This window comes from Caballeronia calidae, assembly GCF_900044055.2.
Taxonomy (GTDB): Bacteria; Pseudomonadota; Gammaproteobacteria; order Burkholderiales; family Burkholderiaceae; genus Caballeronia; species Caballeronia calidae.
The window spans coordinates 113227-170611 of record NZ_FCOX02000008.1 but is presented as its reverse complement, the minus strand read 5'-3'; the positions used below and the strand labels follow the sequence as shown (position 1 = coordinate 170611).

The window sequence follows — 57385 nt, the reverse complement described above, 5'->3', positions numbered from 1 at the left end:
GCTGGAGCGCCTTCTGAGACGCCGGCTCAGGCGTTGACGTCGACGATCACGCGTCCCTTCACTTCGCCGCGCAACAGACGCGCGGCGACGTCGGGCGCATCGGCGAGCGGAATGACCGTCGCGACGCTTTCGATGGTCGCGACCGGCACTTCATCGGCGATCGCCTGCCACGCCGCGATGCGCCGCTCGCGCGGCACGTAGACGCTGTCCACGCCCAGCAGGGCGACGCCGCGCAAGATGAACGGCGCGACCGTCGCCGGGAGATCCATGCCTTGCGCGAGGCCGCAGGCGGCCACCGCGCCGCCGTAGCGCAGGCTCGCGCAGACGTTCGCCAGCGTATGGCTGCCGACGCAATCGACCGCCGCCGCCCAGCGCTCCTTCTGCAGCGGCTTGCCCGGCTCGGACAGGCTCGCGCGCTCGACGATATCCGCCGCGCCCAGTTCGCGCAGCCGTTCGGCTTCCTCAGGACGCCCCGTCGACGCGATCACGCGAAACCCGCGCTTCGCCAGAATCGCGACGGCAAAGCTGCCGACGCCGCCGTTCGCGCCCGTCACGAGCACGTCGCCGTCCGCGGCGCTCACGCCGTGCTTTTCCAGCGCCTGCGCGCACAACATCGCCGTATAGCCCGCGGTGCCGACGGCCATCGCCTGGCGCGTCGTGATCTTCGCGGGCAAGGGAATCAGATGATCGCCCGGCACGCGCGCCTTCTGCGCGAGCCCGCCCCAATGCGTTTCGCCCGCGCCCCAGCCGTTCAGCACCACTTTGTCGCCGGGCCGGTAGTCCGGGTGCGCGCTCGTCTCGACGACGCCCGCGAAGTCGATGCCCGGCACCATCGGCCACTTGCGCACGACCGGGCTCTTGCCCGTGATCGCGAGTCCGTCCTTGTAGTTGAGCGTCGAAAATTCGACGCGCACCAGCACGTCGCCATCACCGGAAGCAGCAAGGCTCGATTCGTCGAGCGACTTGATGGATGCGACCGTGCGGTCGTCCTGTTTTTCGAGCATGAGGGCGTTGAACATCGGCGGGGCTCCGGGTTGAGGGTTGAGCGGCGCGTGAATGAAAACGAGGCGGCGCACGAGAACGTGGCCGCCCCGGTTTACCTGAAACGATGCATCAATGATGCTCGAATTCCGCGCGCGGCTTGGGCGTCGCCTTCACCTTGGTGTACTGGAACTCGGGCAGCGCCTTGATCGCGTCCTTCGTCGCGCCCGCGAGCACGAACTGGCCGTTCTTTACGTCGAGCTGCTCGATGGGAATGGCGACGTCGTGACGCGCCACGCCGAGGAACTTGTTCGCCGCGATGATCGCGAACGAAACCGATTTGTCGGGCGCGACGATGATGTCGTTGATCACGCCGACGCGCTGTCCCTGTTCGTTCACGACAGGCTTGTTGAGAACGGATTTCTTGATGCTCCAGCCGTCGATGATGGCGGTCGACACCTCGACCGATACGCCGAGCGGCTGCGACCCCGCAACCTGGGCGAACGATGCCGTGGAAGTCAGGCCGAGTGCCGACGATGCAACGAGCAGTGCCACGAGTTTCGATTTCATTGGTTCGATTCCTCAAAGGATTGGGCAAACCGGTTCAATGGAATGCGCATTCAAGCTTCCGGCGCGGTAGAAGTTTGAACGTTAATCGTGGTTTCTGCAGGAACGGTGTAAGGATGCGTCGCGCGCACTGCAATAGTGCGAACGTGCGGCGCGTGTTTCAGCGCGATACGTGCGTCAGCGCGTCGGCCTTGTGCACGGCGCGCTTGCCGCTCTTGTCGCTTTCGACCTCGAAGTGCGGATCCTCGCGCGACGCGTCGACGGTATGGCCGTCGAGCGTCGTGCGTTCGGTGACGACACGCACGATATGTCCCGTCGTTTCGCCCTGCGGCGTGTTCCAGCGGACGTGATCGTGCAGCTTGAAGGATGTGCTCATGGCGCTCGGCTCCGGTGAAACGTCGATGTTTCAGCGAAGCGCAACCGCCATGCCCGTCATTGCAGGCGGTCGAGCGTCGCGTCGTCGGCCTGGCCGCCGAAGTAGCGGCGCAGCGCTTCATCGAAGACGTCGGGATCGTCGGCGGTGCGCGCGAAGAGCGTCATCGACGAATGAAATTTCATGTCGTCCGGATAGCCAAAAATCTGATCGACGCCGCGCCCCTGCACCCCGTTGACGATGCGCGTCAGCTCGACGAGCCGCGCACCCAGAACCGGATGCGCGAGATACGCCTTCGCTTCGTCGCACGATGAGATCGCGTAATGCTGCGCCATCGCGCTGTGGCCGAGACCGGCGATCTGCGGGAAGACGAACCACATCCAGTGCGTGCGCTTGCGGCCGGCGGAGAGCTCGGCGCGCACATCGTCGATGACGCTTTCCTGGGCGTCGACGAAGCGCTGAAGGTCGAATGGATCGCTCATGGCGGACTCCTTTATGCGACTGCGTCGGCGATGCGCCGGGTCATCGCGGCATCGGGATAAACGCCGACGCCCGCGTGCGCGTTGTCGATCATGTATTCGCGCCGTCCGGTGCCGGGAATCACGCACGTGACGGCCGGGTTGCCCAGCACGAATTTCAGCAGAAGCTGTGCCCACGAGGTGCAGCCGAGTTCTTGCGCGAACGCGGGCAGCGGGCGGTTCTTGAGGCTCGCGAGCAGCGAGCCGCCGCCGAACGGCTGATTGACGATCACCGCGACGCCGCGCTCGGCGGCGAGCGGCAGAAGGCGCGCTTGCGCATCGCGGTCGTTGGCGGCGTAGTTGATCTGCACGAAGTCGATGCGCTCGGAACGCAGCACCGCTTCGACTTGCGGAAACGCGCCCGACGTGTAGTGCGTGACGCCGATGTAGCGGACTTTTCCGGCGGCTTTCCAGTCGCGCAGGGTGGCGAGATGCGTGCGCCAGTCGAGCAGGTTGTGGATCTGCATGAGGTCGATGCGATCGGTCTGCCACAGGCGCATCGACTGCTCCATCTGCGCGATGCCGGCGGCGCGGCCATCGGTCCAGACCTTGGTGGCGATGAAGGCTTTGTCGCGCGTGTGCGCTTCGGCGAGCAGCGCGCCCGCGACGGCTTCGGAGGACCCGTACATCGGCGATGAATCGATCACCGATCCGCCTGCGCCGAAAAGCACGCGCAGGACGCCGGCGAGTTCGCGGCGGCGGGCGGCGTCGTCGCCGACGTCGAAGGTGCGCCACGTGCCGCAGCCGATGACGGGCAAGCCTTCATTGGTCGACGGAATGGGGCGTTTGTGCATCGGCTGAAGCGGCGCGTCGGCGGCGTGCGCCGCGCGGTCGGCCTGCGCCGCGAGGGTTGCGGCGGCGGCCGCGCGCAGAAAGGCGCGGCGCGTGGTCATGCGCGTGGCGCGCGGGGACAGCCGCGCCTGGAGAACCTTACGGGGAAACGGCGCATGTTCTCCTCCTGCCGGAGAGTGAGCGGCGCGAACCTATTGCTCTCGGAAACGCGCGACGGCGCAAAGTTCCGCGCCGCTTCGTGCGCGGCGTCTCCTCAATGCTTCTTCAGCGCGGGCGTCCTGCGAAACCCTCTGAACCTTTCCCGCCGATGCTCTTCATCGAAGTGCGCGCGCGCGGGCTTCACGAGATCGCTTCTCGACACGATGCCGACGAGCCGCAACGACTGCTTGTCCGCGACCACCGGCAAGCGCTCCAGCTCGTGCACGGCGAGGCGCGTCGCGGCCAGGCGGCACGGCTCGCCCGGCAGCGCGAACGACGGCGCGCCGTGCGCCTGCCGCTGCAGAGCCTCGCCGATGCCCACGCCCGCTTCCTGCGCTGACGAACCGCCGATCAGCGTCCCGAGCGACGCCCGGTCGAGCATGCCGACGAGCACGCCGTCGCGCACCACCGGATACGCGCGATGCACCTGCTGCGGCCCGAAGTGCTTCGCGAGCACGTCGGAGAGCGGCGTGGCCGCGTCGATCGTGAGCACGTCGCGGGTCATGACTTCATCGACGTGATGACGCTCCAGCGGATCGACACCGTATTCGCGATAGATGTGATACCCGCGCCGCGCGATCTTCTCCGTCATGATCGAGCGCTTCATCACGACCGTCGCGAAGCCGTGCGCGACGAGCGTCGCGGCGAGCAGCGGCAGCAGCGCGTTGGCATCGTGCGTGAGGCCGAACGCGAAGACGATCGCGGTGAGCGGCGCGCCCAGCGTCGCGCCGAGCGTCGCGGCCATGCACACGAGCGGCCAGAGCGCGGCATCGTGGCCGGGGAGGACCGCGCCGAGCACCGTGCCGAGGCCCGCGCCGAGCATCAGCAGCGGCGCGAGCACGCCGCCCGACGTGCCGGACGCGAGCGCGATGACCCAGATGATCGCCTTCACGGCGAGAATCGACAGCGCCACCTGAATCGCGATGTGCTGATGCAGCAGATCGCCGATCACGTCATAGCCGACGCCGAGCGCGCGCGGCTCGAAATAGCCGCCGATGCCGACGAACACCGCGCCGATCGCCGGCCACCACATCCAGTGGATCGGCAGCTTGTGGAACACGTCCTCCAGCTTGTAGAGCGCCGCCGACAAACCCGACGCCAGCGCGCCCGACAGCAGGCCCGCGACGAGGCATGACAGCAGCGAAATCATCTGCGGCGGCTGCGTCTCGAGCGGAAAGAGCGCGCCCGTGCCGAACACCGCCGCGCGGGCGAAACCCGCGACCGCGCACGCGAGCGCGACCGGCAGAAAGCTGCGCGGGCGCCATTCGAACAGCAGCAGCTCGACTGCGAGCAGCACCGCCGCGACCGGCGTGCCGAACACGGCGGTCATCCCCGCCGCCGCGCCCGCGACGAGCAGCGTCTTGCGCTCGGCGGCCGTCACGTCGATGCATTGCGCGATCAGCGAGCCGAGCGCGCCGCCCGTCATGATGATCGGGCCTTCGGCGCCGAACGGCCCGCCGCTGCCGATGACGATGCCCGAGGACAGCGGCTTCAGAATCGCCACCTTCGGCGACATGCGGCTCTTGCCGAAGAGAATCGCTTCGATCGCCTCGGGAATGCCGTGGCCGCGAATCTTCTCCGAGCCGAAGCGCGCCATCATCCCGACGATCAGCCCGCCGATCACCGGAATCGCGATGACCCACGGCCCGAGCGTATTGAGCGCGGGCGAGCGGTCCTCGAAGGAAAACGTGCCGAAGAAGAACAGGTTCGTGAAGAGATGGATGAGCCCGAGGAGCAGGACGGCCGCGAGCGTGGCGATCGCGCCGATGATGGCGGCGAGCCCGCATATTTTCAGCAACCGGTCGTTGACCGAAAAGTCGCGTTTGTGATGGTCCATGGTGTACTCCCGGGAATGTCAGAGATCGATTTGCGGCACGCGGAACGCGCCATCGAGCGACTTGAGTTCGGCGCGATGCAGCGCGGCGAGGCGTTCGAGCACGTCTTCGCCGCGCGCTTCGAGATGCACGCGCACCTGGCGGCGATCCTCCTCGCTCGGCTTGCGGCGCACGAGCCCGGCCGCCTCGCAGCGCGTGACGAGCGCCACGACGCCGTGATGCTGCGATTGCAGCCGCTCGGCCAGCTCGCCGACCGTCGCCCAGTCGCGGCCCGGATAGCCCTTGATGTGCAACAGCAGCAGGTATTGCAGCGGCGTGATGCCTTCGTCCTGCACGGCGCGCTCGGAAAAGCGCTCGAAGCGCCGCATCTGGTAGCGGAATTCGGACAGTTGCTCGAAGTCCGGCTTGTTGAGGTTGCGGGGGGCGTTCATCGGATGTCGGATAGCGTCGGGCGGATCGGCGGCATCAGGCGCTCTTGCGCTCGCCCGCGAACGATTGTCGATAGAGGCCCGAAATCAGGTCGGCTTCGGTGATCATGCCGGCGAGCTGATCGTGCGCGCCGACCACCGGAATATGGTGGTGCCCGAAGTGCGCGAACATCGGCACCAGCTCGGCGATGGCGGTGCTCGTCTTCACCGTGCAGACGTCTGTCGTCATCAGCGAGGCGACGCGCGGCGGGGTCGTCGACGGGCCGCGCATGAGGCGTTCGATCGCGTGCTTCACGCCTTCGACGAAGCCGCCGCGGCGCACCGGCGCCAGGTCCGCGCGCGTGACGATGCCGCACACGCGGCGCGTCGCGTCGATCACCGGCAGCGCTTTCACGTGATGCTTGTCGATGAGCGCGAGCGCTGCCTGCGCGCTCGTGTCCGGCGACACCGAGACGACCGCGCGCGACATGATGTCCGCGCACGTGAACTCCGTGAAGCGGCGCGCGTAGGCCTGCAACTGGGTTTCGCGCAACAGCGTTTCGAGATCGTCCGGATCGACGTCGAGCATTTCGCTGCGGCGCGCGAGCACGGCTTCGAGATCGGCGCGCGTAAACGATGCGGTGTCGGGCGGCGCGCTCGCCGGTTTCGGCGCGGCATGGCCGTGCGGATAGCGGTGGCCGGTCAGCGCATGGAACACGATGGCCGACGACAGCAGCGCCATCGACTGGATCGCCACCGGCGCGAGCACGAAGCCGTAGCCGAGCGCGTGGATCGACGGCCCGCCGAGCACGGCCGTCAGCGCGACTGCGCCCGAGGGCGGATGCACGCAGCGCAGCGCGAACATCGCGCAGATCGCGAGACAGGCGGCGAGCGCGGCGGCATCGACGGGATCGTGGACGAACATCGCGCAGGTCACGCCGACCGTCGCGGAGACGATGTTCCCGCCGATGATCGACCACGGCTGGGCGAGCGGACTGGCGGGGACGGCGAAGAGCAGCACGGCCGAAGCGCCCATCGGCGCGATGAGATACGGAATCGCCGATGCATCGCCGACCAGCAGATGCGCAAGCCCGCCCGTGAGCGCGATGCCGATGAGCGCGCCGAAACCCCCGCGTAAACGCTCGGTCCAGCGCAGGGTGACGGGAGCGGGGAGAAAGCCATGCAGCCAGCGAAGCAATGCGATGCGCGACACTTTTCAGCGTTCCGGGAGGAGTCAGTGGGGGGACACACTGGCTGGCCGGGCGGTAGCGCGAGAGCAAGCGTGCGTAAAACGCAAAATTATATCGCAATATGATACAAAATGTCGCGCGTTTCGATTTGTCGCGGCTGAACGGGCGTACGCAGCCGCGGCGTCCTCCTGTACGATGAACTTTCCTTCGCGCGGCGCGGACACTTCGACATGGCTCGTCGCTTCATCCCTCTCGTGGCCTGCGTCATCGCCGGCGTGTGCGCGGGGTCGTGCGCGGTTGCCGCCACGGCCGACGATCCTTCGACCATCGTCAGCGACGTACATGAGTTCGTCGTCGCCGATGACGGCTCGCTCGCCGAGGACGACACCACCGTGCTGCGCGCGAACACGTCGGCGGGCATCGACGAGATCGCGCAGCGCTATGTCTGGTACGACAAGAGCGTGTCGAACGTGGAGATCGTCGAGGCGTATTCCGTCGATGCCAACGGCTTGCGCCACGACGTCTCGAAGGATCAGATCCGCGATATTCAGGAGCCGCGTTCGGCGGGCGCGCCGACGTTTCAGGACGCGAAGCTGCGCGCGGTGATCTTTCCGGCGGTGGGCGTCGGCTCGACGGTGCATCTGCGCTTTCGCAAGAGCCAGGCGGCGGCGGTGATTCCGGGGCAGTTCAACTATTACGTCGATCCGGGGCAGCGGCCCGTGCTGCAGCAGCGCCTCGTCTTCGATCTGCCCGCCGGCAAGCCGCTTTTTGCCGATGCGCGCGGCTATATCGCCGAGCCGCCGGTCACCGAGAACGGCCGCACGCGCTATGCGTTCGTGTACCGGCGCGAGCACATCGCGCGCATCGAAAGCGGCTCGGTCGGCTATGCGCAGTACGGCGACCGGCTCGTCGTGACGACCTTTCCCGACTACGCGAGCTTCGCGAAGAGCTACCGCGACGCCGCCGCCGATCCGTCCGCGACCGATCCCGCCGTTCGCGCGCTCGCGCTGTCGCTCACGCAAAACGACGCCGACGACCGCGCCAAAGCGAAGACGCTCTACGACTGGGTGCGCCGCAATATCCGCTATGTCGCGATGTTCATCGGCCAGAGTCCCGCCGTGCCGCATCGCGTCACGGAGGTGCTCGCGAACCGTTATGGCGATTGCAAGGATCACGTCGCGCTTTTCGGCGCGCTGCTCGATGCCGTGGGCATCCGTAACGAGCCCGCGCTGATCGGGCTCGGCGCGGTCTATACGCTGCCGTCGGTGCCGGGTTATGGCTCGGGCGCGATCAATCACATCGTCACGTGGCTGCCGGACCTGAATGTCTATGCGGACAGCACGGCGTCGAGCGTCGAGTTCGGCTTTCTGCCGCTCGCGGACATGGACCGGCCCGCGCTGCTCGTGAACACCGGCGCGCTCGCCCGCACGCCCGCGACGCAGACGCTCGCGCGCACCGCGCGTCTGCAGATCGAGGTCGCGCCGCAAGGCGAGGCGAGCTTCGCTTACTGGGTCGAGGATGCGGGATGGAGCGCCGAGATCGAGCGCATGAATCTGCGGCTCGCGAACGCCCAGCGGCGCGACCAGATCGCGGCGGACCGGCTGCGCTTCACGAACCTGCGCGGCGCGGGCGCGCTGACGACGAGCAATGTCGATGCAAGCGGCGGCCCGTTCGCGACGACCTTGCGCGGCACGCTCGACGATATCGTCTGGCCGACGGGCACGACGGCGCTGCCCGCGCTGACGAGCCTGTCGGGCGGCATCGCGACGACGACGCGCAACTGGCTCGCCGAGCGCACGCGCACGCAGCCGTATCTGTGCATCGGCGGCAGCTTCGACGAGGTCGCGCAGATCACGCTGCCGAAGGCGATGCGCGTCGCCGAAGTGCCCGACGATGTCGATTTCACGAGCGATTTCTTCCGCTACCGCTCGCGTTATCTCTTCGATCCGTCGACCAATGTCATTCAGATCTCGCGCACGCTGGAAGCGCGCTTCGGCAGGCAGGTCTGCTCGCCGGAGGACTTCCGGGCGGCGGCGCCCGCGCTCAGGAAGATCGAGCGCGATACGCAGGCGCAGATCATCGTCAGAGCCGCGGACCGATGAAGGTCTTCACTCCATATCCCGCCCGACGCGAAAGCCGTTCTGCGACTGCCTCACGCTGGAGCTGTACTTGAAGCGCGTCGCGGATTGCATGTAGGCCGCGCCTTCGCGCCACGAGCCGCCGCGAATCACGCGCACGGAGCAGGAGGGATCGTCCCAGGCGCGGCCATCGGCGGGCGCGTTCTTGTATGAGCTGTGCCAGCAGTCGGCGACCCATTCCCAGACGCTGCCGTTCATGTCGTAGAGACCGTAGGGATTCGCCGCGAACGATCCGACGGGCGTCGGCGCTTCGGGCTTGTACGGATCGCCGCAGTCCTTGCAGTCGGCGGTGCCTTTCTTCATCTGATCGCCCCACCAGTACGTCGACTGCGTGCCGCCGCGCGCGGCGTATTCCCATTCGGCTTCCGTCGGCAGACGATAGGCCTTGCCGCCCACCTTGCTCAGCCATTTGACGTACACCTGCGCGTCGTCCCAGCTCACGTTGCGCATCGGCGCGTTGCCCTGGGGCGTTGCGTCGCCGTCCATCGAGATGCGCGTGCACGCGCCCGCGTCGGCGCAGGCGTTCCATTGCTCGACCGTCACTTCGTATTTGCCGATGGCGAACGCATGCCCGATCGAAACGCGGTGCGGCGGCTTCTCCGCCGGATCGTCGCTGTTGCTGCCCATCGTGAAGCTGCCAGGTGAGATCGGGATCAGCACGGGGCACGACGGGCAGTCCTTGATTTCGCCGCCGGCGGCCGTCTTCGCGGCGGGCTTTGCGGCTGCGGCAGCGGGCGCGGCGGGCGCAGTGGCGGCCGGTGTCGCCGGGCGCGCTTTTTCCGGCGCGGCGGCGGTGGACGGCGCGGGCTTCGGTGCCGGGGACGCGGGCGTGGCCGTCGCCGCGGGCGGTGCAACCGGTGCCGATGCCGCGGGTTTCGCATTCGCCGTCCCCGACGCGCGCAGGCGCTCGATGCGCGCCTTGGCGAGCGCCGCGAACCGGCCATTCGGATAAGCCTTCAGATAGGCCTCGTAATCGCTCGCGTAGGTGCTGTCCTTGATCGAATCCCAGAACGTCAGTTCGTACTGCTCGCTGCTGTCTTTCGGGAGGATGCCGCGCGTGCGTGTGGTATCGGCGGATTGATCGCGATCAATACGATTCGCGTCCGCGACGTACACGCGCGCCGATGCATCCGCGATGGCGAAGTTCGCGTCCAGCGTCGATGCGATCCACGGCCGCTGCGCGCCTTGCGAATGGCGTGCGACATCGGACGCGGCGGTTTCGAATGTCGCGGATGTCATCGGCGAGCGCTGGCCCAGCGCATGCAGCAGGGCCGCCGTGTAGCGCCCGTTGCGCCCGCTTTCGACGGCTGCATCGCCCGGCGCCGCCGCATAGGCGACGAGCGTGCGCGGCGGCAGCGTCCAGGTCTGGGCGCGCGTTTTCTCGAAGGGAGCGGTCAGACACATGTCCAGCACGACGATGTTCGCCGCATCCGGCCGCGCGCGCGTCATGCGCTCGACGATATCCTTCGCGGAAAGCGTGTCGCGCACGAGTGTCGCGGGCTGACGCACGCGCGCGTCGAGCGGCAGGAGTAGCGCATCGCCGCCCGCCTGCAATCCGTGACCGGCAAAATAGACGACGCTCGTGTCGCGCGGGCCGAGACGCGCGGCGAAGGCATCGAGTGCCTGCCGCAGTGCGGCGGCATCGAGATTCGCGCGGCGCGTGACGTGAAAGCCGAGCGAGGCGAGGGCGGCGCTCATGTCATCGGCATCGCGGGAGGCGCTGGCTAGCGGTTCGTCGGCATAGTCGGCATTGCCGATCACGAGCGCGAACCGCTGCGGGGCGTTTGCTCGTGCGTCGATGGTGATCGAAGCAGGCGGCGATGTGACGGCTGCCGCGCAGGCGGGCGCGAGCGCTTCGCCGACCATCAGGAACACGCCCGCGATGAGAAGAGTTCGCCACATATTCACACCCTGTCCGTCCGGCTTTGAGTGGAGGGCATGGCGCCGCATGCGCGCCTAATGCCGAGGCTTCGGGGCGAGGTCCACGCCCTCTGTGTCCAGCACCAACAACGATAGCACGCGCTCACGCGGCGCTTAATCCCCCGAAAGAAGGTATCCGTGATGGGGTGCGAAGCATCCGCGTGCGTACGTATCTTTTTTAAACGTAACGTCCTAATCTAAAAACCGAAGACGATGCATCGCGCACGATGCATCACGCTTCGAGCACGAGCGTTCGCGTGTGCATGAAGCGATTCCCCGGCCCGTCCGCGAGGCCTTTCAACGAGAGAGGCGTGCATAACATGCTGAGAAGAACCGTGCTTGGCGCGCTGGCTTCACTGGCCGCACTGGCCGCCGATTCGTCGTTCTCCGCCGCCGCGCGTGCGCGCACGCCCGCGCCGGCGAACGCCGAGGCGTATATCATCTGGCCGCCCGACGGCGCCGTGATTTCCGGCGGCAAGCTCTGGGTGCGCATGGGCTTGCGCAACATGGGCATCTGTCCGAAGGGCGTCGATCTGCCGAACGTGGGGCATCACCATCTCATCGTCGATGCGGACCTGCCGCCGCTCGATCAGGAGATCCCGTCCGATCGCAACCATCTGCATTACGGCGCGGGCGAAACCGATGCGCGTCTCGAACTGCCGCCGGGCAAGCACACGCTGCAGTTGCTGATGGGCGACTACAACCACGTTCCGCACGATCCGCCGGTCTATTCGAAGAAGATCACCATCACCGTGAAATGAGCGGCGCCATGAGCCTCGCGGCCGACACCCGCGCATTTGCCGAGGGCATACGACATGAAGAATCGACCTGCTGACGTGCTCGCGCTCCCGCGTTCGCTCCTCGTCGCCGCCATGCTGGCGACGGCGTTCGCCGCGCCTTCTGCGCTCGCCGGGCCGACGCCCGCGCCCGCCAACGCTTATGCGTACATCGGCTATCCGAACGATGGTCAGACCTTGCCCGCGGGCAAGCCGTTCAAGGTCTGGTTCGGGCTGCGCTACATGGGCGTGGCGCCGCGCGGCGTGAAGTTTCCGAACACGGGGCATCATCATTTGCTGATCGACGTGGACCTGCCGCCGATGGATCAGGAGATTCCATCGGATCGCAATCACCTGCACTACGGCGCCGGAGAAACCGAAACGATGCTCGAGCTTCCGCCAGGCAAGCACACGATTCAGCTTCTGATGGGCGACGACAAGCACATACCGCATAACCCGCCCGTGTATTCCAGGAAGATCACGATCTACGTCAAGTAAGTCCGTCCGGGCGCTCCCCGCGGGCCGGGCGGCGCCTTTCCCCGTTTCATCCATCGAGTTCGATTCCGCGTGCGATTCGCGGAGGGAAACGTTCGTCCCTGCGCGGGAACGCGGTGTCGTCGGTGAACCGACAGCCGGAGCGCGATGTGTTGGGCGAGCAGCATCATGCGGATCGACGGACGCACACGGCTCGAATCGACGAAAGCCGCGCGCTGCAAGGGATTCGACGGAAAGCGGCAAGCGAGCGGCGCGACTGGCACACCCTATGCATTTAACGTTGGCAAGCAGACAAGCTGTTCGAAGCCACCACCGGATGCGCGATGCGCAAGCAAGGAGAGCAGAAATGAAGACGTTGATCATCAAGGACCTTCCCGTCACCGAAGAGCTCGATCGCCGTGCGATGTCGGTGGTTCGCGGTGGCTCCGCGGTCCTGTTCCCCGGCTTCATCTCCTTCGAGGGGACGACGCTGTCGATGCCGTTCAATCCGCAGCAGATCATCAATCAGACGCAGACGACGTTCAACCAGAACGGCAGCAACATCGCGTTCGCGGAAGCGCTCAAGTCGCAATCGACGGTCACGCCGACGCAGAACGCGAAGAACATCGCCAACGTCAACTTCGGCGTGGCGGGCGATCTCGCGTAAAGCGAATGCCGCGCGGAATGAAGCGGATATCGATGCGGTAAGCATCGAAGCAGTCGGCAGCAAAAGCGGGGCACGGGGAGCTCTGCTGCAACACCGCCCGCAGCATCGGGCGCAGTGGTTCGAGTGCGGGTCGCATCCGCCGCCGGACCGCGTCACGAGACGCGCGACGTGCCACAGAGCACGCGCGCGCCACGTGATTTAACCCGTATGGAGTCCCGGCGCGCCGTGTGATTTACTTGATGAACCGAACGGCCGGCGCCGCGCTTCTCACCATTGAACCTGACCGTCGGTGCGCGTTCACCGGGAGTGAGATCGTGCGAGCCTCGTTGCCATCGTTGCGTGTGACCATCGGGCGAAAATGGGCCGTGCTGCCATCGCTCATTGCGGCCACGCTGCTTTCCGGCTGCATCGACCTGAAGGTGCCGACCTACCAGCGTCCCGACACGCCCGAGAAAACCGCGTTCACGAAGATCGACGCGCCCAAGGTCGCCGCCGCCGACACCATCCAGCCCGACTGGTGGAAACAGTTCAACGATCCCTACCTCGACTCGCTCGTCGATAAAGCCATCAACGGCAACTTCGACATCAAGGTGCTGGCCGCGCGCACTCACGTGGCGGGCGCGCAGATCGCCGAGGCGCGCGCGGGCGCGTTGCCGTCGATGGATCTCGGCGCGGGCGCGAGCTTCGAGAAGACGACAGGCCAGAAGTTCTCGAAGCAGTTCAACCTGGCGACGCAGGTCAGCTGGGACATCGACATCTGGGGCACGGTAGAGAAAGGCGTGCAGGCGCAGAAGGCCGAGTTCCGCGCGACCGAGGCCGACTGGCGCGCGGGCTATCTCGAACTCGTCGCGCTCGTCTCGACGACGTACTTCCAGATTCTCCAGTTCGACGACCAGATCGCGCAGCAGAGTCAGACCATCGCGACGAACCAGCAAATCCTGACGATCTTCGAGGGCATGCAGAAGAACGGTCTCGTGCCGAAGACGCAGGTGCTCACGCAGCGCGCCGAACTGAATCGCCTGACGCGCGAATTGCTGGAACTGCGCCGCTCGCGGGATCTCGCCAACAACGCGCTCTCGACGCTGATCGGCGTGCCCGCCGGCGAATTCAAGGTGCCCGACGGCAAGCTGCAAAAGCGCGTGCAGATTCCGGCGGTGCCGAGCGGCCTGCCGTCGCAATTGCTGTCGCGCCGTCCCGATCTGATCGCGGCGGAGTATCGCGTGCTCGAAGCTTACGATCTCGTCGGTCAGGCGAAGCTCGCGCAACTCCCGACCATCAACCTGACCGGGCGCGCGGGCACCGCGAGCTTTCAGCTCACCGATCTGCTGAAGATGTTCACGCTGAGCTTCGTGCCGAGCATCAATATCCCGATTCTCGATCCGTCCGTGCGCGCGCACGTCAAAACCACCGAAGCGCAGACCACGGTGGCGGAACAGCAATATCGCAGCACCGTCATGAACGCGTTCGAGGAAGTGGAGAACGCGCTCGTCAATCTCGATTCGCACACGAAGCAGCGCGTCGAGTTGCAGCAGGAAGTGGATCAGCTGACGGTCGTGGCCGCGCAGATCGATGCGCAACTGAAAGAAGGCGTGATCTCGCAGCTTCAGGTGTTCGAGACGGAGCGCACGCTGCTCGCCGCGCAACTCGCGCTGCTCGCGAACCATCAGCAGATTTTGTCGGACACGGTGACGCTCTACAAGGCGCTCGGCGGCGGCTGGCCGACCGTCGATGTGCAGAGCGCGAGCAAGGACGGGCTGAAGTGAAGCGCTTCATGAAATGCGGCGGACGTATTGATATGAATAACTAACGATCGTTCAGATTCGATAACTCATGGCGCGATTGACTACGACGATGCGTGACTTAAACTCTCAACAGCCGCCGGTTGCGAATGACGTGAATCACGGCGCGGTCCAACCTGTCCATGTGCCCGACCTTGCCGGGCATGCCTCTGACGCGTCGGCGGCAGCGGCCGGACGTACCTCGTGACATGGACATGGCTCAAGGCTTTTCCGTTGCGGAACAACAGCCGGGCGTGGGCGAGGCGTTCGACGTCATCCTGAAGCCCGCGCCGCATGCCGAGCTTGCCCGCGAGCTGGCGGACAGGCTCACGGATATCCGCATCGACGAAAATCTCTTCGCGATCGGCCGCGCCGAAGCGCCGTTCGACGCGAGCCCGCCCGAAGCCGTGGCGCAGCTTTCACGCCGTCATGCGCGCATCTTCATCGAGCATGGGCTCGTCTATATCGCCGATCTCGGCAGCAAGAACGGCACCGCGGTGAACGGCACGCCCGTGCGCGAGACGCCCGCGCGCGTGAGAAACGGCGACATCGTTTCGCTCGGCAGCCGGCTGTCGTATCGCGTGCAGTTCGCGCCGCGCGCGCGGCGTCTGAACGTGCCGAGACCCATCGGCATTACGCTCACGCCGCAGCGCGACGACCTCGGCCTGCAGCCGGTCGAGCTCGCGCAGTTTCCGTTTCTCGTCAGCAAGACGGACGACACGTTCTCGCGCTATCGCGAGCAGTATCCGCATCAGGTCAATTACGTGTCGCGGCGGCACGCGCATGTGTTCATCAAGGGCGGCGCGCCTTTCGTCGAGGATCTCGGCAGCACCAACGGCACCTTCGTCAACGGCGAGCGGCTCGGCGCGTCCGCAGTCGAGCTGAAGAACGGCGACTCGGTCGCGTTCGGCGGCACGCACTTCGCGTACAAGGTGCATCTGCACGGCGACGAAGGCGAGTCGACGCTCACCGAAATGGTCGCGCAAGTCAAAGCGCAGGCAGCCCGCGACGAAGAGCTCGACAGCGACAAGACCACCTTCGTCGGCTCGGCGCATTCGTTTCTCGACATCTTTTGCGTCGATCAGGCCGCCGCGCGCGAGGACGAAGTCAACGAGGAAGCGCAGCCGTTGCCCGCCGAGGAGAAGCGTCAGGATGCGCGCGCCGCGAAGCGCGGCAAGTTCGCGCTCTTCGTATCCGAATTGCGCCGGGCGCTCGCGAGCGACGATCCGCACGCCGCGCGCCGCACGCGCCTTATCGCTGCATGCGTGCTGGCCGTGCTCGTCGCGGGCGGCGCGGCGCTCTTCTATAGCGGCTCGTCGGAGCGACAGGCGAAGTCGCTGATGTCGAACGGCGAATTCGCCGAAGCGGCGAGCGTCACGAACGATTATCTGAAGACGCATCCGAAAGACACGCAGTTCGCGTCGATGAACACGGAAGCCGTGCTCAAGTCGAACGTGCCGCGGTGGCTCGCCGCGTTGAAGAAGGGCGACTTCGCGAGCGCGGACGCGATCATCGCGCAGATGAGGGCGCTCGGCGAGCACAACGCCGAGGTGCATTCGCTCGTCGACGAGCTCGAATGGATCGGCAAGCTCGAAAGCTTCGTGATGGGACGCGGCGGCGCCGATGCGCCAATCCGTATGTACGGCGACGAGCCGCGCATCGACGCGATCCTGAAGCACTGGGAAGCGGATGCGGCGGGGCATCAGCGCGATCTGGACCGCATCGCGGGATACGTCCCCGAGTTCCGCGATCCGTATGCGCTCGCGCTCAGCCACTTGCGCAAGCTCCAGAGCGACGATTCCGTGTATCTCGCGGCCATCGACCGACTCAATGCGAGCATCGTCAAGAGTCTCGGCCAGGACGATCTCGATTCCATCAACGCGACGCTCAAGGAATACGCGGACAAATATCCGCGCCTCGCGGGCCTCGATCGCGTGCGCGCCGATCTCGATGCCTATACCGGCCTGCGCCGCAGTCTCACGAGCGGGAGTCTCGCGCCGCTGGCGGGATCGGTGAGCAAGGCGAAATTCTCGACGCCGCCGTTCCAGGAAAAGTTCAGGCAGATGGGCGCGAGCCAGTTGCCGCCGCCCGCCGTGCTCGCGCAATACGCGAGCGTCGCCGATGCATGGAACCGCGGCCAGAGCGCGCAGGCGATCGACGGCCTGCAAAAGCTGCCGCAAGGCTCGTGGTCGCCGACGGTGCAAAAGGAGCTCGCGCACAAGAAGGCCGTGGCCGCGCAATTCGCCGATTTACAGAAGGCGCGCGGCACGAAGGGCTACGAGGACGCGCTGCTCTCGTTCTACGAAACGCTCGATCTCGACGCCGACACGTTCTACGCGAAGGCGGTCGGGCCCGAGGTCGCATCGCTGAAGGACAAGGCGATCGGCCGCGCGCAGACGCTGATGACGCAGGCGCAAACGCTGTGGCAGCAGTATCGGACCAATGGGGGCATCGGCGGATCGCAGCGGCTCGAATCGGGCGTATCGGATGTGTTCAGGACGCAGGCGCGTCTTTTGTCGGACGCGCAGGATGCGGCGGCGCGCGGCATGCGTATCTTCAGGCAAGTGAAGGCGGACAGCGCGACGGCGAAGTGGGCCGCGCTCGCCAGTGAGATCGACACCGAAGCGGACTTGCAGCGTCGCTCGCTGCAGGACTTGCGCATGGTGCTCGAACCGGGGCTTCTCAACACCAAGCTGAGTCTGATCGGCGGAGGTACGAGCAGTGAAGAGAGACGCACACCTTAAGCCGCTGTCGGAGGCGCTCGGAGAGCACGGCGCCGAAGGCATCGCGATCCTCACGGCCGAGCCGGCGCGGCTCACGCAGGCGCTCGTCTTCGCGATGGTGGCGCTCGTCGCGTCGGCGCTCGTGTGGTCCTTCGTCGGTCATGCGGACGTGATGGTCAACGCGCAGGGCACGCTCGCGCCCGAATCGGAAGTGCGCCGCTTCTACGCGCCGATCGACGGCGAGCTGGCCGATCTGTATATCGCCGAGGGCCAGCCCGTGCGCAAGGACGATGTCGTCGCGCGTCTGAATGCGCGCGGCGCGATCGAGGCGGCCACCAATGCGCTCGAAGCGCAACTGAAGCTCGACGACGCCGAACGCGAATGGAAGCAGTTCCCCGAGAAAAAGCTGCTGATGGAGCGCAAGATCGCCGCGCTCAAGGATCAGATGGATGTGGAGGAGCATCAGCATCAGCAGCGCGTGGCCGAAGGCACGAGCAAGCTCGCGGAAGGCCAGAAGGCGCAGTTGCAGGAAGCGCGCAGCACGCTCGAAAACGCGCGGCGCGCGCGCGATGCCGCGAAAGTCGAGCTCGACCGCTTTCAGCGCCTGCTCGCGCTGCCGGGCGGCGGCGGCATTGCGGAAGCGCAGGTCGATCAGAAACGCAATGCGTATCTCGAAGCGGACGGCGCGTATCGCATCGAGCAATCGCGGCTCGCGGAACTGGACTTCCGCCTGAGCCACGATTTCACGCAGGCGAAACGTCAGCTCGAAACGAGCGGCCAGGAAGCGACGAATCTGCGTCTTCAATACGAAGCGGCGATGCGCGAAGTCGCGAGCACGGAAGACAAGTTGCGTCTGCAACTACAGACGGCGCGCCTCGTCGCGGATGCGGCCGCGCGCATCAAGTTCGAGAACATCGACAAGGATAATTTTCTGCTGATTCTCGCGCCGGTATCGGGCGTGATAACGGACGTGACATCGACGCAGCCCGGCGACAAGATTCAGGCGAACACGCCGCTCGGCGGCATCGCGCCGTCGAATGCGAAGCCGGTGCTGAAGATCGAGATCGCCGAGCATGACCGCGCATTCCTGCGCGAAGGGCAACGCGTGAAGCTCAAGTTCAACGCGTTTCCTTATCAGCGCTACGGCGTGATCGACGGCACGCTCGCGTTCATCTCGCCCGCGACGAAGCCGAGCCCGACGACGAAGCAACCGGTGTATGAAGGACGCGTGACGCTCGATCGCGATTTCTATCAGGTCTCGGACACGAAGTATCCGCTGCGCTACGGCATGACGGCCACGGCTGAAATCGTGGTGCGCGAGCGGCGCCTGATCGATCTCGGGCTCGATCCGTTCCGCAATATCGCGGGATAGGGATGGAGGGTTACACGACCGCCGTAACGCGGACAAGATGCGCAATTCAACAAGGAACCGAACGGAGAACGATATGACGGCGATTGTGCGTATCGACGACGAAGTGGTCGACGTCGGCGAATTCATCAGGTTGTTGAAGTTGAACGGCCAGTTCGACAGTCTCATCGAGCAGCTCGTGCGCGACAAGCTGACCGTGCGCGCGGCGAAGAAATCCGGCGTGGCCGTCAGCGACGATGAAATCCAGAATCGCGCCGATCAGTTCCGGCGCATTCGCGGGCTGCATCGAGCGGCGGATATGAACAATTATCTCGATGCGCTGCACGTGAGCCTCGACGAGTTCGAGGTCTATGTCACCGACACGCTCTATCAGGAGAAGATGCTCGACAAGGTCGGCACGGAACGCGAGGTCGAGGAATACTTCCAGCTCAATTCGCCGAAGTTCGACAGCATCGAAGTGAGCCACATCCTGCTCGATACCGAAGGCAGCGCGAAGGAAATGATCTCGTATCTCAACGACGATCCCGACAGCTTCGCCGACATGGCGCGCGAGCATTCGCTTGCCGATACGCGCGACGAAGGCGGCAGGATCGGACGCGTGATGCGCGGGCAAATGAAGCCGGATGTCGAGGCGAAGGTGTTCAACGCGGAAGTCGGCGATCTGCTCGGACCGTTCGTATCGGTGGATGGCACCTCGTATGAAATCTTCGCGGTGACGGCGAAATATCCCGCGAAGCTCGACGAGGACGTGTCCGCGGAAATCCGCCGCCTGCTGCGCGAGGACTGGATGATGGCGCGCGCGCAGGAGCACGTCATCGAAGCACGCTGACCGACCAGACACGCGATAGAACATGGACGCTCCCTCGAGCCTTGATTCGCCCGCCGACTTTCTCTCGTCGGTCGAGATTCTTTCGCCTTTCACGCGCGAGGAAATCGAGCAACTCGCCGCGCACGCCGAGTCACGCCGCTTCGGTTTCGGCGAGACCGTGTGCAATGCGGGCGATGCGGCCGACGGGCTCTATATCGTGAAGGCCGGGTCCGTGCGCATCTTCACCGAGGAGCACGGCAAGGAAATCAGCATGGGGGTGAAGAAGGAGCGCGAGACCTTCGCGGATATCGCGATGTTGCGCGACTACCGCCATGAGTCGTCGGTGCGTTCCTCGGGCAAGACCGAGCTCCTGTATATCCCGCGTCTCGCGATCGAACCGGTCATCGCGAAGAACTCCGCCGCGCTCGCCTTCGTCACGAGCTATGTCGCGATCAATTCGGCGGGCGGCTTCGTCGCGAAGCTCTTCGATCTGCGCGGCAAGCTGAACAAGGCGGAGCTCGAGGAATGCGTGCGCAGCGTCGGCGTGAAGCGCGTCGGGGAAGGCAAGGAGATTCTCAAGCAGGACTCGCGCGACGACCGGCGTCTGTATGTCGTGCGGCAGGGCGAAGTGCGTATCGTGCGCGAAGAGGGCGGCGAACATCATGTGCTCGCGACGCTCGGCCCCGGCGAGATTTTCGGCGAGAAAGCCTGCGTGATGCGTCAGGAGCAGATGGCATCCGCCATCGCGAGCGCCGATACGCGCCTGCTCGTGATTCCCGAGAAGACGGTGCACTTCATCATCGAGCGCAACGTGAAGCTGCGCGAAGTGCTCGAAGAGCGCATCCGCTTCACCGAGCGCGAATTGCAGCGGCAGAAGAAGCTCGCCGAGCGCCGCAAGCTGCCCGCGATGCTCGATCTGCACACGAAGCCCGAACTGGGCGAGCGCGTCATCAAGCGTTTCGCGTGGGTCGAGCAGGCGGAGGAGATGGATTGCGGCGCGGCCTGTCTCGCGATGATCTGCCGCCACTACGGCATCAACATGACGCTCGGCAAGCTGCGCGAGCTCGCCAATGTGACGACGTCGGGCGCGACGCTCGATTCGCTCGCGCGCGCGGGCGAGTCGCTCGGCTTCACGACGCGCGGCGTGCAGTGCACGTTCGAATCGCTGCGCGGCTTCGAGATGCCGTTCATCGCGCACTGGGAGGGCTACCACTACATCATCATCTACGGCGTGTCGAGCGACAACGTGTGGGTTGCGGACCCGGCCATCGGCTTCAGGAAGATGACCCTCGGCGAGTTCGAGCGCGGCTGGAGCGGCACGTGCCTGCTCTTCACGCCGGGTCAGGACTTGACGCAGAAAGCCGTGTCGCGCTCGCCGTGGCTGCGCTTCGTCGGCTATCTGAAGCCGTACAAGAAGATCCTGCTGCATCTCTTTCTTGCGACCTTCGTCATTCAGGTGCTGGGCGTGATACCGCCGCTCATCATCCAGAACATACTCGACGGCGTGATCGTGCATCAGAACGTCAACCTGCTGCATGTGCTGATCGCCGGGCTGGTGATCGCGAGCCTGTTCACGCAATTGATGACGACGATACGCGCCTACCTCGCGAACTTCATGGTCCGCAACATGGACTTCGCGATGATGTCGCAATTCTTCAGGCACACGTTCTCGCTGCCGTTCGGCTTCTTCGCGAAGCGCAAGACCGGCGACGTGTTCGCGCGCTTTCAGGAGAATCACACGATCCGGGCGTTCCTCACGGAATCGACCGTATCGACCGTGTTGAACCTGCTGATGCTCTTCATTTACTTCACGATCATGTTCCTCTACAACGTGAAGCTCACGTTGTTGCTCATCGCGTTCGTGATCCCGATGATGGTGCTCACGATCGTCGCGACGCCGCGCATCAAGCAGAACGCGCGCGAGACCTTCTCCGCAGGCACCGATGCGCGCTCCTATCTGATGGAAGCGCTCGGCGGCGTGGAGACGGTGAAGGGCATGGGCATCGAGCGCCCGGTGCGGCTGAAGTGGGAGAAGAAGTACGCGAAGTCGCTGGAAGTGCAGTACAAGTCGCAGCGCTTCAATATCGTCGTGGGGCTGTGCAGCCAGTTGCTGAATGCGGCGACGACCATCGGCGTGCTTTGGGTCGGCGCGAACCTCGTGCTTGCGCGCGAACTGACCATCGGGCAACTGATCGCATTCAACGCGTACATGGGCAGCGTGCTCGCGCCGCTGATGGGCCTCATCAACTTGTGGAGCCTTCTGAACGATGCGGGCGTGGCGATGGAGCGCCTGGGCGATGTGCTCGATATCGAGCCGGAGCAGAAACCCGAAGAGATGCAGCAACGCGTGATGCTGCCCGACCTGCAGGGCGATATCAGCTTCAACGGCGTGTACTTCCGCTATGGCGAAGGCGACGCGCCTTACGTGCTGGAAAACATCAGCTTCGATATCAAGCCGGGCGAGCTGATTGCAATCGTCGGGCGCAGCGGCTCGGGCAAGACGACGCTCGCGAAACTGCTCGTCGGGTTCTATGCGCCGAGCGAAGGCAAGATGACCGTCGATGGCTACGATATCAATGTCGTCGATAAAGGTTTCTTTCGCGCGCAGATCGGCTATGTGATGCAAAGCAACCTGCTGTTTTCGGGGACGATCGCGGAGAATATCGCGAGCGGCGATGAAGCGCCGGACAGAAGGCGCATCGAGGAAGTGGCGAAGATGGCCGATGCGCACGGGTTCATCGCGAAGATGCCGCTCGGTTATGAGCAGGTTGTGGGCGAGCGTGGCGTGGGCCTTTCCGGCGGGCAGATTCAGCGGCTTTGCATCGCGCGGGCGCTGTATCACGATCCGCGTCTGCTCGTGTTCGATGAAGCCACGTCCGCGCTCGATACGCAATCGGAAAGCAATATCCTCGGGAATATGCAGGAGATATTGAAGGGGCGCACCGCGGTGATCATCGCGCACAGGCTGTCGACGATCATGCGCGCCGACAAGATTCTCGTGCTGTATGAAGGCGGCATCGTCGAGCAGGGCAAGCACGACGAACTCGTCGCGAGAAAGGGCATGTACTACCAACTCGTGCAAAAGCAACTGAGCGCAGCATGAAGATACTCGACCAACCTGAAAGCGACAGCAGCACGCCCGCGTCATCGGCGATTTCCTATGCGGGGCTCATCGAGAAGATCGAGATCCTGCGCTCGACGCTGCGATGGACCTCGCGTCTCGAACGGCCCGAAATCGAAAAACTTTTGCGGCAGGCGAGCACCTTGCGCGACGAAGTCATGCAGATGTCGCATAAGGAGCGCTTCGTGCAGGCAGCGGCCGCGGAGCCCAAGCGCGATATGTCGCCGGGTGCGCGGCGTCAGGCGCTGATCGAACGCAGCTTCGTGTTCGAAGGCACGTTCGGCGATAACCCGAAGCTGCTGGAAGCGCTGGAAATCGCGGAAAAAGCCGCGCCGACCGATTTGCCCGTGTTGATCGACGGTGAAAGCGGCACGGGCAAGGAGCTGATGGCGAAGGTCATCCACGCGAACGGCTCGCGCGCGGACAAGCCGTATATCTCCGTGAACTGCGGCGCGATTCCTGAGAATCTGCTGGAATCCGAACTATTCGGGCATCGCAAGGGCGCGTTCACGGGCGCGACCAACGATCGCAAGGGCAAGTTCGAGAGCGCGCATACGGGCACGATCTTTCTCGATGAGATCGGCGAACTGCCTTTGTCGGGGCAGGTGAAGTTGTTGCGGGTGCTCGAAGCGCACGAGATTCAGCGCGTGGGTTCGGATGAGCCGATCGCGGTGGACACGCGCATCGTCGCGGCGACGAATCGCAACCTGCGGAAGTTCTGCGATGAAGGGCATTTTCGCGAGGATCTGTTCTATCGGCTGAGCGTGATTCATCTGACGCTGCCGTCGTTGCGCGAGCGGCGCGACGAGATTCCCTTGCTGCTCGCCTATTTCGGCGATGAAGCCGCGGCGACCTTGAAGCGCCGGCCGGTGAAGCTGTCGCCGAGGCTGCGCGATTTTCTGCGCAACTACGATTATCCGGGGAATATCCGCGAGCTGAGGAACGTGGTGTATCGGCTCGCGTGTCTCGCGGGCGATATGGCCGACATCGATCATCTGCCGATCGATATCCGGCCGAAGTCATCGCTCTCGCTTGCGATGGGCGGACCGGCGGCGAGCGGCAACGGCATCGCGACGGCGAGTTCGCTGGCCGAAGCGAAACGCGTCGCAAGCGACGAGGCCGAGCGGGCGTTTCTCGAGCGGGGACTGCAGGAAACCGGCGGCACGGTCGCCGAACTGGCGCGGCGGTATGAGATGAACCGGTCGCATCTGCAGATGCTGCTCAAGAAGCACGGGCTGCATTCGAAGGAGTTTCGGGCGGCGGCGCAGAAGAATCGGGAGGCGGGGGGCTAATCCTCTAAATAGACGGATTAACCTGCGTCTTATCGCTCGCCACCAAATCCTCCGCATGCGCGACAACCACCGAAATGTTGTCGCGCCCGCCGCGCGCCAGCGCGATCTCCAGCAGCCGTTGCGCCGCCGCTTCGCAATTCCCCGGCGCGAGTTCGTTCGCCATCTCCGCTTCGCTCACTTCGTTCGACAACCCGTCGCTGCATAACAGAAAGGTATCGCCGTCGTTGAGCTCGAGCGTGTTTTCGTCGAGCTCCAGCACGTCCAGCGCGCCGACCGCACGCGTGATCAGGTGCTGCGCCGGATGATGCAGCGCTTCCTCTGCCGTCAGTTGCCCGCGCGCCTTCAGCTCTTCGACATGGCTGTGATCGCGCGTGATCTGCATGAGACGGCCTTGCCGGAACAGATAGATGCGGCTATCGCCCGCCCATAGGTAAGCGCACGCGCGGTCGCGCGCCGCGAGCACGACCACCGTGCTGCCGATGCGCGATACCTGCCGCCGCGCGGCTTCCGCGCGCAACTGTTCGTTCACGTCGAAGAGCCGCGCGCGCGCGTCGGCGATGACGCTCGCGAGGCCGTCCGTGCCCGGCACCTTCGCGAGACCGTCGATCACCATCCGGCTCGCCAGGTCGCCGACCGCATGCCCGCCCATGCCGTCCGCGACGGCCCACAGGCCGCGCTCGGGCGCATCGAGCAATGCGTCTTCGTTGATCTGCCGCACGCAGCCGGTGTCGGTGCGGGCGGCGGAAGTCCATCGAAACTCAGTGGTGAAGGTCACGGCAACCTCCGGAGTTCTGGGTGGCGCGGCGTCGGGCGGGCAGGACGGGCGGTCCCGCTCATTGTGTACCCGCGCGCGCCCGAAACGAATCTTGATGTGCACGCTCAGCCCGCCCGATTGCCTGCTACCGAGTTCGGATTGACGGTGAGCGTCGCGCCGTTGCCCGTATTGCTGACCGCGACGCTCTGGAACTGATTGATCATCTGGCCGACCGTGATGTTGGTGATGTTGTTGGTGACCTCGTAGATGTTGTTGGTCACATCGATGAGATTCACCACGCCGGCGCCGCCGCCGACGCTCACCGGCGGACGGTCGATGAACGGCGTGATCCAGCCGAATATCCATGGCGCGCCGCCTCCGCCGCTGATGGCCGACATCGCTGCGTGATCGAGTTCGCGGTCGTAGTCGAGATCGGTGACGCTGAGAGCGCACATGTCGTTTCTCCGTGGATGGCCTGCGAGCAGGACGCCCGGAGTCAATGCAAGGCTCATGCCGACGCGCGCATTGCTCTCGCACCTTTCGCCGCGTGGCCGATCTGGCGGGGTTCCGGCGGAATGGGCCGATGCCGGCGGCGAAGCGCCCGCTCTCGCATCAGTTGGATCAGCGCCAACAAGCGCTGTCGGCGCCTCGCGGAAGAACCAACACATCGGCCGTCTATCCGTCGGACGGCGGCGGCTACGAATCTGGCGTGTCGGACCCAACAAACACATCGGAAAACTGTTGGTCACGCAAAAACATCGGTCGCACGCGAATTGCGCGTCAATCGGCTTGAATTCAGCAAAATCAAAGGCTTATAGAAGCTGGCAAGGAAGATGCAAAAGGCATGGCAACCCGGCGCCAAACAAACACATCGCGCCAAGCAGAGAAAAATCGGAGCCAGCCATGTCAACCAACCAATCCGGACTGATCGACCAGCAAGCCGCCGCGGGCGGTTTCTCGCTCGACGACGAACCGGCGCTCGGCACCGAACTCATTACCCGCCGCTCGGGCTACGAACATCACGGCCTCTACGCCGGCAACGGCATGGTCATTCACTATGCGGGCTTCGCGAAGTCGCTGCATCGCGGCCCGGTCGAGGAAGTCACCATCGAGCAGTTCGCCGCCGGCCACGAAGTCATCATCCGCCAGAACCCGGCCGCGAAGTTCGTCGGCATGGAAGCCGTGCGCCGCGCGCGCAGCCGCCTCGGCGAAGACCAGTATCACCTGCTCACCAATAACTGCGAACACTTCGTCACGTGGTGCATCGACGGCCGCGCCCGCAGCCGTCAGGTGCAAGCCTGCTTCGTGCATCCGCAGGCAGCACTGCGCGCCGTGACCGGACTGTTTCGCGCCTATGTCGCCGCCCAGCGCCGCCGCAGCATGAACGCGGCGCTCGTCGCCTGAACCAGCACACGCCGGGGCATCGCATCCCGAGGAGACCATCATGCAAACCACCGAAAATTCGCTGCACTGGGCCGTCGACAAATGGCTCGCCCCGACACTCGCGCATCCGGCACGCGTCGTGCGTCTGTGCCGGTCGCATGTCACGGGCGCGCGCTATGTCTGCATCGAGGCGCAGCATCCGGGCGGCCTGCTCGCGATCATCTTCTTCCGCCACGACGACGGCACCTGGAACGTGTTTCCGCCGCAAGTCAGGCGTCCGTCGATGAGCGCGGAGCGCCTCGCCGCCTGAGGCTTCACGATGAGCCGGGGGGCGTCGGGCTGCCCCGGCTTTGACACGGCGATCCCGCTGCCGCTAATCTAGGTGCAACATTTCCGGCCGTTCGATGAAGTCGCCGGGTCGCACGGATGCGGCAGGTCGTGGTAGTTTTGCGTCCGTGAACCAGATCGTACATTTTCGAGGTATTGCCGATGACCCAGCCCGACTCCTCTTCCTCCGCCCGCGCGACGCCCGATCCGAACCTCGGCGACAATCCGCTCGGCATCGCGGGGCTTGAGTTCGTCGAGTTTTCCAGTCCCGATCCCGCAGGGCTCGCCAGCTTGTTCGAGACGCTCGGCTTCGTGCCGGTCGCGCGGCACATCAGCAAGGCGGTGACGCTGTTCCGCCAGGGCAGCATGAATTTTCTGCTGAACGCGGAGCCGGATTCGTTCGCGTCGCGCTTCGCGGAGTCGCATGGTGTCGGCATCGCGGCGATCGGCATCCGCGTGCTCGATGCGCAGATCGCCCATGAGCGCGCGCTCGAATACGGCGCGTGGGATTTCGAGGGCGAGAAGATCGGCCCGAACGAACTGGCGATTCCGGCGATTCAGGGTATCGGCGATTCGCATATCTATTTCGTCGATCACTGGCCGGGCAAAGGCAGCGGAAGCGAAGCGTCGATCTACGATATCGATTTCCGTCCGATTCCCGGCGCGGACGCGGACCAGAAAGGCACGGGCCTGCTCGAAGTGGATCACTTCACGCAGACGGTCGGCGCGGGGCGCATCCAGGAATGGCTCGACTTTTACCGCGAAGTGCTGCACTTCTCGGAGATTCATCAAGTGCACCCGGACTGGCACGTATCGCAGGATTCGGCCGTCACGCTCTCGCCGTGCGGCTCGATTCGCATTCCGGTGTATGAGGAGGGCACCTATCGGACGGATCTGATGCAGCAGTATTTGCCCGATCACGAAGGCGAGGGCGTGCAGCATATCGCGCTGGCATCGGCGGATATCTTCGCGTCCGTCGATGCGTTGATGGCGCGCGGCGTGCGCTTCCTGCAGCCGCCGCCGCGCTATTACGATGAAATCGACGAGCGGCTTCCCGGCCACGGACTCGACATCGGGAAATTGCGCACCCGCGGCATTCTCGTCGACGGCGAGGTGCTCCCGGATGGCACGCCGCAGCTTTTTCTGCAGACATTCGTCGAGCGCAGGCCCGGCGACATGTTCTTCGAGATCGTCGAGCGGCGCGGGCATCATGGGTTCGGCGAGGGCAATCTCGCCGCGATCGCGAAGGCGCGCGGCTAGGCGGGCTCGCCACCGAACGCGCGGGCCGAAGCGCCGGGCGTCGGCGAACGGCACGAACGGCGCCCCGGACGGGCGCCGCCGCATCCGGCACGATGCGGATTCACATGCCGGATGCTTGCACAAACCTCAGTCGCCCTTCTTGCCGAGCGCTTTCGAGCGCGCGGCGTTGCGGGCGATTTCGGCATCGACGCCAGCCCGGATTCCGTCGACCGTGAAGCTGGCCGGCGTCTGAGCCGGCGGGTAGGCGACGAACGTTTCCAGGAACTTGGCCGTTTGCGCGATGGCGCCGTACGTGACGTAGACGTTCTGGGTCGTCCAGTCATAGTACTGGTCCGACACGATATCGGCGCGCTCGTACGGGTCCATGCGCAGGTTGAAGATCTTCGGAACGCGCAGGCAGGTCAACGGGTTGTTCCACACCGCGAAGCCGCCGGGCGCGCGCTGTTCGCAGAACACGAACTTGAAGTCGCCGTGGCGCATGTCGACCAGCACGCCGTCATCGTCGAAGTAGAAGAACTCGTTGCGATCGCTCTTCGCCTGCTGACCCAGCAGGTAAGGCAACTGGTTGTAGCCGTCGAGGTGATTCCTGAACGACCGTCCGCCGACGCTCCAGCCCTTCAGCAGACGGTCCTTGACGCCCGGGTCGCCCGCCGCCGCGAGCAGCGTCGGGAACCAGTCCATGCCCGAGACGATCTCGCTCGACACCTGTCCCGGCTTGATATGGCCGGGCCAGCGGACCATCGCGGGAACGCGGAAGGCGCCTTCGTAGTTGGAGTCCTTCTCGTTACGGAAAGGCGTGGTGGCGGCATCGGGCCAGGTGAACTGGTTCGGACCGTTGTCCGTCGTGTACACGACGATGGTGTTATCGGCGATGCCGAGCTCGTCGAGCGTCTTCAGCAGCTTGCCGACATCCTGATCGTGCTCCCACATGCCGTCGGCATATTCGTTGCCGGGCATGCCGCTCTTGCCTCGATACTCGGGCCGCACGTGCGTGAAGACGTGCATGCGCGTGGTGTTCATCCACACGAAGAACGGCTTGTCCGATTTCGCCTGCTCGCGCATGAAGTCGATCGCGCGGCCGGTGGTTTCATCGTCGATGGTTTCCATGCGCTTTTTCGTCAGCGGGCCGGTGTCCGCGCATGTCTGCCTGCCGATCTTCCCGAAGCGCGCCTGGGTCGTCGGGTCGTCCCGGTCCGTGGCCTTGCAGTCCATCACGCCGCGTGGCATGAACATCTGCGCGTAGGCCTTGCCCGCGGGCGTGTCGGCCTTGGGCCAGAAGGGACGTTCGGGCTCCTCTTCGGCATTCAGATGGTAGAGATTGCCGTAGAACACGTCGAAGCCGTGCACCGTGGGCAGATACTCGTTGCGGTCGCCGAGATGGTTCTTGCCGAACTGGGCGGTCGCGTAGCCGAGCGGCTTGAGCGCCTGCGCGATGGTGATATCCGTTGCCTGCAGGCCTTGCTCGGCGCCGGGAATGCCGACCTTGCTCAAGCCCGTGCGCAATGGCGACTGCCCCGTGATGAACGACGAGCGGCCGGCCGTCGAACTATTTTCGGCGTAGTAGTCGGTGAACATCATGCCTTCCTGCGCGAGCCGGTCGATGTTCGGCGTCTGGTAGCCGACCACGCCCTTGCCATAGGCGCTGATGTTGGTCTGACCGATATCGTCGCCGAAAATCACGAGGATATTCGGACGTTTCGCGGCGTCGGCGGCATGCGCGACCGGCGTGAGCGTCAACCACCCCGTCACGGCGGCGGAGAGGGCCGCCACCGCCTTGCGCTTGAGCATTCGTGTTAAAGGTTTGCTTCGTTTTTCCATTGCTTGATCTCTGAAACGGCTGGTTTCTGCGCACAGTCGAACGTTGAACTCCCGATGACGAGAGCAGGGCGGAGCGCGCGCCGATGCGCGTGCTCCGGACTAGCGGGACGCTCCATGGGCTGGCGCGTCGTTATGGAAGGTTCGAGGGAACGGAGGGGGGGCGGGGAGCCGGCTGAATGCTTCGCGCGATCTGGCGGATGCGTGGGCCCGCGTGGGCGTGAAAGCGGCGGATGCCGGGGCACAGGTAGTTCAGTCCCGCTTCGCCGTCCGGTGCCCGGACGATGCGATTCTTCGGACACTCTCCCCAGCACAGGTTCAGATGACTGCACTCGCGGCAGTACTTGGGAAGCGTTTCTTTCTTGGCGAACCCGAACGCTTTCTGGCGCTCGGAGAAGGCGATCTCATTGAGCGGATGCGTGAAGATGTCGCTCAATTCGTACTCGGGATAGACGTAGTGATCGCAGGAATACACGCGGCCGTCGTGTTCCATGGCAAGTCCCTTGCCGCAGAACGGGGCCGTGATGCAGAGCTGCGATGGCAGGCCCATGGTCTGCGCGACGGCCGTTTCGAAGAGATTGACCAGCACGCGGCCCAGGTCTTCGCGATACCACTCGTCGAACGTGCGGCTCAGAAAGTAGCCCCAGTCGTCGGGATCCACCGACCAATCGGTGACGACGGAGCCTTCTGCACCGGGCTTCGCCCTGTCGGTTCCGGTGACGGGAATGGCGGCCTCGTCCCAGAATTGCGGAGCGGTTTGCCTGAACGAGGTGGGTTCGACGCAGGGATTGAACTGGAGGTAGGTCGCGCCGAGTTCGCGCGTCAGAAAACGATAGACGTCGATGGGCCGCCGCGCGTTGATCCGGTTGACCACCGTCAGCGCGTTGAATTGAACACCATGACGATGAATGCACTCGACGCCGCGCATGACGTTGTCGAAGGTCGGCTTGCCCGAGCGCGAGACGCGGTAGACGTCGTGCAGTTCGCGTGGTCCGTCGACGGACAGCCCGACGAGCCAGTCGTGTTGTTTGAGAAACGTGCACCATTCGTCGTCGAGAGCGGTGCCGTTGGTTTGCAGGTTGTTCTCGATGCGCTGCGTGGCGGACTTGTACTTCTGTTGCAGTTCGACGACCTTGCGGAAAAAGTCGAGTCCCATCAGCGTGGGCTCGCCGCCTTGCCAGGAAAACACGATCGAATCGCCGTCCTGCGCCTCGATGTATTGGCGGATGAACGTTTCGAGCGTCGCTTCGTTCATGAACCGGCCGCGGCGCTGTTCGAGCAGCTGCTCCTTGTGCAGATAGAAGCAATAGGTGCAGTCGAGATTGCAGGCCGAGCCGGTCGGCTTTGCCATGACATGGAAGCGGCGCTTGAAACGTGCGCCCGAAAGCGGCGCGCCGATATCGCCCCGGCTCGTGGGCAAGGGTATCAGCGGAATGACCGTGCTGTGCTTCATTGCTGTCCGAAATGCGATGTCTGTTCCGACGATCAGGCGGCAGGCGACACGAAGGCAGATGTCCCGGTGCACTGCCCGCGAGCGGCTAAATGATAGGTACTGCTAATCTAGGTGGGCTAGGATTTGTTCGGTGGGAGTGTATCGAAGTTGCAGAAAGTCAATGCTAAGCGGCACGCGATTTTAACCAAATGTTACTGGGCGCTTCACCCGGAATCGGGCGTCGGCTGATTCAGGCGACTCGTCGGACGCGCGCACCTGCCGCCGGGCATGGTCTGCGCGGGCTCGAACGCGCATCGGAAGCGCGGGCCGACGCGGTAGCCCCGGCCCGCGCGATCTACTGCACGACGACCGTCCCCGTCATGTGCGGATGCAGCGAACAGAAGTACTTGTACGTGCCCGGCTTGTCGAACACATGCGAGTAGCTGTCGCCGCTGTCGAGCGGATCGGACTTGAAGGTCTTGCCCTCGTCGGTGACGGTGTGCAGCATGTCGTCGTGATTCACCCATGTCACCTTCGTGCCGGCCGGCACCGTGATCGTCGCCTTGTTGAACGAGAAGTTGTCGATGGAAATGGTCGGCGCGGCCGCCGCCGCGACCTGTTGCGCGGGTTCCTGCGCGCAGGCGGTCGGGATCGCGACACTGACGATGCCCTTCACGACGAGCGCGAACGCGGCCTTGCGCAGGAACCTGCCGGCGAGCGGGCGCAGATTCGCAGGCGAGACGATGAGCGAAGCACGGCGGGCGAGGGCGGGGATCATGACTGCACCCCGGCGAGCGACGTGTCCGTGATCGCAAGCTGCCCGCGCCCCGCGATGTGCGTGACTTCGCGCAGGCCGAGCATCGTGCGCAACTGCTCGGACGGCACCTTCATCGGCCCGGGGCCGGACGCCGCGCCGGGCGCGGGCTGCGGAAACGCCGTCGACATCGCCGAATAGAAGCGCATCTCGCCCTCTACCTTCTGCGCCACCTGATGCACGTGGCCGTTCAGGACCGTCACCGAGCCGAAGCGCTTCAGGAGCGCGAGTGCCTGCGCGCTGTCGTCGGTGCCCCAGCCCCATTGCGGATAGAGCGCCCACAGCGGAATATGCGCGAACACGACGATCGGCGTGCTGCTCGATTTGCCCTGCAAGTCGGCCTTGAGCCACGCGAGCTGCGCATCGCCGAGAAAGCCGAGGCCGCCGCCCTTCAGATCGATCACGTTGGTCAGGCCGATGAAGTGCACGCCGCCCTGATCGAAGCTGTACCAGTGACGATTGCTGCCTTTGCCGTATTGCCCGGAGAAACGATCGAAGAACGCGTTGCCGTCCTCGACCAGTACATCGTGCTCGCCCGGCACGTAGTGGACGTCCAAGCCCGCCTTGCCGATGATCTGCGTCGCCGTATCGAACTGGGCCGGTTTCGACAGATGCGTGATGTCGCCGGTGTGGATCATGAAGGCGGGACGCCTGCCCATCGCGCTCACGCGGTCGATGGCTTCTTCGAGCGTGCTCGTCGGCTCGGTGTTCGGGTCCTTGTTGAAGCCGATATGGCTGTCGCTGATCTGCACGAAGCTGAACGATTGGGTTTGCTCGGCCGCTTGCGCCGACGAGATCAGGCGCGACACGGGCACGCCGCCGCTCACGGTCCAGATCACGCCCGCGCCCGCCCATGCCATGCACGACAGTGCGGTGCGGCGGCGCTTGCCGTGGTCGTCGAGTTCGTCGCGTTCCTGCGCGGGCGGCGGGAGAGTGAGATCGGGTTTCATGGCGGTTCCTTTGATGATGGCGGCCGCGGCTCTTGTCGTTCGAATCGGCGAGAAACGCGCGCATGGCGGCTCGATGCATGGGCGCGAGGCCGGCGACGTCGTCCCGATGGGCGAAGTCGCTGCGGCATCCGTTCATCGAACCGGTGAAGGCCGCGCGTTATTCCGGCTATATTTTTTTCAGTCGCCGCCACGAGCGGGAATAAACCGGGGGCGCGGGGAGTATCGGTGGGGAAGGCGCGCCAAAGCAGCACCGGGCTGCGCCGAGGGATGTTCCCGGAACGTGGTTGTCGAAAGGAGACCCGCGCGATGTGGCCAGGCAAGTCGAAAGAAGACCGGTCCGGGCGCCGCGGCCAGGCGGACGCCGAGGCGGTTCACGCGCGCTTCGAGGCGACGGTGATGCCGCATCTCGACGCCGCGTACAACCTCGCGCGCTGGCTCTCGGGCAGCGCGAGCGATGCCGACGATGTCGTGCAGGAAGCGTATCTGCGCGCGTTCCGTTTCTTCGGCGGATTCGAGGGCGGCGAGGACGCGAACGCGCGGGCGTGGCTGCTCGCGATCGTGCGCAACACGTGGTTCACGGAATGGCGGCGGCGCGTGCAACTCGCGGACGCGACGCCCTACGACGAGGAACTCGGCGGCGACGAAGCCTTGCCGGGCTGGTCGGAGGAAAGCGGAGCCGACCCGGAAACGCTCGCCGTGCGCCGCGACGAGATTCATCTCGTGCATCGCGCGCTGGAGGCGCTGCCGATCGCCTTTCGCGAGGTACTGGTGTTACGTGAGCTGGAAGACATGAGTTACAAGGAAGTGGCATCCGTGACCGGCGTGCCGATCGGCACGGTGATGTCGCGGCTCGCGCGCGGCCGCAAGATGCTGGCGGGGGCGGTGCGCGCGGCGCAGGGCGGGCAGGACAAGCCGAGCGTGCGCCTCGTGCGCCGCGCGGGTCCGGGTCATTCAGAGGAGTCGGGAAATGGAAAATAACGACACCGCCTCGCTCGATACGAGGCTCGCCGATGGCTCGCTGTATCAGCGCGCGCCGGTTCATTTGCGGGCGCAGGTGCTGGCGCGCGTGCGCACGGAAGCGGAAGAAGAAATGCGCAGGCAAGAGCCGGCACGCCGGCCGAAGCGCGGCTCGCGCAATCCGTTCGCGGCGCCGTGGCCGTTCTTCGGCGGCGCGTTCGCGGGCGCGACGCTTTCCGCGCTCGTGCTCGGCACGACGCTGTGGTTCCAGGCCGTGCCGCTCATGTCGACTGGATCGACGGCTTCGCCCATCGCGCAGGAAATCGTGTCGAGCCATGTGCGCGCGCTGATGTCGGACCGTCCGATCGATGTGCTCTCCAGCGACAAGCACACTGTGAAGCCATGGTTCAACGGCCGCATCGACTATGCGCCGCCGGTGATCGATCCGGCGGGGCCGGGCTTCGCGCTCGTCGGCGGGCGGCTGGATTACATCGACCACAGGCCGGTGGCGGTTGTCGTCTATCGCTATCTGAAGCATCCGATCGACGTGTACGTGTTTCCCGAGCGCAAGGGCGAAGGGAAGCGCGAGACGAACGACAAGGCATTCTCGCCGGTCGTCACGCAATCCGACGATGGCTACGCGCTCGCGCGGTGGAATCACGATGGCATGACGTTCTGGGCCGTCACCGATGCATCCGGCGCGGTGCTGCGCCAGTTCGCGCATGCGATGGAAACCGGCGCGCCGCGCTGAATAGTGCATCGCGCAAACGCTTTACATGGCTGGAAAGATGAAGATTGCGCGCGGTCGTCCTGCACGGATGCCGCGCGCTTTTTTACGCGTATACCCGCTGTCGCTCCGCTTTCCTGAGCCTCGACAAACGCTTTGGGATGCTGTCTAAATCCCGTCTTCACAATCCATGTTTTCGCGCTTATTCCGTGGCTTGCACACTTACGATGCGTCAGGAGTGCGCTAACGCTCGTGCTCTTCGGGTATGTCCGAATATGGTCATATCCTTACATTTTTCTACACTCGCTCACAACCTATGTAATCGATAACGCACAGTGCACTTAAAAGAGGCATTGCGAGCATTTCCAGCGTTGCATGGGCTTTCAAATAACGAATCAGGCGACGGAGACACACATGGGTATGAAGATGAAGCTCATTGCGAGCGCGCTCGCGTTTGGCGTTTTTTCGTTGGCGCACGCGGCCGACCCGATCAAGATCGGCGTCGATGGTCCGTTCACGGGCGGTTCGTCTTCCATGGGTGTCAGCATGCGCGACGGCGTGCGTCTCGCGACCGCCGAGATCAACAAGTCGGGCGGCGTGCTTGGCCGGCAGATCGTGCTGGTCGAGCGCGATGACGAAGCGAAGAACGAGCGCGGCGTGCAGATCGCGCAGGAGCTGATCAACAAGGAGAAGGTCGTCGCGGTCGTCGGCTATATCAATACCGGTGTCGCGCTTGCGTCGCAGCGCTTCTTCCAGGAAGCGAAGATTCCCGTGTTCAACAATGTCGCGACCGGCACGGTGGTGACGAAGCAGTTCGACGACCAGCCCGATAATTACGTGTTCCGCAACGCAGCCGCCGATCGTATCCAGGCGCCGATGATCGTCGAGGAAGCCGTTGCCAAGCGTGGATTCAAGAAGGTTGCGATCCTTGCCGATTCGACCAACTATGGCCAGCTTGGCCGCGAGGATCTGGAGAAGGCGCTGGCCGCGAAAGGCGTGAAGCCCGTGGCCGTCGAGAAGTTCAACATCAAGGACGTCGACATGACGGCCCAGTTGTTGAAGGCGAAGCAGGCTGGTGCCGAAGCGGTGCTGACGTATGGCATCGGGCCGGAACTTGCGCAGATTGCGAACGGCATGGCCAAGCTCGGCTGGAAGGTGCCGCTGATCGGCAGCTGGACGCTTTCGATGGCGAACTACATCGACAACGCCGGTACGAACGGCGAAGGCGCGCGCATGCCGCAGACTTTCATCCAGGACGCGAATACGCCGAAGCGCAAGGCGTTCATCGATGCTTATGTGAAGGAGTTCAAGCCGAAGAACGACCGCATCGATTCGCCGGTGTCGGCGGCGCAAGGTTATGACTCGGTGTATCTGCTCGCGGCGGCGATCAAGCAGGCCGGCACGACGGATGGTCCGAAGGTCAAGGAAGCGCTCGAGAGCCTGAACACGAAGGTGGAGGGCGTCGTGATGGTCTACGACAAGCCTTTCACGAAGGCCGATCATGAGGCGATTACGCCGAATGTGCCGGTGATCGGAGAGGTGAAGAGCGGACGCGTGATTTATGCGTACGACGCGGATAAGAAGGGTGGCAGTACGCTGCGTGCCAAGCAGACTACTACTGCTTCTAACTGAGGTTATTGCTTGGGCCGAAGAGCTTTCGGGTTCTTTGGCTTCGCTCGCCGGAGTGTTTGTCGGAGCGTTTGCCGGTTTGTTCGCCGGATCCCGTGTTCGTGTCGGTCTATTAGCGTTGCCCCTGTGCGGGGCGGCAGTCACTTTCTTTGCTGCTGCAAAGAAAGTAACCAAAGAAACAGCTATCCCCAGCCTAAGCACTTCAGGCCGGCCGCGGCACAGAAGATAGCACGTGGTCCAGCAGTAGCGAGTGCCCTCATAGGCCTAACCGGGCTTGGATCGCGCACGGTCTGACAAGCTAGAACCTTGAGGGCGCTGGTTCAGCACCAGATAGCTCCGGCACAGCGCTACGCGCTGCCGAAGGGTATGCAAGGGAAACCAACCTACGGCCAATGCCGTGAGATGGAAGCGTTAGCAAGGAAGTGCGCGCAGACCCGATTGACCGGTCGGCCGCGAAGCGGGCCGGAGCTATTTGGTGCTGAACCAGTTTGTTGTGTGTCGCGATGTGACAGACCGTGCGCGATCCAAGCCCGGTTAGGCCTACGAGGGCACTCGCTACTGCCGGACCACGAGAGTGCTTCTGTGCCGGGGCCGGTGTGAAGTACTTTGGATGGGGATAGCTGTTTCTTTGGTTACTTTCTTTGCAGCAGCAAAGAAAGTGACTGCCGCCCCGCACAGGGGCAGTGCTAATAGACCGACACGAAAGCAGGATTCCATAGAAGGAAGCGGGGAAAAAGTGAACTGCCGCCCCGCACGGGGGCAACGCAAATAGACCGAAACGAAAGCAGGATTCCATAGAAGGACGCGAGGAAAAGTGAACTGCCGCCCCGCACAGGGGCAGAGCAAACAGACCGACAGAATTCCGGATCCCACGTAAAAAGCAATAAAAGAGAAGAGCACGCACGATGATTCTCCTGCAACTCATCTACAGCGGCATTGCGCTAGGCATGATCTACGCCGTGATCGCCTTCGGCTACCAACTGACGTTCGCCACATCCGGCACGCTGAACTTCGGCCAGGGCGATGCCCTGATGCTCGGCGCGCTCGTCGGCTTGACGCTCGTATCCGTGGGCGTCAATTACTGGCTGATGATTCCGCTCGTGTGTCTCTTCGGGCTCCTGCAGGGCTCGTTCGTCGAGCGCATCGGCGTGCGCCCCGCGATCAAGATCAAGTCCGAGTTCGGCTGGATCATGTCGACGATCGCGCTCGGCATCATCTTCAAGAACGTCGCTGAAAACATCTGGGGCCGCGACGATCTGCGCTTCCCGTCGCCGTTGCCCGAAGCGCCGCTGCAGGTCTTCGGCGCGAACGTGCTGCCGATGGAACTGCTCGTCGTCGGCGGCGCGCTCGTGATGATGCTCGCGGTCGAGTTCTTCAACCGCAAGACGATCTTCGGCAAGGCCGTAGTCGCCACGGCGAACGATCGCGATGCGGCCTCGCTCATGGGCATCAACACGGGGCTCGTCATCACGTTCTCATATGCGCTTTCATCGTTGACCGCTGCATTTGCGGGCGTTTTGATCGCGCCGCTCACGCTGACCGGCGCGACGATGGGCGCGGTGCTCGGCCTCAAGGCATTCGCGGTGGCGATCATCGGCGGCTTGTCGAGCGGCATGGGCATCATCGTCGGCGGGATGATTCTCGGCATCGCGGAGACGACGACCGGCTTCTATATTTCCACCGGCTACAAGGATGTGCCGGGGCTCGTGCTGCTCTTGATCGTGCTTGCGGTCAAGCCCGCAGGTCTCTTCGGCAAGACGGCGATCAAGAAAGTCTGAGGCGGCGACGATGAAAGCAAAGAACTGGATCGCGGCGCTCGTCGGGCTCGCCGCACTCGCGATTTTTCCGGTGGTGTCGGGCAATCCGTACTACATCCACCTCGTCGAAACCATCATGATCTACGCGATCCTGCTGTTCGGGCTCGATATCGTGGTGGGTTATACCGGACAGGTATCGCTCGGTCATGCGGGCTTGTTCGGCGTGGGCGCGTACACTGCGGGCGTGCTCTTCGCGAAGCTCGGCATGCCGTTCTTCGTGACCGCGCCGCTCGCGATTCTGGTGACGGCCGGCTTCGGGGCGATCCTCGCGTTGCCCGCGTTGCGCGTGTCCGGCCCTTATCTCGCGATGGTGACGCTCGCGTTCGGCACGATCATCCAGATTCTCATCAACGAGATGGATTTCCTGACGAACGGGCCGATGGGCCTGAAGATCCCGAAGCCGATGTTCGCCGGTCACAGGCTCGACGAAGTGGAGTACTACTGGCTCGTTGCGGCATTGCTCGTCGTGTCGCTGATCGTCGTGCATCGGGTGCTGAAGTCGCATCTCGGGCGCGCGTTCGAAGCGTTGCGCGACAGCCCGATCGCCTCGGACTGCATGGGCGTGTCGGTGTATCGCCACAAGGTGTATGCGTTCGTGATCAGCGCGGGCTTCGCGGGGCTTGCGGGCTGTCTGTATTCGTACTCGGAGCAGTACATTTCGCCGAACACGTATAACTTCGAGCTGACGATCCTGTTCCTGCTCGCGATCATCATGGGCGGGCGCAAGACGCGCACGGGCGCGATCATCGGCTCGACGGTCATCGTGCTGTTGCCGAAGCTGCTCGACGATATCTCGAACTTCCGCGTCGTAGCGACCGCGCTGGCGGTGGTCGTCGTCGCGGGTGCTGTGCTCGCGCTTGCACGCAAGACCACGACACCGCAGCGCGTCGCGGTGCCGATCGTCGGCACGGCGGGTCTCGCCGTCTTTTCGTTCTGGATCGAAGCGCTGACGGACTGGCGTCTGACCATCTTCGGTTTGATGATTCTACTGGTCGTGTATTACCTGCAGGACGGCATTGTCGGCTTCGTGCGCAAGACGCTCCATCTGGGTCGCGTGCGCGTGACCAAGGTCGATACCGATGAGCTTGCGAGCCATACGCGTCAGGACGATGCGGTCGCGGCCGTCGCAACACAGGGCGCGGACACGATCCTCGATGTGCGCGGCGTGCTGATGCAGTTCAGCGGCCTGAAGGCGTTGAACGATGTGAACCTGACGGTGAAGCGCGGCACGATCCACGGCTTGATCGGCCCGAACGGCTCGGGCAAGAGCACGATGATGAACGTGCTGACGGGCATCTATGTGCCGACCGCGGGCGCGATCGAGTACGAAGGGCATTCGATTGCGGGACGTACCTCATCGAAGATTGCGCTGTCGGGCATCGCGCGGACGTTCCAGAACGTGCAGCTTTTTGGCGAGATGACTGCGCTGGAGAATGTGCTTGTCGGGTTGCATCACACGTTCAAGTCGAATTTCGCGGATGTGGGCGTGATGAGTCCGCGTTATCGCCGAGAAGAGCGCGCGGCGCGCGAGCGGGCTTTCAACATGCTGCGTTTCGTTGGGCTTGAGCGTGTTGCGGGGGAGGAAGCGCGTAACTTGCCTTACGGGAAGCAGCGGTTGCTCGAAATCGCTCGTGCTTTGGCGCTGGATCCTCAGCTGCTTCTGCTCGATGAACCCGCGGCCGGGTTGACCGCGCCGGATATTCGCGAGCTTGTCGCGATCATTCGCAAGGTGCGTAACCACGGGATCACGCTTGTGCTGATCGAGCATCACATGGATGTGGTCATGAGTGTGTGTGACACCGTTTCTGTGTTGGACTTTGGGCAGAAGATTGCTGAAGGCAAGCCTGCCGAGATTCAGGCTAATGAGAAGGTTATTGAGGCTTATCTTGGAGGACAGACTGAGGAGGCTGCTTGAGGCCTTTTTACGTGGAATCCTGTTTTCGCGTCGGTCTATTGGCGTTGCCCCTATGCGGGGCGGCAGTCACTTTCTTTGCTGCTGCAAAGAAAGTAACCAAAGAAACAGCTATCCCCATCCAAAGTACTTCATACCGGCCCCGGCACAGAAACAGTCTCGTGGTCCGGCAGTAGCGAGTGCCCTCACAAAACTCTCCGGGCTTGGATCGCGCACGGTCTGTCACATCGCACCGCCTAACTGACTGGTAAGGCGCCAAATAGCTCCGGCCCGCTACGCGGCCGACCGGTCAATCGGGTCCGCGCGCGCTCCTTTGCTAATGCTTCCTTCTCACCGCATTCGCCCACCGATGGTTTCCCTTGCATACCCTTCGGCAGCGCGTAGCGCTGTGCCGGAGCTCTTTGGTGCTGAACCAGCGCGCTAGAACTTCTAGCTTGTCAGACCGTGCGCGGTCCAAGCCCCGTGAGTTTTGTGGGGGCACTCGCTACTGCCGGACCACGTGCAATCTTCTGTGCCGCGGCCGGCCTGAAGTGCTTAGGCTGGGGAAAGCTGTTTCTTTGGTTACTTTCTTTGCAGCAGCAAAGAAAGTGACTGCCGCCCCGCACAGGGGCAACGCTAATAGACCGACACGAATACAGGAAGTCTATAGAAGCGAGGAAAAAGTGAACTGCCGCCCCGCATAGGGGCAACGCTAATAGACCGACACGAAAGCAGGCTTCTATAGAAGCGCAAGCGAAAGACCTCACCGAAGCGCAAGCGGAAGACAAAAATGCTGACGATCAAAAACCTCCACGCCGGCTACGGCAAAGTAAAAGTCCTGCATGGCATATCGCTAAACGTGCCGAAGGCGAAGGTCGTGACGCTGATCGGCTCGAACGGCGCGGGCAAGACCACAACCATGCGCGCGATCTCCGGCATGATCAAGGCGACCGAAGGCGAAATCACGATGGGCGTGGGCAGCAACGCAAAGCGCATCGACTCGCTGGACTCGCACAAGATCGCGCGCCTAGGGTTAGCGCATTCCCCCGAAGGCCGCCGCGTCTTCGCGACAATGTCGGTGACCGACAACCTGCTGCTAGGCGCCTTCCCACGCCTAACCTGGTCAAGACCAAAAGGCGACGTGAACGCCGACCTCGAACGCGCGATCGAACTGTTCCCGCGTCTGAAAGAGCGCCGCAACCAACTGGCGGGCACCCTCTCGGGCGGCGAGCAGCAAATGCTGGCGATGGCCCGCGCCATCATGCTCAACCCCGATCTCGTGCTGCTCGATGAACCCTCGATGGGCCTCGCGCCCATTCTCGTCGACGAAGTGTTCCGCATCATCGAGCGCCTCAAGGCCGATGGCGTCACGATGCTGCTCGTCGAGCAATTCGCGGCCGCCGCGCTCAATGTCGCCGATTACGGCTACGTGCTCGAAAACGGCCGCGTCGCGACTCACGGCCCGGCCGAGCAGTTGCGCAACGATCCCTCGGTGAAAGCGGCGTATCTGGGCGCCAGTCACTAGCCCGAGGCAATTGCCGCAGTGCGGAAAGCCAGGCCGAACTATCATGGTTACGGCACGCGTGCACACGCGCGCGTGTCCGACATCCTCACAAGGAGCTGCCATGATCAGCGGCAAGACCACTCTGATTGCTCACATCGGCTACCCGACCGAAGCGTTCAAGGCGCCGATGATCTACAACCCGTGGTTCGACAAGCAGGGCATCGACGCGGTCGTCGTGCCGATGGGCGTCAAACCCGAGGATTACGTCGCGTTCCTGCCGCATCTCTTCAAGCTCACGAACATCCGCGGCGCGCTCGTCACCATGCCGCACAAGATCACGACCGTCGGCCTGATGGACGAAGTGAGCCCGACCGCGCGCATCGCCGGGGCCTGCAATGCGATCCTCAAGCGCGAGGACGGCACGCTGGTCGGCGATCAGTTCGACGGCGCGGGCTTCGTGCGCGGCGTCGAGCGCAAAGGCCGCAAGCTCGCCGGCACGCGCGTGCTCGTGCTCGGCAGCGGCGGCGTCGGCTCGCCGATCGCGGCGTCGCTCGCGGCGGCGGGCGTCGCCGAGCTCGCGATCTTCGATACCAATACGGCCTCCGTCGAAGGGCTCGCGTCGCGTTTGCGCGAGCACTATTCGAAGCTCGTCGTCAGAACCGACACGAAAGATCCCGCGGGCTTCGACGTGATCGTGAACGCGACGCCGCTCGGCATGAAGGACACCGACCCGCTGCCGTTCGATATCGATCGCATCGCGCCCGGCACGTTCGTCGGCGAGGTGGTGATGAAATCGGAGTACACGCCGCTCCTGCGCGCGGCGAAGGACAAGGGCTGCGCCGTGCAGGTCGGCACGGATATGCTTTTCGAAATGATCCCGGCGTATCTGGAGTTTTTCGGCTACGGCACCGCCACCGCCGACGAATTGCGCGCGGTCGCCCAGATCAAGTACGCGTAACCGTTCCTATACTTCAATCGACACAGCAAGGCAGACGCTCATCCTCTGACAAATAGGCCGCGCGCAGAAGCGGCGGCCTGGAAAATGCAGGGAGGAATCATGGGATCGACTGCACCGGGCGTTCCGGCGGACGACAAGCACGCGCCCGAACCGCACGGCCATCCAGCATTGCTCGGGCTCTCGCTCGCGGCGCTCGGCGTCGTCTACGGCGATATCGGCACGAGCCCGCTCTATACCCTCAAGACCGTGTTCGATCCCGCAGGCGGTTTGCCCCTGCAGCCCGCGAACGTGATCGGCATCGTGTCGCTGATCTTCTGGTCGCTCACCGTCATCGTTTCGCTCAAGTACGTGACGCTGATCCTGCGCGCCAACAATCACGGTGAGGGCGGCATCATGGCGCTGCTCGCGCTCGCGGCGTCATCGGTCGAATCGAAAAAGCGGCTGAAACACGTGCTGTTGATGATCGGCGTGATGGGCGCGGCGCTGTTCTACGGCGATGGCGTCATCACGCCGGCCATTTCCGTGCTGAGCGCGGTCGAAGGGCTCGAAGTGGCCGCGCCGATGTTGCAGCCGTATGTCGTGCCCGTAACGCTCGTCGCGCTGATCGCGCTCTTCCTGATGCAGAAGCATGGGACGTCCGGCATCGGCGCGGTGTTCGGGCCGGTGATGGTGCTGTGGTTCATCGTGCTCGCGGTGTCGGGGCTCATGAACATCAAGGACGCGCCACGTATTCTCGCCGCGCTCAATCCCATCGAAGGGCTCGCGTTCTGTCTTCATCATCGCTGGCTCGCGTTCGTTGCGCTCGGCGCCGTCGTGCTGTCGTTGACGGGCGCGGAAGCGCTTTATGCCGACATGGGCCATTTCGGCTCGCGTCCGATTCGCCTCACATGGTTCGCGATCGTCTTTCCCGCGCTCGCGCTCAACTATCTCGGGCAGGGCGCGCTTCTGATCGCCGATCCGACCGCGCTGCAGAATCCGTTCTATCGGCTCTTTCCATCGTGGATGCTCTATCCGATGGTCGTGCTGTCCACCATCGCGACGGTCATCGCATCGCAGGCCGTGATCTCCGGCACCTATTCGATGACCAAGCAGGCGATGCAGCTCGGCTTCCTGCCGCGCATGAGCGTCGTGTACACGTCGGCGAGAGAGATCGGTCAGATCTATGTGCCGGGCATCAACTGGACGCTGCTGCTCGCGGTCGTCGCGGCCGTGCTCGGCTTCGGCTCGTCGACGGCGCTCGGCTCCGCATACGGCATCGCCGTCACCGGCACGATGTTGATCACGACGGTGCTGACCTTCTTCGTGATCCGCTACGCGTGGCATTACAACTGGGCGCTGTGCATCTTCGCGACGGCGTTCTTCTTCGTGATCGACGCGATGTTCTTCTCCGCGAATTGCCTGAAGATCGCGGACGGCGGCTGGTTCCCGGTCGCGATCGGCCTCGTGATGTTCACGATCATGGCGACATGGGGCCGCGGCGCGCAGATGATGATCCAGGAAGCGCGCGTGCGCGCGGGCGCGACGCCGCTCAAGCCGTTCCTCACGAGCCTGCTCGCGCGTTCGCCCGCGCGCGTGGAGGGCACGGCGATCTTCATGTCGAACGATCCCAACGGCGTGCCGCATTCGCTGCTGAACAATCTCATGCATAACCGCGTGCTGCACGAACACACGGTGTTCCTGACGGTCGCGACCGAGCCTGTGCCGTGGGTCGAGGAAGCGCGGCGCGTGACCTTGCAGACGCTCGGAAACGGCTGCTTCCAGGTGACGGTGAACTACGGCTTCAAGGATGAAGTCGATCTGCCCGCGGCGCTGGAAAAATGCCGCTCGTCGGGCCTCAAGTTCGATCGCGCGACCATTTCATATTTTCTTTCGCGCGCGACCGTCGTGCCGACGCCGGGCACGGGCATGGCCCTTTGGCGCGAACGGCTCTTCGCGATCATGCTGCACAATGTGGGCAACGTCGCGGCCTATTTGCGATTGCCGGCCGATCGCGTGATCGAACTCGGCGCGCGAGTCGAGATATGACGGCGCAATTCGACTGATGGACGTGCATTCGACGCAAGCAAGCGGCAAAGGATCGAGCAAGACTCACGATAAGAAATGCGGCAGACCAGGAGACGCCATGACCGCCAGCAGTACGCAGACCCGCCATCCGTTTCCATCGACCGCGCGCCTCGTCGAGCGCGGCAAGATCGTGTCCGCGCGCGAGGCCGTGCGCCTCATCCGTTCCGGCGACACGATCGCGACGAGCGGCTTCGTCGGCATCGGCTTCGCGGAGGAAGTGGCGATCGCGCTGGAAGAGCGCTTCGTCGAAGGCACCGATCCGATCGCGGATCTGACGCTCGTATATGCCGCGGGTCAGGGCGATGGCCGCGCCAAGGGCCTCAATCACTTCGCGCATGAAGGGCTCATCAGGCGCGTGATCGGCGGTCACTGGGGACTCGTGCCGGGCCTGCAGAAGATGGCGATCGACAACCGCATCGAGGCATATAACCTGCCGCAAGGCGTGATCTCGCAGCTCTTTCGCGATATCGCCGCGCATCGGCCGGGGCAACTGTCGACGGTCGGACTCGGCACCTTCGTCGATCCGCGCAACGGCGGCGGCAAGCTCAATGCGCGCACGACGGAAGATATCGTGCGCCTCATGCCGATCGACGGCACGGACTATCTGTACTACAAGACATTCCCGATCGATGTCGCGATCGTGCGCGGCACCACCGCCGATCTCAACGGCAACGTCACGATGGAAAAGGAAGCGCTGACGCTCGAAGCGCTCTCCATCGCAATGGCCGCGCGCAATTCGGGCGGCATCGTGATCGCACAGGTCGAGCGTCTCGCCGAATCGAACACGCTCAACTCGCGGCAAGTGAAGATACCGGGCGTGATGGTCGATTGTGTCGTGCTCGCGAAGCCCGACAATCACTGGCAGACCTTCGGCGAGCAATACAGCGCGGCGTTTTCCAGCGAGTTGCGCGTGGCCGCGAGCTCGGTGCCGCCGATGGCGCTGACCGAGCGCAAGATCATCGCGCGGCGCGCCGCCTTCGAGCTGATGGCCAATAGCGTCGTGAATCTCGGCATCGGCATGCCGGAGGGCATCGCGAGCGTCGCGAACGAGGAGCAGGTGATCGATCTCTTCACGATGACGACCGAGCCCGGCGTGATCGGCGGCATTCCGGCGGGCGGCCTCAACTTCGGCGCGGCCACGAACACGCAGGCGATCATCGACCAGCCGTATCAGTTCGACTTCTACGATGGCGGCGGTCTCGATATCGCGTTCCTCGGTCTCGCGCAGGCCGACCGCGAAGGCAATCTCAACGTGAGCAAGTTCGGCCCGAAGCTCGCGGGCGCGGGCGGCTTCATCAATATCAGCCAGGCGGCGAAGAAGGTCGTGTTCGTCGGCACGTTCAACGCGGGCAAGCTCGATGTGGCGATCGCGAACGGCAAGCTCGACATCCGCCGCGACGGCGATTGCCGCAAGTTCGTCGATGCGGTCGAGCATCGCACGTTCAGCGGCCGTTATGCGGCCGAGCGCGGACAAACCGTGCTCTATGTCACCGAGCGCTGCGTGTTCGAGCTCACGGACAAGGGGCTCGTTCTGACGGAAGTGGCGCCGGGCATCGATATCGAGCGCGACATCGTCGGGCAGATGGGCTTCGCGCCGATCATGGACGCGCCGCCGCGCCTGATGGACGAGCGCATCTTCCGCGACGCGCCGATGGGCCTGCGCGAAATCCTGCTGCGGCTCGATCTGTCGGAACGCTTCAGCTACGACGCGGAGAAGAATCTCTTCTTCATCAACTTCGAAGGCCTCGAAGTAAAAAATCTGAGCGATGTCGAAGCGATACGCCGCGAAGTGGAAAAGCAATTGTCGGGCGTGACGACGAAGCCGCACGCCATCGTCAATTACGATAACTTTTCAATCCGCCCCGATATGCTCGATGCCTATTCGGACATGGTCACGAAGCTGGTCGATGGTCATTACGACCGCGTCACGCGCTATACGACGAGCAGCTTCCTGCGCCTGAAACTCGGCGATGCCTTGAAGCGCCGCGGCGTGGCGCCTTATATCTACGAAAGCCCGGAAGAAGCACGCGAGCACGAATCGAAGCGCGCGTCGGAATGACGAAGCGACGAAGCGACGAAGGGGCCGCGTCACCGACAGCGGCCCCTTCGCATGTCATCCGCGCGAGGCGCGCCCCGGCGCGGATTCGCGCTGATTGCGCAGCCTGCTATGCCGCATACCATACACGAAGTAGATGACGACGCCGATCGCCATCCACACGATGAGCCGTATCCACGTATCGGCGGGCAAGCCGGACATCAGAAAGAGCGACGACAACGCACCGAGCGGCGCGACGATGAATACGGCCGGCGTCTTGAACGCGCGTTCGAGATTCGGCTGCGTGATGCGCAGCACCAGCACGCCGATGCACACGACCATGAACGCGAACAGCGTGCCGATGCTCACGAGCTCGCCGACGAGGCCGATCGGCAGCAGCCCGGCGAGAATCATCACGATGACGCCGGTGATGATCGTCGTGATATGCGGCGTATGAAAGCGCGGATGAATCTTCGAGGCGAACGGCGGTAGCAGGCCGTCCTTCGCCATCGAATAGAAGATGCGCGGTTGCGACAGCAGCAGCACCAGAATCACCGACGTGAGGCCGAAGATCGCGCCGAGCTTCACGATCGGCGAGAGCCAGCGCATGCCGATCGCATCGACGCCGACCGCGATCGGGTCCGCCACGTTGAGCTTGTCGTAAGGCACGATGCCCGTCAGCACATACGAGACGAGCACATAGAGAATCGTGCAAATGGTGAGCGAGCCGAGCAGGCCGATAGGCATGTCGCGTCTCGGGTTGCGCGTTTCCTGCGCGACGCACGACACCGAATCGAAGCCGATATAGGCAAAGAACACGACCGCCGCGCCGCGCAACACGCCGCTCATGCCGAACACGCCCGATTCGCCGGTATTCGGCGGAATGAACGCGCCCGCCGGGTTCTGCGCCGTGACCCAATGGCTCGTGTCGACATAGGCGATGCCCGCCGCGATGAACGCGAGCACGATCAGCACCTTGATCACGACGATGAAACTGTTCACGCGCGCCGATTCGCGTATGCCGATCACGAGCAGGATCGTGATCAGCCCGACGATGACCATCGCGGGCACGTTGAGAATCGCGCCGACGTGGCTCCAGCCGTGACCGGGCTCGTAGGCGAAGGGCGCCTGCGAGAGCTGCGCGGGTATGTCGATGCCGAGCGAATGCAGAAAGCTCACGACATAGCCCGACCAGCCGATCGCGACCGTCGTCGCGCCGACCGCGTATTCGAGGATCAGATCCCAGCCGATGAGCCACGCGATCAGCTCGCCCATCGTCGCATAGGCATACGTGTACGCGCTGCCCGAGACCGGCACGGTGGAAGCCATTTCGGCATAGCAAAGGCCCGCGAGCGCGCAGACGATCGCGCCGAGCACGAACGAGAGGATGATCGCGGGTCCGGCGTTGGTCGCGGCCGCGTGGCCGGTCAGCACGAAAATCCCCGCGCCGATGATGCAGCCGATGCCGAGCATGATCACATCGAGCCCGGATAGCGATCGTTTCAGCGCATGGCCGCCGTGTTCCTGAAGAAACTCCTCGGTCTCGGCCGCTTCGCTTTGCAGCGCAGCGACGGATTTTCTTTGCATGACGGTCACGATCGCCTCCTGTGCGGCGGCAGCGTGGCCGCGCCCGTGCCGGGGCGGCGCACTCTGTTCGCCCGTTCAAGTGCGGGACAGGTGTGGCATGTTGCGCGTGCGTATTGGCTGCTTCACACCTGCACGTTCGTTCTGATGTATTGCCGTTCCGTGATAGCAGATTTTGCCGGGGAATTCGAGCGCGATCCTGTGCGAAAAGCGTGCAGCGGCGAAAATATGCGCGAACGGATCGTGCACGGCGAGCGGTGACAGCAGGAAGCGTGCCGCCGTCTTGCCACGCGCTTCCCTCAAGACCCCATGGGGTTCAGGGGCTTACCGGGCCTGCGCCGGAGACAGTTGCGCGGCACACTATAATCGAAAGCACAGTTTTGCTTCTCAACCCGGAAACCGTTGCGCGTCGCTCGCGGAACGTTCACCGGACTTTCCTCACGTGGAGATTTGATATGGCTATACGCATTGGTGATGAAGCTCCCGATTTCACGGCAGAGACAACTGAAGGCACGATCCGCTTCCACGAATGGATCGGCGACAAGTGGGCGATCCTGTTCTCGCATCCGAAGGACTTCACGCCGGTCTGCACGACCGAACTCGGTTACATGGCCAAGCTCAAGCCCGAGTTCGACAAGCGCGGCACGAAGGTGATCGGCCTTTCGATCGACCCGGTGACGAATCATTCGCAGTGGGCCAAGGATATCGAGGAAACGCAGGGCACCGCGGTCAATTATCCGATGATCGGCGACGCGGACCTCAACGTCGCGAAGCTCTACGACATGATCCATCCGAACGCGAGCGGCGCGAATCCGCGCACCGCGGTCGACAACGCGACGATCCGCGCGGTGTTCATCGTGGGTCCGGACAAGAAGGTGAAGGCCACGTTCACGTATCCGATGAGCGCGGGCCGCAACTTCGACGAAGTGCTGCGCCTGCTCGATGCGCTGCAACTGAACGCGAAGCACACGGTCGCGACGCCGGTGAACTGGAAGCCGGGCGACGACGTGATCATCCCGACGTCCGTGTCGGATGAGGACGCGAAGAAGAAGTACCCGGACGGCTTCAAGACGCTCAAGCCGTATCTGCGCACGGTGGCGCAGCCGAAGTAACGCACGCGCGTGACCTGACGATCAGACGCTGGCCCGCGCGATGCGGACCGGCGTTTTCCATTCCGGGCTCAGTTGTGGCCGGTGCGGCGCTCCGGCGACGTCTCGACTTCGCCGGGCCTGCGCAGCATCTTGTCCACTTCGCCCGCGTGCATCTCTTCGACCTCGATCATCTGCCGCGCATATTCCTCAAGCGCGACGGAGCGGTCTTCGACGAGCGCCAGCAAGTCGCGGTAAAGACCGAGCGCGACGTTCTCCGCCTGCAACGATTCGCGCAGGATCGTCGCGATGTCGAAGGTGTGATTGTCGAGCAGCGGTCCGATCGCGAGCGACGGATACGCGCCGAGCGTCGTGATCCATTCGCCCGCCTGGTGCGCGTGAACGAGCGATTCGTCGGCCTGCGCGCGCAGCCACGACACGATCGGGATGCGTCCGAAGCCGAACACGAGAAACGAATAGTGCGTGTAACGAACGACGCCGGCCAGTTCGGATTCGAGAATCTTGTTCAGGACGCCGACGACCTTTTCCTTATCGAGCTCTGCCATTCCTGCCTCCGTTTTCCAACGCCAGGCGCTCCGTGGGACGGATGGGCCACGAGTCATCGCATGCTCCGGCTTCACTCATTGTAGTCACGTGAGCGGCGCATGCGAGGCGAAACTGCGGCGTCGGGGCGCGCAAGATGCGCTCCCGGAGTGCATGAAGCCGATGCGGCACCGCGCGGACGCCGCATCTCGCGCCAAATCCCGCGTTCAGGCGATTTCCTCGATCCAGAGCGAGGCCGTGTGCGCGAGCACTTGCGACATCGCCGTGCGCGCGCCGTCGCTATCGGATGTGTCGATGGCGCGCACGACCTTGCCGTAATCCCCCAGTTGTAATTCGGGCACGCGCGGCAGCGCATGCGGCTGCGTGCGCAGCGCGGCCTTCATCGTCCTGATGCCGACGCGCACGATGCCGCCCATCTGGCGCAGCAGCTCGTCTCCGCTCGCATCGACGATGGCGGCCTGCAACGCGTCTTCGGCGGCGGATTGCAGCGGCTCGGACGGGCTCGCATGCAAAAGCCGCTGATAAGCGGCGTTGATCGCGATGCGCTGATGCCGGTTCGAGCGCAAGGCGGCGAGCGCGGCGGCGGGCGGATCGACGAGCGAGCGGAACTCGATCAGCCTGCGGATGCAATCGGGATCGGGCAACGCGCGCAGGCGCCACTCGGCGACTTCGGGATCCATGATGAGCCACTCTCGCGCGGGCTTGATGCGCGTGCCCGTCTTGGGCCGCACGTCGAGCATGCGGCGCGAGATCAGAATGCTCAATGCCTCGCGCATGATGGTGCGGCTCACGCCGTGCTTCTTCGAAAGAATGACTTGTGGCGGCAGCACGTTGTCCTGGTATTCACCGCTCACGATGCCCGCGACCAGTTGATTCACCACGCGTTTGACGAGCGATGCTTCATAGCCATGATTCATGTTTTTGTTCTCGTGATAACGCCCACGCTCGAGGCTCGTCGCCGCTCGTTGCCGAGCGGGAATGCTCGTACGCTGTCTAAGATCACGGCGCGTCGTTGCGTCGCGCGGCCGAACGCTCGCGCGCTGCGCTTCCCCATTCCCGCACGCCGTGTATTTGGTCCCCGGTTTCAAGCTACCCGATGCGGCATGAGCCGCACACCCCGCAGCGGTCGGCATTTGTTTGGACAGCCCCGTCGATCCGCTGAAAGGAAGCGTATCTCTGTGCGCCCCGGTTTAACAATATGGTTCACCGCCATTTCGACTGACTATGGTGCGTCGGCCCACAAAATCCGAAAGGGTCGGCACGCGGCGCAATTTTTGTCCATGCACGCAAGCGTTTGCGCGTCATCGGTTATACGAAGCATCGTTCGCGCCGGTCGATGCGGCATCCATGTGTTACCTTTTCCAGCCACAGCAATGCAACGAGGAGAAGCGAAACATGAAAGTCGCCGTCATGGGTGCGGGCGCGGTCGGTTGTTATTACGGTGGCATGCTCGCGCGCGCGGGTCACGAGGTCGTGCTGATCGCGCGGCCGCAACATGTGGAAGCCATCGAGCGCGACGGCCTGCGTCTCGACACCCAGCATTTCGATGAGCGCGTGCGCGTGTCCGCCAGCACCGATGCGAGCGCCGCCAAGGGTGCGCAACTCGTGCTCTTCTGCGTGAAGTCCACCGATACCGATAGCGCGGCCCATGCGCTCGCGCCATATCTAGAACCGGACACGCTGGTCCTCTCGCTGCAGAACGGCGTCGAGAATGCCGAGCGTCTGCGCGAGCTGTTGCCGCAGGAAGCGGCGGCCGCGGTCGTGTATGTCGCGGCTGAGATGGCGGGGCCGGGACACGTGAAGCATAACGGGCGCGGCGAGCTTGTGATCGAGCCGTCGACGCACAGCGAGAAGGTGGCGCGCGCGCTCGCCGCCGCCGATGTGCCGACCGAGATCTCCGACAACGTGCGCGGCGCGCTATGGGCGAAGCTCGTACTGAATTGCGCTTACAACGCGTTGTCCGCGATCACGCAGCTGCCGTATGGGAAGCTCGTGCAGGGCGAGGGCATCACGCGGGCGATGCGCGATGTCGTCGACGAATGCCTCGCGGTCGCCAAAGCCGACAACGTGACGATTCCCGGCGATGTCGATGCCGCCGTGCGCCGTATCGCGGAGACGATGCCGAACCAGTATTCGTCCACGGCGCAGGATCTCGCGCGCGGCAAGACGAGCGAGATCGATCATCTGAACGGGCTTATCGTGCGGCGCGGCGAAGCGCTCGGCGTGCCGACGCCCGCGAACCGCGTGCTGCACGCGCTCGTCAAGGCGATCGAGAGCAAGGCTCCGTAACGCGCGGATGCAGCGGTGAACCGGGCGCGGTCGGGCACGCGCGATGCTGATTTATGGAGCGCGCACAGAAAACTCTGTGCGTAGCCCCACAAACCGGAGGTTCACCATGAAATCATTCGTCAAGGCCGTGGCCATCGCCGCTGTAGTGGTGGCGCCGGCGCTCTCATATGCGCAAACCGATTCCTCGCTCACCCGTGGTCAGGTGAAGCAGGATATGCGGCAGGTCGAAGCCGCGGGCTATGATCCGTCGCGCTCGGATCAAACCTCGTATCCGTCGGATATCCAGGCCGCCGAAGGCCGTGCATCGCGCCAGAACGGCCAGTCCGACAACGCCTATAAGGCCGACATGAACTCATACGGCGGCGCGGCCGGCGGCAGGTCGGTGTCGGGCATGCGCATGACGCGGCCGATGAACAACGACGGCACCAAGCCGGTCTATTTCGGCCACTGACGTCGCAGGGCCGGGGCGAGTTCTGCGCATGATGCGCAACGGCGCTACCATCGTTTCTTCCGCTCGTTCGCAGGAAGACACTCATGGATAAAGCCGTCAGGATTCCCGGCCCCGATCATCCGATCACGATTGCGCGCAGTCCCTCGCGCGTGATCGTGAAGGCGGGCGGGCATGTGATCGCCGATACGACCGACGCGCTCTCATTGCGCGAGGCATCGTATCCCGAAGTGCTGTATGTGCCGCGCAAGGACGTCGACATGTCGCGGCTCGAACGCACGTCGCACACCACATATTGCCCTTACAAGGGCGAATGCAGCTATTACAGCATCCCTGCGGGCGGACAGAAGGCGACCAATGCGGTGTGGTGCTATGAGGCGCCATACGAGGCTGTCGGGTCGATCAAAGATCATCTGGCGTTCTATCGCGATCGGGTGGATTCGTTCGAGACCACCGAGGCGTGACGCTCAATCGAGAAGCGATCTGGCGCGCTGCTTCAGCATCGCGCTGAAATCGTCGAGCCAGCCGAGCGCGAGACGCCAGCTCTGCCAGTAAAGATCCACGTCGAAGCGCGAACCCGGCTGCAATTCCACGAGCTCGCCGCTTTCGAACTGCCGCGCGACGAGCCGTTGCGGACACATCCCCCATGCGAGACCGGACGTGCACGCGCGCATGAAACCTTCGCCATGCGGCACGACATGCGCGGGCGGCTCGATATCCGCGCGGCTCACGCGCCTGATGAAGCGCTTCTGCAACTCGTCCTTTTCGTTGAAATTCACGCATGGCGCGCGGCGCAATGCGTCCCGCGTGAGGCCGTCCGCGAAATGACGCGCGAAGTACGCCGGTGAGCACACCGCGCGATACCGCATGCGTCCGAGCTTCATCGCGCGCCAGCCGGGAACGGGCTCGGCCAGCGTGGTGATCGCGCCTTGCACGTCGCCTTCGCGTATGCGCTGCGCGGTGTGGTCCTGATCGTCGACGACGAGATCGAGCAGCAATTCGCGCTCGATGCAGAAGTCCGCGGCGGCATCGATGAACCAGGTGCTCATGCTGTCGTCGTTCACCGCGATGCGCAGCTTGGCGCGGCGCTCGCTCGGCGCGCCCGGCAAAGAAGGCATGCGTCCGCCGAGTTCCGCTTCGAGCAATTGCACGCGCTCGGTGTGGCGGCACAGCAGCGCGCCCGATGCCGTCGCCTCGCACGGCTGGCCGCGCTTGACGAGCAGGCTTCCCACGCGCTCTTCCAGAAGCTTCACGCGTTGCGACACGGCCGATGGCGTGACATTGAGCTCCCGCGCCGCGCGCTCGAAGGAACCGGTGCGTACGACGGCGGCGAGCGCATCGAGCAAGGCATAGTCGAGCATTAGCGTTCCTTAATCGAAATTAGAAAGTTTAGCTGTTTGAATGCGCCGGCCAAGGGCAGACTAAGGCTTTCTCCATTCACGATCAAGCGACGCCATGCAACCGAATCCCTTCAAGCTCGAACGCTACTTCGCGCGGCACGAATTCACCGCCCGGCATCTGCTGTGCAGTTCCGATCCCGAATCGATGTCGATCGGCGACTTGCTCGCTCATGAGCCGAACGCGCTCGACGGATTGCGCGAGACCTGGCTCGGCTACACGGAATATCCCGGCGCGCCGGCGCTGCGTCGCGGGCTCGCGACGCTGTACGAGAACATCCGCGATGATGAAATCATCGTGCACACGGGCGCGCAGGAAGCGATCTATTCGTTCATGAACGCGATGCTCGCGCCGGGCGATCACGTGATCGTGCATATGCCCGGTTATCAGTCCCATTACTCGGTGGCCGAGGCGCTCGGTGTCAGCGTTTCGCCGTGGAAGGCGCGCGAGGAAGCGGGCTGGGCGCCCGATCCCGACGAACTGAAAACGCTCGTCACGCCCGCGACGCGCGCGCTCGTGATCTGCGCGCCGCATAACCCGACCGGTTATCTGCCGTCGCGCGACGCGTTCGACGCGATCGTCGCGTTCGCGCGCAGGCACGGACTATGGCTCTTCAGCGACGAGGTGTATCGCGGGCTGGAGCACGATCCCGCCGATCGCCTACCCGCCGCCTGCGACGTGTACGAACGCGCGATCTCGCTCGGTGCGCTCTCCAAGACGCACGGACTCGCGGGTCTGCGCCTCGGCTGGATCGCGACGAAAAACGCGCACGTGCTCGAGCGCATGAGCACGTTCAAGGACTATCTCACCATCAGCAATAGCGCGCCGAGCGAATATCTTTCGACGATCGCGGTGCGTCACACCGATGCGCTCATCGAACGCAATGTGTCGATCGTGCGCGCGAATCTGCGCCTGCTCGACGACTTCTTCGCGCGTCATGCGGACCGCTTCGCATGGCATCGTCCGCGCGCGGGCACGATCGGCTTCGTGCGATTGAAGCGCGGGCACGCAGAGCAGTTCTGCGCCGAACTGCTCGAACGCACCGGCGTCTTGCTGCTGCCTTCGACGCTGATCGATCACGGCGACGCGCATTTTCGTCTCGGCTTCGGCCGACGCAACATGCCCGACGTGCTCGCGATCCTCGACGCCTATCTGGACGCGCCCGCCACGAGCACCGCGTCCTGACGGTACGCATCCGGAAACATCTGCTTGAGATTCGCCACCTTGGGCAGATCGTTGATCGCGATATACGGGCTTTCCGGATGGTCCGTCAAATAGTTCTGGTGATAGCCCTCCGCCGGATAAAAGCCCTTGTAGTCCTCGATCTTCGTGACGATCTTGTCGCCATACACGTGCGCCTTGTCGAGCTGCGCGATATACGCGTCGACGATCTCGCGCTGCGCCGCGTTCGTCGGAAACACGGCCGAGCGATATTGCGTGCCGTGATCCGGGCCCTGACGGTTCAGCTCGGTCGGGTTGTGCGCGACCGAGAAGAAGATCTGCAGCAGCTTGCCGTAGGTGACCTGCGCCGAGTCGTAGGTGATGCGCACCGATTCGGCATGACCGGTATCGCCTTCGCTCACGCGCTCGTATTGCGCCGTGTTCGCAGCGCCGCCCGCATAGCCCGACATCGCTTCCTTCACGCCGCGCACATGCTGAAACACGCCTTGCACGCCCCAGAAGCAACCGCCCGCGAACACGGCGGTTTCAGTGTGCACGGCGCCTGCGGTTTCATCGCGCGCGGGTGGCGGGATCTTCACCGCTTCCTCGCTCGAATGCGCGGCGCGCTGCAACGCGAACGCGCCTGCGAACAGCACGGCCACGCTCGCGGCCTTGAAAGTCCTGCTGGTGGTCTTGGACATATCTGTTTGCTCCGTAAGTCTCGTTCAACCGAACGTGAATGCGTAGGCTTCGACACCGGGATCGAGAAATTCGATCGTGAACGTGCGGTCCGCGACAGGACCCGTTTGCCGAACCAGCTGATAGAGGCGCTCTTCGGTGACGGTGCCGCTTCCGTCGGCCTGCACGTCGCTGCCGTGCGATGCGCCCGGCGCGGCGCCATCGATGCTCACGCGAAAGCGCACGGGCTTGCCGTCCTTCGACGGCCCGAGCACGAGATGCAGATCGCGCGCGTGAAAGCGATACACGATGCGCCCCGTCGCGCCTTCGAGCGTCGCATGCTCGGCGCCGACTCGCCATGCGCCCGCGAGGCCCCCGTCGTTGACGTCGAGCGATGTCGGCGCGGCATAGTCGTGGGTGCGGTCGCGCGTTTCCCCGCCCGGCGACATGAACTGCTCCGCGCGCTCATAGCCGATATACGTTTCCGGCGAGCGCATGTCCGCGTTATCGGCCTGCATCATCGCGCCTTCGCCGATGCGCTCGCCGGCGCTCTTCGCGGTCATCGTCATGGCGGGCGCCGCGCCGTGGCCCGCTTCGGCGAGCAGTTGCTGGATCACATGCTCGGAGTGCGCGTAATCGCCTTCGCCGAAGTGGTGATAGCGGATGTTGCCCTGCGCGTCGATGAAATAGTGCGCCGGCCAGTACTGATTGTTCAACGCGCGCCAGATCGCATAGTTGTTGTCGATCGCGACGGGATAGTCGATGCCGAGATCGTGAACGGCCTGCTTCACGTTATCGACGTTGCGCTCGAACGCGAACTCCGGCGCATGAACGCCGATCACGACGAGCCCCTGATCGCGGTACTTCTGCGCCCAGCTCTTGAGATAGGGCAGCGTGCGCAGGCAGTTGATGCATGAATACGTCCAGACATCCACGAGCACGACCTTGCCGCGCAGCGCTTCCTTCGTGAGCGGCGGCGAGTTGAGCCATTGCACGGCGCCATCGAGCGGCGGCAGCGTGCCTTCCACGGGCAGCGGCGCGGGGTTCGCGGATTGGGGCGGTTCGGTGCTTGCGCGCATCATGGCCGGTGCTTCATTGCTTTTAACCGACGACATCATCATCGCGCCATTGCGATTCGACAGCTTGTCGACGAGCTGCTGCTCGATGCCCGATGTCGCCACCGTCGATACGCGGGCGAGCACGCCGGTGTCGAGCCCGAGCGCGATCGCCACGACGCCGACGAGCATCGCCGCGCCGATGCCGCGCCGCACCCATTCGCCCGCGCCGAGCGAGCGCTTCATCGCGGCGAATACGCGTCCGCCGATCAGCAACGCCACCGCGAGCGATGTCGCCGCGCCGGCCGCATAGGCGAGCAGCAGCAGCGTCGTGCCGGCGCTCGCGCCGTTCAGCGCCGCGCCCGTCAGCACGAGGCCGAGGATCGGGCCCGCACAGGGCGCCCACAAGAGGCCCGTCGCGATGCCGAGCAGGAACGATCCGCCGATGCGAGTTTGCCCATCGCCGCGTTGCGCGAATGCCGTGAGCCGATTGCCCGCGCTGACGAGCGGATGCATCACGCGCTCGGCGAGGCGCGGCAAGAGCAGCGTGAGACCGAACACCGCGAGCAGGACGATCGCGGCCCAGCGGCCGTATTGATTCGCCTGCGTGACCCAGCCGCCGCCGACCGCAGCGAGCGTCGCCACGGCCGCGAAGGTCAGGCCCATGCCCGCCAGCAAGGGCAGGCCGCTTTTCACGAAGGGCTGATCCGCGCGCGCGAAGACGAACGGGAGCACGGGCAGGATGCACGGACTGAGGATCGTCAGCGCGCCGCCGAGATAGGCAAGAACGATGAGCAGCATGATGATGTCGGGTCGAGGTTGATCGTTGTGAACGCGATTCAGGCCGCGTCCGGCGTGAAGTCCATCGCGATGCCG

At 64.1% G+C, this 57385-nt stretch carries 50 protein-coding genes (2 of these 50 running past the window's edge); 28 read left to right on the top strand and 22 right to left on the bottom strand.

All coding sequences use genetic code 11. The features are described 5' to 3' along the window. Positions 1–17, top strand: partial view of a methyl-accepting chemotaxis protein gene (locus AWB78_RS10960; RefSeq protein WP_062604592.1) — the end only. 1642 nt of this gene lie to the left of the window's left edge; the window shows 17 of its 1659 coding nt (coding positions 1643–1659); the start codon falls outside the window, past its left edge; it ends in the stop codon at positions 15–17. Between the two features lie 9 nt (positions 18–26). Here the strand turns inward: AWB78_RS10960 and acuI are convergent, their stop codons facing one another. The 8 genes from acuI to AWB78_RS10920 all read right to left on the bottom strand — a co-directional run bounded on the left by acuI (position 27) and on the right by AWB78_RS10920 (position 6884). After that, positions 27–1019, bottom strand: a complete 993-nt coding sequence (acuI, locus tag AWB78_RS10955) for an acrylyl-CoA reductase (NADPH) (protein ID WP_062604591.1) — start codon at positions 1017–1019, stop codon at positions 27–29. Between the two features lie 94 nt (positions 1020–1113). Next, positions 1114–1551 (bottom strand): PRC-barrel domain-containing protein, encoded by a 438-nt coding sequence (locus AWB78_RS10950; protein ID WP_062604590.1) that lies wholly within the window; start codon positions 1549–1551, stop codon positions 1114–1116. A 157-nt stretch (positions 1552–1708) separates the two neighbouring features. Next, a complete protein-coding gene (locus AWB78_RS10945; RefSeq protein ID WP_062604589.1) occupies positions 1709–1924 on the bottom strand; it encodes a hypervirulence associated TUDOR domain-containing protein in 216 nt (71 codons plus the stop codon). 56 nt (positions 1925–1980) lie between these two features. Further along, entirely contained in the window at positions 1981–2403 is a 423-nt protein-coding gene (locus AWB78_RS10940; RefSeq protein WP_062604588.1) for a DUF1810 domain-containing protein, read from the bottom strand. Positions 2404–2414: 11 nt separating this feature from the next. Next, positions 2415–3332: an aldo/keto reductase gene (locus AWB78_RS10935; RefSeq protein WP_062604587.1), complete on the bottom strand. Its 918-nt coding sequence runs from the start codon at positions 3330–3332 to the stop codon at positions 2415–2417. Between the two features lie 152 nt (positions 3333–3484). Beyond that, the gene (locus AWB78_RS10930; protein ID WP_062604586.1) at positions 3485–5266 is read right to left on the bottom strand and encodes a chloride channel protein; all 1782 of its coding nucleotides are present in this window, start codon (positions 5264–5266) and stop codon (positions 3485–3487) included. Positions 5267–5284: 18 nt separating this feature from the next. After that, on the bottom strand, positions 5285–5695 hold the full coding sequence (locus AWB78_RS10925) for a MarR family winged helix-turn-helix transcriptional regulator (protein WP_062604585.1): 411 nt from the start codon (positions 5693–5695) through the stop codon (positions 5285–5287). A gap of 34 nt (positions 5696–5729) precedes the next feature. Beyond that, complete coding sequence (locus AWB78_RS10920; RefSeq protein WP_062604584.1) at positions 5730–6884, bottom strand: HPP family protein; 1155 nt, start codon at positions 6882–6884, stop codon at positions 5730–5732. 207 nt (positions 6885–7091) lie between these two features. Here AWB78_RS10920 and AWB78_RS10915 point away from each other — a divergent pair, with 207 nt between their 5' ends. Next, the gene (locus AWB78_RS10915; RefSeq protein ID WP_062604583.1) at positions 7092–8963 is read left to right on the top strand and encodes a DUF3857 domain-containing transglutaminase family protein; all 1872 of its coding nucleotides are present in this window, start codon (positions 7092–7094) and stop codon (positions 8961–8963) included. A 6-nt stretch (positions 8964–8969) separates the two neighbouring features. On the opposite strand, the gene AWB78_RS10910 is transcribed toward AWB78_RS10915, so the two are convergent. Next, the gene (locus AWB78_RS10910) at positions 8970–10901 is read right to left on the bottom strand and encodes an SUMF1/EgtB/PvdO family nonheme iron enzyme (protein ID WP_096031772.1); all 1932 of its coding nucleotides are present in this window, start codon (positions 10899–10901) and stop codon (positions 8970–8972) included. 338 nt (positions 10902–11239) lie between these two features. On the opposite strand from AWB78_RS10910, the gene AWB78_RS10905 reads away from it, so the two are divergent. The 9 genes from AWB78_RS10905 (at position 11240) to AWB78_RS10865 (ending at position 23927) form a co-directional block, all read left to right on the top strand. Beyond that, complete coding sequence (locus AWB78_RS10905; RefSeq protein ID WP_062604627.1) at positions 11240–11680, top strand: DUF4399 domain-containing protein; 441 nt, start codon at positions 11240–11242, stop codon at positions 11678–11680. 111 nt (positions 11681–11791) lie between these two features. Then, positions 11792–12193 carry a DUF4399 domain-containing protein gene (locus AWB78_RS10900; RefSeq protein ID WP_374729460.1) on the top strand — a complete coding sequence of 134 codons (402 nt, stop codon included), beginning with the start codon at positions 11792–11794 and terminating at the stop codon, positions 12191–12193. A gap of 343 nt (positions 12194–12536) precedes the next feature. Next, positions 12537–12836 (top strand): hypothetical protein, encoded by a 300-nt coding sequence (locus tag AWB78_RS10895; RefSeq protein WP_062604580.1) that lies wholly within the window; start codon positions 12537–12539, stop codon positions 12834–12836. Positions 12837–13150: 314 nt separating this feature from the next. Continuing rightward, complete coding sequence (locus AWB78_RS10890; protein WP_062604626.1) at positions 13151–14599, top strand: efflux transporter outer membrane subunit; 1449 nt, start codon at positions 13151–13153, stop codon at positions 14597–14599. A 230-nt stretch (positions 14600–14829) separates the two neighbouring features. Further along, entirely contained in the window at positions 14830–17358 is a 2529-nt protein-coding gene (locus tag AWB78_RS10885; RefSeq protein WP_062604625.1) for an FHA domain-containing protein, read from the top strand. Continuing rightward, positions 17336–18709, top strand: a complete 1374-nt coding sequence (locus tag AWB78_RS10880; RefSeq protein ID WP_062604579.1) for a beta-barrel domain-containing protein — start codon at positions 17336–17338, stop codon at positions 18707–18709. Before AWB78_RS10885 ends, AWB78_RS10880 begins: the two co-directional genes overlap by 23 nt. Before the next feature lie 73 nt (positions 18710–18782). Further along, on the top strand, positions 18783–19535 hold the full coding sequence (locus AWB78_RS10875; protein WP_062604578.1) for a peptidylprolyl isomerase: 753 nt from the start codon (positions 18783–18785) through the stop codon (positions 19533–19535). Between the two features lie 22 nt (positions 19536–19557). Further along, complete coding sequence (locus tag AWB78_RS10870) at positions 19558–22617, top strand: peptidase domain-containing ABC transporter (RefSeq protein ID WP_062604577.1); 3060 nt, start codon at positions 19558–19560, stop codon at positions 22615–22617. Further along, positions 22614–23927, top strand: a complete 1314-nt coding sequence (locus AWB78_RS10865) for a sigma-54 interaction domain-containing protein (protein WP_062604576.1) — start codon at positions 22614–22616, stop codon at positions 23925–23927. The genes AWB78_RS10870 and AWB78_RS10865 overlap by 4 nt, the downstream gene beginning before the upstream one ends. A 4-nt stretch (positions 23928–23931) precedes the next feature. Here AWB78_RS10865 and AWB78_RS10860 read toward each other — a convergent pair whose 3' ends face one another. Together AWB78_RS10860 and AWB78_RS10855 are read right to left on the bottom strand one after the other, a co-directional pair. Beyond that, positions 23932–24702: a PP2C family protein-serine/threonine phosphatase gene (locus tag AWB78_RS10860; protein WP_062604575.1), complete on the bottom strand. Its 771-nt coding sequence runs from the start codon at positions 24700–24702 to the stop codon at positions 23932–23934. 104 nt (positions 24703–24806) lie between these two features. Further along, a complete protein-coding gene (locus tag AWB78_RS10855; protein ID WP_062604574.1) occupies positions 24807–25136 on the bottom strand; it encodes a hypothetical protein in 330 nt (109 codons plus the stop codon). A 448-nt stretch (positions 25137–25584) separates the two neighbouring features. Between AWB78_RS10855 and AWB78_RS10850 the strand changes: the two genes are divergently transcribed. The 3 genes from AWB78_RS10850 to AWB78_RS10840 all read left to right on the top strand — a co-directional run bounded on the left by AWB78_RS10850 (position 25585) and on the right by AWB78_RS10840 (position 27651). After that, positions 25585–26085 (top strand): lecithin retinol acyltransferase family protein, encoded by a 501-nt coding sequence (locus AWB78_RS10850; protein ID WP_062604573.1) that lies wholly within the window; start codon positions 25585–25587, stop codon positions 26083–26085. 40 nt (positions 26086–26125) lie between these two features. Continuing rightward, the gene (locus AWB78_RS10845) at positions 26126–26374 is read left to right on the top strand and encodes a hypothetical protein (protein ID WP_062604572.1); all 249 of its coding nucleotides are present in this window, start codon (positions 26126–26128) and stop codon (positions 26372–26374) included. 179 nt (positions 26375–26553) lie between these two features. Beyond that, positions 26554–27651 carry a 4-hydroxyphenylpyruvate dioxygenase family protein gene (locus tag AWB78_RS10840; protein WP_062604571.1) on the top strand — a complete coding sequence of 366 codons (1098 nt, stop codon included), beginning with the start codon at positions 26554–26556 and terminating at the stop codon, positions 27649–27651. A 126-nt stretch (positions 27652–27777) separates the two neighbouring features. On the opposite strand, the gene AWB78_RS10835 is transcribed toward AWB78_RS10840, so the two are convergent. From AWB78_RS10835 to AWB78_RS10820, 4 genes are all read right to left on the bottom strand, one after another. Next, a complete protein-coding gene (locus AWB78_RS10835; protein WP_062604570.1) occupies positions 27778–29469 on the bottom strand; it encodes an arylsulfatase in 1692 nt (563 codons plus the stop codon). A 130-nt stretch (positions 29470–29599) separates the two neighbouring features. Beyond that, complete coding sequence (locus AWB78_RS10830; protein WP_062604569.1) at positions 29600–30919, bottom strand: anaerobic sulfatase maturase; 1320 nt, start codon at positions 30917–30919, stop codon at positions 29600–29602. A gap of 334 nt (positions 30920–31253) precedes the next feature. Beyond that, positions 31254–31676: a cupredoxin domain-containing protein gene (locus tag AWB78_RS10825; RefSeq protein ID WP_062604568.1), complete on the bottom strand. Its 423-nt coding sequence runs from the start codon at positions 31674–31676 to the stop codon at positions 31254–31256. Then, the gene (locus tag AWB78_RS10820) at positions 31673–32662 is read right to left on the bottom strand and encodes a metallophosphoesterase family protein (protein WP_062604567.1); all 990 of its coding nucleotides are present in this window, start codon (positions 32660–32662) and stop codon (positions 31673–31675) included. The genes AWB78_RS10825 and AWB78_RS10820 overlap by 4 nt, the downstream gene beginning before the upstream one ends. A 306-nt stretch (positions 32663–32968) precedes the next feature. Between AWB78_RS10820 and AWB78_RS10815 the strand changes: the two genes are divergently transcribed. The 9 genes from AWB78_RS10815 to AWB78_RS10775 all read left to right on the top strand — a co-directional run bounded on the left by AWB78_RS10815 (position 32969) and on the right by AWB78_RS10775 (position 46268). Then, positions 32969–33640 carry an RNA polymerase sigma factor gene (locus AWB78_RS10815; protein ID WP_062604566.1) on the top strand — a complete coding sequence of 224 codons (672 nt, stop codon included), beginning with the start codon at positions 32969–32971 and terminating at the stop codon, positions 33638–33640. Continuing rightward, on the top strand, positions 33630–34370 hold the full coding sequence (locus AWB78_RS10810) for an anti-sigma factor (RefSeq protein ID WP_062604565.1): 741 nt from the start codon (positions 33630–33632) through the stop codon (positions 34368–34370). The genes AWB78_RS10815 and AWB78_RS10810 overlap by 11 nt, the downstream gene beginning before the upstream one ends. Positions 34371–34766: 396 nt before the next feature. Next, positions 34767–35978, top strand: a complete 1212-nt coding sequence (locus tag AWB78_RS10805) for an ABC transporter substrate-binding protein (RefSeq protein WP_374729459.1) — start codon at positions 34767–34769, stop codon at positions 35976–35978. A 902-nt stretch (positions 35979–36880) separates the two neighbouring features. Next, positions 36881–37753, top strand: a complete 873-nt coding sequence (locus AWB78_RS10800; RefSeq protein WP_062604563.1) for a branched-chain amino acid ABC transporter permease — start codon at positions 36881–36883, stop codon at positions 37751–37753. Positions 37754–37763: 10 nt separating this feature from the next. Further along, positions 37764–39707, top strand: a complete 1944-nt coding sequence (locus AWB78_RS10795; RefSeq protein WP_062604562.1) for a branched-chain amino acid ABC transporter ATP-binding protein/permease — start codon at positions 37764–37766, stop codon at positions 39705–39707. Between the two features lie 766 nt (positions 39708–40473). Continuing rightward, positions 40474–41208 carry an ABC transporter ATP-binding protein gene (locus tag AWB78_RS10790; RefSeq protein ID WP_062604561.1) on the top strand — a complete coding sequence of 245 codons (735 nt, stop codon included), beginning with the start codon at positions 40474–40476 and terminating at the stop codon, positions 41206–41208. A gap of 100 nt (positions 41209–41308) precedes the next feature. Further along, positions 41309–42145, top strand: a complete 837-nt coding sequence (locus tag AWB78_RS10785) for a shikimate dehydrogenase family protein (protein WP_062604560.1) — start codon at positions 41309–41311, stop codon at positions 42143–42145. Between the two features lie 99 nt (positions 42146–42244). Further along, positions 42245–44170 (top strand): potassium transporter Kup, encoded by a 1926-nt coding sequence (locus AWB78_RS10780; RefSeq protein ID WP_062604559.1) that lies wholly within the window; start codon positions 42245–42247, stop codon positions 44168–44170. A gap of 97 nt (positions 44171–44267) precedes the next feature. Then, positions 44268–46268, top strand: coding sequence for an acyl CoA:acetate/3-ketoacid CoA transferase (locus AWB78_RS10775; protein WP_062604558.1), 2001 nt, complete (start codon positions 44268–44270; stop codon positions 46266–46268). A 54-nt stretch (positions 46269–46322) separates the two neighbouring features. Here AWB78_RS10775 and AWB78_RS10770 read toward each other — a convergent pair whose 3' ends face one another. After that, positions 46323–47831, bottom strand: coding sequence for an amino acid permease (locus AWB78_RS10770; protein ID WP_062604557.1), 1509 nt, complete (start codon positions 47829–47831; stop codon positions 46323–46325). Between the two features lie 452 nt (positions 47832–48283). Here AWB78_RS10770 and AWB78_RS10760 point away from each other — a divergent pair, with 452 nt between their 5' ends. Next, complete coding sequence (locus AWB78_RS10760) at positions 48284–48940, top strand: peroxiredoxin (protein WP_062604555.1); 657 nt, start codon at positions 48284–48286, stop codon at positions 48938–48940. A 68-nt stretch (positions 48941–49008) separates the two neighbouring features. Here the strand turns inward: AWB78_RS10760 and AWB78_RS10755 are convergent, their stop codons facing one another. Both AWB78_RS10755 and AWB78_RS10750 read right to left on the bottom strand, forming a co-directional pair. After that, on the bottom strand, positions 49009–49482 hold the full coding sequence (locus AWB78_RS10755; protein ID WP_062604554.1) for a ferritin-like domain-containing protein: 474 nt from the start codon (positions 49480–49482) through the stop codon (positions 49009–49011). Positions 49483–49686: 204 nt separating this feature from the next. After that, positions 49687–50397, bottom strand: coding sequence for a FadR/GntR family transcriptional regulator (locus AWB78_RS10750; RefSeq protein ID WP_062604553.1), 711 nt, complete (start codon positions 50395–50397; stop codon positions 49687–49689). A 478-nt stretch (positions 50398–50875) separates the two neighbouring features. Here AWB78_RS10750 and AWB78_RS10745 point away from each other — a divergent pair, with 478 nt between their 5' ends. The 3 genes from AWB78_RS10745 to AWB78_RS10735 all read left to right on the top strand — a co-directional run bounded on the left by AWB78_RS10745 (position 50876) and on the right by AWB78_RS10735 (position 52681). Continuing rightward, positions 50876–51769, top strand: coding sequence for a ketopantoate reductase family protein (locus AWB78_RS10745; protein WP_062604552.1), 894 nt, complete (start codon positions 50876–50878; stop codon positions 51767–51769). Positions 51770–51875: 106 nt separating this feature from the next. Next, positions 51876–52220, top strand: coding sequence for a DUF4148 domain-containing protein (locus AWB78_RS10740; protein ID WP_062604551.1), 345 nt, complete (start codon positions 51876–51878; stop codon positions 52218–52220). A gap of 83 nt (positions 52221–52303) precedes the next feature. Next, positions 52304–52681: a DUF427 domain-containing protein gene (locus AWB78_RS10735; RefSeq protein WP_062604550.1), complete on the top strand. Its 378-nt coding sequence runs from the start codon at positions 52304–52306 to the stop codon at positions 52679–52681. A 3-nt stretch (positions 52682–52684) separates the two neighbouring features. Here the strand turns inward: AWB78_RS10735 and AWB78_RS10730 are convergent, their stop codons facing one another. Continuing rightward, positions 52685–53578 carry a LysR family transcriptional regulator ArgP gene (locus AWB78_RS10730; RefSeq protein ID WP_062604549.1) on the bottom strand — a complete coding sequence of 298 codons (894 nt, stop codon included), beginning with the start codon at positions 53576–53578 and terminating at the stop codon, positions 52685–52687. Positions 53579–53672: 94 nt separating this feature from the next. Here AWB78_RS10730 and AWB78_RS10725 point away from each other — a divergent pair, with 94 nt between their 5' ends. Next, on the top strand, positions 53673–54800 hold the full coding sequence (locus AWB78_RS10725; RefSeq protein WP_062604548.1) for an aminotransferase class I/II-fold pyridoxal phosphate-dependent enzyme: 1128 nt from the start codon (positions 53673–53675) through the stop codon (positions 54798–54800). On the opposite strand, the gene msrA is transcribed toward AWB78_RS10725, so the two are convergent. The 3 genes in view from msrA to msrB are tightly spaced (at most 38 nt apart) and all read right to left on the bottom strand, a layout consistent with a single transcriptional unit that may run on beyond the window. Continuing rightward, complete coding sequence (msrA, locus tag AWB78_RS10720; RefSeq protein WP_062604547.1) at positions 54764–55477, bottom strand: peptide-methionine (S)-S-oxide reductase MsrA; 714 nt, start codon at positions 55475–55477, stop codon at positions 54764–54766. The genes AWB78_RS10725 and msrA overlap by 37 nt on opposite strands. Positions 55478–55501: 24 nt before the next feature. Continuing rightward, positions 55502–57310 carry a cytochrome c biogenesis protein DipZ gene (locus tag AWB78_RS10715; RefSeq protein WP_062604546.1) on the bottom strand — a complete coding sequence of 603 codons (1809 nt, stop codon included), beginning with the start codon at positions 57308–57310 and terminating at the stop codon, positions 55502–55504. A gap of 38 nt (positions 57311–57348) precedes the next feature. Beyond that, a protein-coding gene (gene msrB, locus AWB78_RS10710) for a peptide-methionine (R)-S-oxide reductase MsrB (RefSeq protein ID WP_062604545.1) crosses the window boundary here: on the bottom strand, positions 57349–57385 show its 3' end. The gene runs 479 nt beyond the window's last position; the window shows 37 of its 516 coding nt (coding positions 480–516); its start codon lies off the right edge, out of view; it ends in the stop codon at positions 57349–57351.

Excerpts from the sequence above, each read along its gene's own strand:
- acuI (WP_062604591.1), bottom strand. The coding sequence starts at position 1,019 with ATGTTCAACGCCCTCATGCTCGAAAAACAGGACGACCGCACGGTCGCA.
- AWB78_RS10950 (WP_062604590.1), bottom strand. The coding sequence starts at position 1,551 with ATGAAATCGAAACTCGTGGCACTGCTCGTTGCATCGTCGGCACTCGGC.
- AWB78_RS10945 (WP_062604589.1), bottom strand. The coding sequence starts at position 1,924 with ATGAGCACATCCTTCAAGCTGCACGATCACGTCCGCTGGAACACGCCG.
- AWB78_RS10940 (WP_062604588.1), bottom strand. The coding sequence starts at position 2,403 with ATGAGCGATCCATTCGACCTTCAGCGCTTCGTCGACGCCCAGGAAAGC.
- AWB78_RS10935 (WP_062604587.1), bottom strand. The coding sequence starts at position 3,332 with ATGACCACGCGCCGCGCCTTTCTGCGCGCGGCCGCCGCCGCAACCCTC.
- AWB78_RS10930 (WP_062604586.1), bottom strand. The coding sequence starts at position 5,266 with ATGGACCATCACAAACGCGACTTTTCGGTCAACGACCGGTTGCTGAAA.
- AWB78_RS10925 (WP_062604585.1), bottom strand. The coding sequence starts at position 5,695 with ATGAACGCCCCCCGCAACCTCAACAAGCCGGACTTCGAGCAACTGTCC.
- AWB78_RS10915 (WP_062604583.1), top strand. The coding sequence starts at position 7,092 with ATGGCTCGTCGCTTCATCCCTCTCGTGGCCTGCGTCATCGCCGGCGTG.
- AWB78_RS10910 (WP_096031772.1), bottom strand. The coding sequence starts at position 10,901 with ATGTGGCGAACTCTTCTCATCGCGGGCGTGTTCCTGATGGTCGGCGAA.
- AWB78_RS10905 (WP_062604627.1), top strand. The coding sequence starts at position 11,240 with ATGCTGAGAAGAACCGTGCTTGGCGCGCTGGCTTCACTGGCCGCACTG.
- AWB78_RS10900 (WP_374729460.1), top strand. The coding sequence starts at position 11,792 with ATGCTGGCGACGGCGTTCGCCGCGCCTTCTGCGCTCGCCGGGCCGACG.
- AWB78_RS10895 (WP_062604580.1), top strand. The coding sequence starts at position 12,537 with ATGAAGACGTTGATCATCAAGGACCTTCCCGTCACCGAAGAGCTCGAT.
- AWB78_RS10885 (WP_062604625.1), top strand. The coding sequence starts at position 14,830 with ATGGCTCAAGGCTTTTCCGTTGCGGAACAACAGCCGGGCGTGGGCGAG.
- AWB78_RS10875 (WP_062604578.1), top strand. The coding sequence starts at position 18,783 with ATGACGGCGATTGTGCGTATCGACGACGAAGTGGTCGACGTCGGCGAA.
- AWB78_RS10870 (WP_062604577.1), top strand. The coding sequence starts at position 19,558 with ATGGACGCTCCCTCGAGCCTTGATTCGCCCGCCGACTTTCTCTCGTCG.
- AWB78_RS10865 (WP_062604576.1), top strand. The coding sequence starts at position 22,614 with ATGAAGATACTCGACCAACCTGAAAGCGACAGCAGCACGCCCGCGTCA.
- AWB78_RS10855 (WP_062604574.1), bottom strand. The coding sequence starts at position 25,136 with ATGTGCGCTCTCAGCGTCACCGATCTCGACTACGACCGCGAACTCGAT.
- AWB78_RS10850 (WP_062604573.1), top strand. The coding sequence starts at position 25,585 with ATGTCAACCAACCAATCCGGACTGATCGACCAGCAAGCCGCCGCGGGC.
- AWB78_RS10845 (WP_062604572.1), top strand. The coding sequence starts at position 26,126 with ATGCAAACCACCGAAAATTCGCTGCACTGGGCCGTCGACAAATGGCTC.
- AWB78_RS10840 (WP_062604571.1), top strand. The coding sequence starts at position 26,554 with ATGACCCAGCCCGACTCCTCTTCCTCCGCCCGCGCGACGCCCGATCCG.
- AWB78_RS10835 (WP_062604570.1), bottom strand. The coding sequence starts at position 29,469 with ATGGAAAAACGAAGCAAACCTTTAACACGAATGCTCAAGCGCAAGGCG.
- AWB78_RS10830 (WP_062604569.1), bottom strand. The coding sequence starts at position 30,919 with ATGAAGCACAGCACGGTCATTCCGCTGATACCCTTGCCCACGAGCCGG.
- AWB78_RS10825 (WP_062604568.1), bottom strand. The coding sequence starts at position 31,676 with ATGATCCCCGCCCTCGCCCGCCGTGCTTCGCTCATCGTCTCGCCTGCG.
- AWB78_RS10820 (WP_062604567.1), bottom strand. The coding sequence starts at position 32,662 with ATGAAACCCGATCTCACTCTCCCGCCGCCCGCGCAGGAACGCGACGAA.
- AWB78_RS10815 (WP_062604566.1), top strand. The coding sequence starts at position 32,969 with ATGTGGCCAGGCAAGTCGAAAGAAGACCGGTCCGGGCGCCGCGGCCAG.
- AWB78_RS10810 (WP_062604565.1), top strand. The coding sequence starts at position 33,630 with ATGGAAAATAACGACACCGCCTCGCTCGATACGAGGCTCGCCGATGGC.
- AWB78_RS10805 (WP_374729459.1), top strand. The coding sequence starts at position 34,767 with ATGAAGATGAAGCTCATTGCGAGCGCGCTCGCGTTTGGCGTTTTTTCG.
- AWB78_RS10800 (WP_062604563.1), top strand. The coding sequence starts at position 36,881 with ATGATTCTCCTGCAACTCATCTACAGCGGCATTGCGCTAGGCATGATC.
- AWB78_RS10795 (WP_062604562.1), top strand. The coding sequence starts at position 37,764 with ATGAAAGCAAAGAACTGGATCGCGGCGCTCGTCGGGCTCGCCGCACTC.
- AWB78_RS10790 (WP_062604561.1), top strand. The coding sequence starts at position 40,474 with ATGCTGACGATCAAAAACCTCCACGCCGGCTACGGCAAAGTAAAAGTC.
- AWB78_RS10785 (WP_062604560.1), top strand. The coding sequence starts at position 41,309 with ATGATCAGCGGCAAGACCACTCTGATTGCTCACATCGGCTACCCGACC.
- AWB78_RS10780 (WP_062604559.1), top strand. The coding sequence starts at position 42,245 with ATGGGATCGACTGCACCGGGCGTTCCGGCGGACGACAAGCACGCGCCC.
- AWB78_RS10775 (WP_062604558.1), top strand. The coding sequence starts at position 44,268 with ATGACCGCCAGCAGTACGCAGACCCGCCATCCGTTTCCATCGACCGCG.
- AWB78_RS10770 (WP_062604557.1), bottom strand. The coding sequence starts at position 47,831 with ATGCAAAGAAAATCCGTCGCTGCGCTGCAAAGCGAAGCGGCCGAGACC.
- AWB78_RS10760 (WP_062604555.1), top strand. The coding sequence starts at position 48,284 with ATGGCTATACGCATTGGTGATGAAGCTCCCGATTTCACGGCAGAGACA.
- AWB78_RS10755 (WP_062604554.1), bottom strand. The coding sequence starts at position 49,482 with ATGGCAGAGCTCGATAAGGAAAAGGTCGTCGGCGTCCTGAACAAGATT.
- AWB78_RS10750 (WP_062604553.1), bottom strand. The coding sequence starts at position 50,397 with ATGAATCATGGCTATGAAGCATCGCTCGTCAAACGCGTGGTGAATCAA.
- AWB78_RS10745 (WP_062604552.1), top strand. The coding sequence starts at position 50,876 with ATGAAAGTCGCCGTCATGGGTGCGGGCGCGGTCGGTTGTTATTACGGT.
- AWB78_RS10740 (WP_062604551.1), top strand. The coding sequence starts at position 51,876 with ATGAAATCATTCGTCAAGGCCGTGGCCATCGCCGCTGTAGTGGTGGCG.
- AWB78_RS10735 (WP_062604550.1), top strand. The coding sequence starts at position 52,304 with ATGGATAAAGCCGTCAGGATTCCCGGCCCCGATCATCCGATCACGATT.
- AWB78_RS10730 (WP_062604549.1), bottom strand. The coding sequence starts at position 53,578 with ATGCTCGACTATGCCTTGCTCGATGCGCTCGCCGCCGTCGTACGCACC.
- AWB78_RS10725 (WP_062604548.1), top strand. The coding sequence starts at position 53,673 with ATGCAACCGAATCCCTTCAAGCTCGAACGCTACTTCGCGCGGCACGAA.
- msrA (WP_062604547.1), bottom strand. The coding sequence starts at position 55,477 with ATGTCCAAGACCACCAGCAGGACTTTCAAGGCCGCGAGCGTGGCCGTG.
- AWB78_RS10715 (WP_062604546.1), bottom strand. The coding sequence starts at position 57,310 with ATGCTGCTCATCGTTCTTGCCTATCTCGGCGGCGCGCTGACGATCCTC.